Below are 57,671 nucleotides of genomic sequence, written 5' to 3'. Positions count from 1 at the left end.
CGGCATCGGGGCGTGCGGGTTATGAGTATTATAATAAATTGGGATATGTACCTGATAACGTAGGCTGGGGACAGTCTGCTGCACGTACTCTTGAGTATGCCTATGATGACTGGACTATTTACCAGCTAGGAAAAAAACTGAATAAACCCCAGTCCGAAATAGAAATTTATGCCAAGCGTGCCATGAATTATAAAAACCTGTATAATCCTCAATACAAATTAATGACAGGACGAAGTGACAATGGTGAGTTCGATAAGAACTTTGTCGCTGAAGATTGGAGTGGAGCTTTTTGTGAAGGTAACAGCTGGCATTGGAGTTTCTGTGTTTTTCACGATCCTCAAGGTTTAATAGACCTGATGGGGGGAAGAAAAGAATTTATCACAATGATGGATTCTGTATTTATTGTTCCCGGAAATAAAGGGATGGAAAGTCGGGGTATAATCCATGAAATGCGTGAAATGCAGGTGATGAATATGGGGCAATATGCTCATGGTAATCAGCCTATACAGCACATGATTTACTTATATAATTATGCAGCTGAACCTTGGAAAGGTCAATACTTGGTACGTGAGGTTATGGACAAACTGTATTCTTATACTCCTGACGGGTATTGTGGTGATGAAGATAACGGACAGACCTCGGCATGGTATGTATTTTCGGCATTGGGATTTTATACTGTATGCCCGGGTACCGATCAGTATGTGATAGGATCTCCGATATTCAAATCTGCAACATTGAATCTGGAAAATGGAAAAAAGGTTATCATAAAATCAAATAATACAAGCTCAAATAACCGCTATATAGCTTCTATGAAGCTCAATGGAAAGGTATATACCAAAAACTATCTGACACACAAAGATTTATTAGATGGAGCCAGCATTGTTTTCGATATGTCTTCTGTGCCAAATAAGCAAAGAGGTATATCTCAGTCAGATGCGCCCTATTCGTTTTCGGATGAACTGAAAAGGTAGGCATTATAAACCTAATTTAATTTAATATGAATCTATGAAAAGAAAGAAAGTAAAACAAGGTGTTCTTTCCTCTATTCGGGGATGTATATTATTGGCAGTATTTTTCCTTTCGGTAAATGTCTCCCAATTGTATGCATACAAGGGTAATGAAGTAACTGTGCAGGAGGTCAAGCAATCTAATGTTACAGTGAAAGGGAAAGTACTCGATAGTAAGACTAAAGAGACACTTATAGGAGTCGCTATAATTGTAAAAGGTGTTGAAAAATCGGGTGTTATTACAGACATAAATGGAGAATTTAGTGTAAATGTTCCGTATGCGAACGCAACACTGGTATTTTCGTACCTTGGATATCGTCCGACCGAAGTTCAATTAAATGGACGCAGGCAAATAGATGTTGAACTTACGGAAGATTCCAGAGCCTTGGATGAGGTTGTAGTTGTAGGATATACCACTCAAAAGAGAGAGAATATTACTGGAGCGGTATCTACTATTACTACAAAAGATTTGGTTCAAAGCCCGACCGCTAATATAAACAATGCATTGGCTGGGCGTTTACCCGGTATGATTGTCAATCAGTTTAGTGGAGGTGAACCAGGAGTGGATAAGTCGGAATTATTTATTCGGGGTAAATCTACTTATGGAGATCAGTCTCCCATCGTTATCGTGGACGGTATAGAACGGGATATGTCGTATTTATCGGCAAACGAGATAGAAAGTTTTACTATACTTAAAGATGCTGCATCGACAGCACCATACGGTATTCGTGGAGCTAACGGAGTTATCGTTATTACAACCAAGCGTGGTGAAGCTACCGAAAAGGCTACTGTTAATTTTAAGGCGTCGTTAGGTTTTAACAGACCGACCAAGCTCCCCGAGTTGTTGGGCTCTGCAGACTATGCCATGTTGTATAATGAGGCAAAACGCAATGATGCTTTGATGGAAGGAGGTACGCCTACCAATTTGTTTACTGATCAGGCTATTGCTGATTTCAGAAATGGGTTGGGATATAATAATGATTATTTTGATTACCTTTTTAAAACAGGTATTCAGCAAGAATATAACCTGTCGGTAAGAGGAGGGTCGAAAGTTGCACGTTATTATGTAATGGCAGGGTATACAGATCAGGGAACCAATTTAAAGCATGTCGATTTATCAGCTTTTGATGCTTCTGCATCTTTTAAAAAATACAATTTCAGATCTAATATTGATATTAATATAACAGACAAATTTTGGATTAAATTAGATCTGGGGGCTCGTATGACAGACAGAGGTTCGCCCGGTACATCAGCCGAACGTTTGGTAACCATTGCCATGACCCAGCCTCCCTATCTTCCGATATTTGTAGAGCAGAATGATAATGAATCTAACAGCAAATATTATGTAAATAACCCTAAAGGTATGCTTTATGGTGATCAGATTTATCGGTATAATATCAATGGAGAGCTTACCCGTACAGGATATACCCAACAAAAAGTAACCCAGATAGAAAGCAGCTTTTCTATGGGATACGATCTGGACTTTATAACAAAAGGATTGAAGGTCGCCGGAACTTTTTCGTATGATGATAAGAATGACGAGTGGATCAACCGTAATCTGGGAACTTATGACGATGGATATCGTAAATACCCTAAATATGCCACATTTATGCCTGTTGACAGTGAAGGTGGCAGAGATGTGTATATGACTCCGGGAAATTATGCAGGAGCTTATAAAACCGGAAATAAATATGAAATAGATCAGACTATAGGTAATGGTGTGGATATCAAAAATCCGGCTCATCGAACTTACTATCAATTGCGCTTGACCTATAATAATAAATTTGCGGATAAGCATTCGGTCGCGGGCTTGCTCTTACTCAACCGATCGAATGAAAATGTGTACAGCGGAAGTGAAGGATCGAGAAATGCAAAACCAAACCGTCGCTATCAGGGATTGACCGGGCAGTTCACTTATAATTTCGAAGATCGCTATTTTACAGAATTTAATTTCGGATATAATGGTTCCGAAAATTTCGCGAAAGAAAAACGCTATGGATTCTTTCCTGCCGGTTCTATCGGATGGATGATATCCAATGAAAAATTTATGGAAGGAACCAGAGGATGGCTCGATCAGTTTAAACTGAGAGGTTCTTATGGTTTGGTTGGAAGTGATAAATTACCGGGAGACAATCGTTTTGGATATCTCCAATTTTACGGGGGCTCTAGCGGAACAAATTTCGGATATCCAAGCTTTGGATCGGGTGTGAATGGTTTAAATGAAGGAACACTGGCAAACACTGCTTTGACATGGGAAAAAGCGAAAAAACTCAACTTGGGGCTGGATGCCATGTTTTTGGATCAGCGATTGAAAATTTCATTTGATTATTTCCATGAAGATCGGTATGATATATTGACAACGCTGGATGATGATAAAATGGGATTTCCGTCTATTGTCGGCAAAGATGCACCTCCATTGAATGTGGGCAAAGTAAAGAATCATGGTATAGAGTTTGAAGTTACATGGTCAGATAAGATTGGAAAAGACTTCAGGTATTTCATAAAGCCGAATTTTTCTTTTGCACGTAACAAGTTGATCTATAATGGCGAAATACAATATCCTAATTCGTGGAGAGGCGAAACAGGCAAGTCTTTATATTTGAATTATGTGTATGATTTTGACCATTTTGTGAAAGATCAGGCGGAAGCCGACGCTCTTAATGCTTCCGGATATCAAGGTGTGTTTACAAACAAACTAATTCCGGGAGATGCAGTTTACAAAGATCTGGACGGAGACGGTAAAATAACAGATATAGGAGACCGTAAAGCTATGGGGCATCCTCGTAGTCCCGAGATTCAATTCGGATTGCCGATAACTCTTCAATATAAAGATTTTGATTTTAGTGTGTTATTTCAAGGTGCTTTAAATTCTTCTATCATGCTGAAAGATGCAGCTATTTGGGATTTCCCTAATTTCGATCAGGATAAAACAGGGTCTGTAACTCCTTATCACCTAAAGAACAGATGGACGCCCGAAACTGCTGAAACTGCTAAGTACCCGGCTCTTCATATAGGAACTCATACTAATAATAAGAATTCGAACAGCAGTTTATTCTTGTATGATGGTAAATATCTGAGACTGAAAAACATAGAAGTTGGGTACACTTTGCCGCGTCGTGTAATAAAGTTTGCCGGATTGAGTAATGTAAGGGTATATGCTCAGGGACAAAATTTATTGACTTTTGACAAATTAGGAGATTCGAACCTCGACCCCGAAGTTGGTAATACCAGTGGATATTGGTATCCGGTATTGAAGGTGTTTAATTTTGGAATTGACGTAACATTTTAACAACTGAATGAAGATGAAAAACATTAAATATATATTAAGAAGCTCTCTGCTGGCATGTTCACTGCTGTTATCTTCATGCAGTGATTATCTGGATATGCTGCCCGATGACCAGAAAACCGAGCAAGAGGTGTTTAGTCAGTACAGCTCGGTAAATGAGCTGGTTGCGAATGCTTATGATAAAACCAATGGAGCAAACAGGATACTGACATTTTTCAATCACTTTTCATCGGCTGCTGTTACAGACGAAGCCGAAGGCTCTACTGTGGAAGGAAATATTACTAACCGTTTCAATAACGGAGACTGGAGTATAACAGATCTTCCGGGAAGTGCCGGGCAGTATTGGTGGGATTTGTACGAGGGAATCAGAAAGACAAATGTGATATTATCAGGTGTAGCGAAATATAATACACCTGATAATCCTCTAGGAGCAGGAGATCTGGAAAAACGAATTGGTGAAACATATTTTCTTCGTGCCTATTTTCACTATTTGCTACTTCGTATGTATGGAGAAGCTCCGTATATCGATTATGTAGTAGACCCTAATCAGGCGATGGATTTTAAACAAATCTCGGCACATGAGATGGTTGAGAAAATTATAACTGATGCTCAGGAATCCTATAAGAGAGTTCCTGCATCATGGAATAAATCGTCAGCTGATTTTGGACGGGTGGATCAGGGTGCCTGCCTTGGGCTTATTGCTTCGGCTCGGTGGATTGTAGCTACTCCTTTATATAATGGAGCTGCATCTTATGGATATAAGGGGACCCGTATATTCGAAAGCGAGTATAGTACATATGATGCAAATCGTTGGGTTGCTGTTCGCGATGCCGCAAAAGCTCTACTGGACTTTAAGTTTAATGGAGAACCTCGTTACAAACTTTATACAAGTTATACGAATCAGGATTTTAAAGATGATTCAGGTAATGATATGAACAACTCTACAGTGTATACACGTTTGTGGAAAATGTTTTTCGATCCGGAAGCTTATGCTGATGAATACGTCTTTTTCAGACCGAATGAAAAAGATCAGGGCTGGTTTGGAGATATATTTCCGCCAAGTAAGAGAGGAAGCTCTCGTCTGCAGCCTGTACAGGAGCAAGTAGATGAATATGAGTATATCAGTCCTGATGGATATGGTTATCCAATTTATTCTGATCAGGCAATAAAGGATGGTTATGATGATGGAAATCCTTATATGTCAGTAAAAAGAGACCCTCGTTTCTATCGGGATATTGTATTTCATGGAGCTCCGTTCAGAGATGGAAGTAATAACAAAGAGATTATTAATACCTCTACAGGTTCGGATCGTATAGGAGCATCCAATGCTACGACTACCGGTTATTATTTAAGAAAATGGCTTATAGAATCATATAACTTCTCGGGTAGTTATAAATTGACGGGCGCAATATGGAGATTACCCGAGTTTATGTATATGTATGCCGAAGCGGTAAATGAAATATCAGGACCTAATCAGGAAATTTACGATTTGGTAAATAAAGTGAGGGCACGTTCTTTTATGGCTCCGATGCCTGCCGCCTGTAAAACAAATAAAGAACTGATGAAAGAGTATATCAAGCGTGAACGCCGAGTTGAGTTTTTCTATGAAAATAAGAGAATGTTTGAAACCCGTTTATATCTTGAACCGAATAATGAAACCGAAGTTACAAGAGAGAAAGAATGGTTGGCTTCAGGCACGGATAATACGACTCGTTCTCAGAAATATTGGGCTGTTTATCACAAACCGTATCCCAGAACTCAGCATATGATAAATGGGATGAGAGCAGTGGAGGATCCGAATGGAAAGATTGAGATTAACGGTGTTAAATATCGCATGGAACGCTTCTGTAAGGAAACCCGTGTATTCGAAACGCCCAAACATTATTTGTTCCCGATAATGCAGGCCGAATTACAAAAGTGTCCGACATTAGTACAAAATCCAGGATGGTAACCCTGTATATCCAAACACAGGTATTGATTAAATTAGAGTATTATTAAATATTTGAAACGAAGCGGGGTAGAGGTTATTATTCTATCCTGCTTTATCTCTATTCTTGAATAATAATAAAAGTAAAGTGTTGTTTATGAGAAAGATGAATCTGATAAAATTATTTTTCATATCATTGACCCTAGTGTCGTGTGTAAATTCTTCTCTTTCAGGGAAAGAAACAGACTCGAATAAAGATAATATGTTGCCCGAATGGGCTTTCGGAGGTTTTGTCCGTCCCGAGGGGGTGAATCCCATTATAGAACCCGATTCTACAGTGAAGTTCTTCTGTCCAATGAGAAAAGATTCAGTAGGCTGGGAGGAAAGTGATACATTTAATCCTGCAGCAGTAGTCAAAGACGGGAAAATATATGTATTATACCGTGCCGAAGATAATTCGGCGACAGGTATAGGTAAGAGGACTTCCCGTATAGGGTTGGCTGAAAGTACCAATGGCCTGAAAATGACGAGAGGTAAAACTCCCGTATTATATCCTGCAGAAGACAATGCCAAGGAGTTTGAATGGGAAGGAGGTTGTGAAGATCCCAGGGTGGTTGTAACCGAAGACGGTACATATGTGATGATGTATACTGCGTGGAACAGACAGGTTCCCAGATTGTGTGTGGCAACATCAAAAGATTTGTTGGAGTGGACTAAACACGGACCTGTTTTTGCTCAGGCATACGAAGGCAGGTTTAAAGATCTTGAAAGTAAGTCGGCATCTATTGTAACGAAGATTGTCGATGGTAAACAGATTGTAGCCAAAATTAATGGTAAATATATGATGTATTGGGGCGAAAAAATGGTTAATTTAGCTACATCGGATGATCTGGTCAACTGGACTCCCCAACTGAATGAAAAAAATGAACTGAAAGGGTTGATTTATCCCAGATATAAATATTTTGACAGTGACCTTACCGAATGTGGCCCTCCGGCAATTATAACCGATCATGGCATATTGTTGTTGTATAATGGTAAAAACAGGATAGATGACAGGCGTGACTATCGGTTTAATGCCGGAACTTATAGTGCAGGTCAGGTTCTTTTTGATCTGAATAATCCGGATAAAGTGCTTGCTCGTCTGGATGTGCCTTTTTTCCGTCCTATAGCCGATTTCGAGAAGAGCGGTCAGTATGCTGATGGAACAGTGTTTATCGAAGGTTTGGCTTATTTGAATAATAAATGGTTTTTATACTATGGATGTGCAGACTCCAAGGTCGGAGTTGCAATATATGATCCTGCAAAAAAAACAGCAGGAGATCCGATAGAATAATCTTTATAAATAAAATACGATGAGGAAGAGTTTTTTTTCATTTGTAGCAGTCGTTTTCTGTGTATTCTGTTTGAATGCACAGAATCTCACTGTTGCAACGTTTAATGTTCGAAATGATAGCAATACGGAAGATGCAAAGAACGGTAATGGTTGGTCGCAACGTTATCCGTACATCGCTCAAATGATCCTTTTTAATGGATTTGATGTATTCGGAGCGCAGGAGGTTTTGCATCATCAGTTAAATGATCTGCTTGGCAGTTTACCCGGATATGATTATATCGGGGTGGGGCGTGATGACGGTAAAACAGCCGGAGAGTATGCTCCCATATTTTATAAAAAAGAGAAGGTTGAGCTGATCAAAACAGGTAACTTTTGGTTATCGCAGCAAACCGAATTTCCGAATAAGGGATGGGATGCCGTTTTGCCCCGTATTTGTACATGGGGAGAATTTAAGGATAAAGATGGAAAATTCCGTTTTTGGTTTTTTAATCTGCATATGGATCATGTCGGTGTTATAGCTCGTCAGGAAAGTGCAAAATTAGTTTTATCCAAAATAAAAGAAATGTGCGGAAATGATCCTGTTATACTAACAGGTGATTTTAATGTTGATCAGACTCATGAGAGTTACAGACTTTTGAATGAATCGGGAGTTTTAAATGATTCATTCGAGAAAGCTCAAATACGCTATGCTCTCAATGGTACGTTTAATGCATGGGATCCTGATCTGAAGACGGATAGCCGTATTGATCATGTATTTGTGACAAATTCATTTGTTGTAAATAAATATGGGGTATTGACCGATACTTACCGTTCACCTCGTGTCGATTCAAAAACAGTTCAATCCGGAAATTTTCCGAAAGAAGTATCTCTGAAAGAATACGATGTCCGTTTGTTATCTGATCATTTCCCGGTTCGGGTAGAGCTTACTTTTGATAAGAAAAAGAAATAAGTTATATGAGCTCTGATTGTTTTTTTATCTATATAGAAAGTCATGAGCCAGTCAGTTAGTCAGAAAAAGGTAACTTATGGAAAAACACAGGAAGGTTGTAACTTTTGTAACCTTTTGGGGAAATGAAGATTGGTCAGTGTTAACTGACTTAATAACCCCAAGCCCCATCAGGGATAAAGTGTCACAATATAAAGTGTACCCTTTTCGTGGAACCTTTGTAACCTTTTTTATGTAATGTATTGAATAGTAGTTGAAAGATGTTGAAGTCAAATAGTGAGAATTTATGATGAGGAAAAAGATAATAGTGTTTTTATATACCATAATATTGTCGGTTTGTACGGTAACTGCTCAACAGAGGTTAATTGACTATGTAAACCCGATGGTTGGGACGAAAAGCATGGGGCATACTTTCCCCGGAGCATGTTCTCCATTTGGATTGGTGCAGCTGAGCCCTGATACCGAAATGATCCCTCACAATATAGACGGCAAGTATCAGCCCGATGCCTATAAATATTGTGCGGGATATCAGTATGACGATCCTACTATTATCGGATTCAGTCATACTCACCTGAATGGAACAGGGCATTCCGATCTGGGAGATATACTTATTATGCCTACTACAGGAGACGTAAATCTCGATATGGGATCATCCGATGATAGTTCGAAAGGATACAGGTCTCACTATAGTCATCAGAATGAACATGCCGAAGCGGGTTATTATTCAGTATTGTTGGACGATTATCAGGTCAATGCTGAATTAACGGCGACCGAACGTACCGGAGTTCATCGGTATACATTTCCTAAGGGAACAGATACGGGACATATTATATTAGACCTTACTTATGGTATTTATAACTATGATGGTAAGGTACTCATGTCTAATTTGAGAGTAGAGGATGAATATACACTAACCGGCTACCGTATTACACGGGGATGGTCGAGAATGAACTATACATATTTTGCAGTGAAATTCTCTAAACCCATAAAGAATTATGGATGCCGCAATGCCGAAAAGCCAAAGTATGTTGGTTGGTGGCGTAAGTTCAAGATGGAAGATAATTTTCCGGAAATGTTCGGACAAAAGTTAACTGCGTTTTTTGATTTTGATTTTACGGATAACAAACCTTTGGAGATAAAGGTTGCTCTTTCTCCTGTCGATTGTTCAGGAGCTCTGAATAATCTGGAGACAGAAACTGCTGGCAGGTCTTTTGATGAGATTAAAGCTGGAGTACAGAGTAAATGGGAAAAAGAACTGGGGGGATTGAAAGTCGATGCGGATGATAACCGTAAGAGGATTTTTTACACGGCTCTTTACCGAACAATGATAAATCCGTCGGTATATCAGGATGTTGATGGACGTTATCGGGGAGTTGACCATAATATACATCAATCGGAAGACGGAGCTACCAACTATACCGTATTTTCGGTGTGGGATACTTATCGGGCAGAACATCCTTTATTGAACCTGATTAAACGTAGTTACAGTAAACAGATTGTCAATTCGATGCTCAATCATTATAAGCAGAGTGTACATGGTGCACTGCCTATTTGGTCGCTGATGGGAAATGAAAATTGGTGTATGATTGGTTATCATTCGGTATCGGTTGTATCAGATGCTATTGCCAAAGGAATTGATATAGACAAAGATCTGGCATTGAAAGCTTGTATAAGCAGCTCCAATGTAGATTATTATGATGGAATAGGTGCTTATAAGAAATACGGGTATGTCCCTTCGGATTTTAGTGGTGTATCGGCATCTGTAACTATGGAGTATTCCTATGATGACTGGACTATTGCCGAGCTGGCAAAGCATATCGGAAAACAGGATGTGACTGACCAATATACAAAGCGGGCACATAGTTACCGAAATGTGTTTGATCCGTCTATAGGTTTTGCCCGCCCAAAGGATAAAGAGGGAGTGTTTCAATCTCCTTTCGATTTGTTGGATACCCATAATCAGGGCTTTATAGAAGGTAATTCGTGGAATTATTCGTTTTATGTGCCGCATGATGTAAATGGTTTGATAAACGAAATGGGTGGTGACAAGCGTTTTGTTCAACGGCTCGATTCTTTGTTTACAATGCATCTTCCCGAGAAATATTATAAGGACAATGAGGATATTAACGAAGAGGGTTTGATGGGTAATTATGTACATGGAAATGAACCGAGCCATCATGTCGCTTATTTATATGCATGGACTTCTCAGCCGTGGAAAGCTCAATCCCGTTTACATGAAATTATGAATAAAATGTATCGGAACAAAGTCGACGGACTTTGCGGAAATGACGACTGCGGACAGATGTCGGCTTGGTATGTATTCTCCTCAATGGGCTTCTATCCCGTATGCCCTGGGTCTGATCAGTATATCTTAGGATCTCCTAATGCGAAAAGTATTACCCTGAATCTTGAAAATGGCAATACCTTTAAAATATCAGCTCCTAAAATGGACGATAAGAATGTATATATACAATCGGTTTGGCTGGATGGTAAACCTTATAATAAGGCTTACATAACACATGCAGATATAATGAAGGGTGGAGAACTTCGTTTCGAGATGTCATCCAAGCCGAATAAAAAAAGAGTATTCTCGGCTGCAGAGAAACCATATTCATTAACCCAAACCTTACAATGAAAAACATCAGTATATTAATTCTTTTATTGAATTTCTATCATTTAGTATATGCCCAAAAATGGGAGAGTCCGAAATGGGAAACTTTTAAGTACCCCGAAATAAATTTCCAGAATAAAGCGGAAAATACCGAAGGCTGGAAAATCTATAAGCGTATAGTTCCTGATCCCGAAACGTTTATACAGCAGCATGCGCTATGGGTTGCACAAACTCTTTACTGGTCAGCATCTGATTCTATACCTAATGTCGAAAAGATAGAATATACACTTGAAGATGTAGATGGTATATCGGCTAAAGGAGGTCAGCCTCCTGTCGTGAATATATTCTATAGTTCCCGATGGGTTGAGAAGTCCGAAACATCGGAAGGGGATGATAAAGTACTTTACGAAACTCGTGGAGTTTTGTATCATGAACTTTCTCATGCTTTTCAGCTTGAGCCTCAGGGGGCAGGTACTTATAAGCAGGGAACGGAATTCTGGGTTTTTATAGAAGGTATGGCTGATGCAGTACGTTATCATAACGGTTTTTTTCCTGTTAGCAGCCGAAAAGCTGGTGGACACTGGATGGATGGCTACCGCACAACCGGATTCTTCCTTGAATGGTTGACTTGCAAGGATCCTGACTTTTTGAGGAAATTCAATAAATCTACATTGGAAGTCATACCGTGGAGTTTTGATAAAGCAATGAAGCATGTTTTTGGTGATCAGGTGACAACTGACAGCCTATGGGATGAGTATCAGGTGTTTTTGAAAAAATAAGGAGTGAAAATAGAAAACGGGCATTTGATTATATCTTTTCAAATGCCCGGTCTTAGATGAAATAAGGTCTCCGACTACCGTATGAATTTTTCGTATGGCGTTTTGTAGTCTTCGCCCATCATTTGCTTGTATGTATTGGTAAATTTCTGATATCTTTCTTCTGCCAGATTTTCTTTGTTTAATTTGATCGAAGACCTGATGTAATATGATAAAGCAAAATCACTTAAAGGGGATATATCCAATATTATTTTAGATAAAACGGATACTGTCTGGTAATTTTTTCTCTCATAACAATTTCTGAGCGACTGTTTTAGTTCCGATTCCAGTTTATCTTCAACGAGGGCTTTCCACGTGTCGAACAGAGGTTCGTCGTTGTTTTTCAGGAATTCGCCATTGGATAGAATGCGGATAAACTCAACTGAATTATCTTGGTTCTGTTTTGCATTGATGATCGTTAAGAAAGATAAATAATCACAATAGCACTTGCTGCTGATCTCAATTCGGTAAGTCGATTTTTCATAAATCAGGCTAATACCGTCCAATTCTTCCAGAACTTTTCGAAGACCGTTAATTGTTACACCTCTGATGTTCTTTGCTTTCTTGTTGTTTCTGTCGTCCCATAGCGTATCAGTCAGGTCTTTAGATGTTATTCCACCATTGGCACTATGCTGTAAAATCAGTAAGAAGGCATGCTTTAGTCTTGCGCTGAGCATGTATTCTATTTCTTTACCTGATCTATTGATAACGGAAAATTTACCGAATAGAAATATTGTATTAGGCGTTTTCTTTATTTCCTGTTCCGGTAAACTCTGATTTTCGTCTGATGTACTCAATGCATGTAAATCACTTGAATCTTGTCTTCTCCGGAATCTCCAGTAGATTATAGAAGTTAATATTACGATCAGAATAAAAACAGGGATGATGTAAATAAGGGTCCTGCCGGATTTACCTGAAGGGGGGGGCATCTGAAGCGAATCGAATGACACGGGCGGATAGGATAATGTATATAACTTAAACTTAGAGCCTATATCGTCATTGTCGAACTCTTGAACCACAGCATAAAGTTTGCTGAATTTTTTATCAAGAAACAGTTGGGCGTTAGTTCCTATCTTTTCTGAACGGATTGGGATAGAATCTCCCAATTTACTGTAATGTCCGTTTTCCAAAGAAAATTCATAAAGTTTCAGAAAGGTATTGGAATAATGTTCGGGATAACAGAATGTAATAAATGTCTGTTTCTCTTCATTGATAATCATTGATTTTATGGGAACCATATCCTCTTTCTTCCAGTCTATTTCCCATAACTTCTTAATTGTATAATTATTGAGATCGACCTTATACAGATCGTAAAAATATTTGCGCCCTACATTGTATTCTCCAGACTCATTGCCCATTCCTCCGAAAATGTACAGACTGTTTGTTTTTTCGAGGTAGCCCATCGATAAGAAGTAGCGGGGATGTATGATATCTCCTTTGAAATTGAGCTTGCTCCATGTTTTGGTGTTCAGATCGAAACTATAGAAGTCATTTGTATATAAAAGATTTCCGAAGCCGCCAAAAATAATGAACCTGCTGTTTTTCTGATCGAAGAAACGTCCGTGATGATGTCTTTCGGTGGGCAATTTATCTTTACTTAAAACAGACCATGTTTTGTTGTCGAAATTATATTCGGCCATCATCACATCCTTACTAAGGGTTTTGTAAGTTTCGTAAACAATCATACTATTATTCGACGGATTCAGAAAATTATCTCCAAGCCTAAAATCAATAGGACATTCGTTTTTGTATTTTATCGTACTGATTTTTCCATTTATCATATTATACAGGATTAGCGAATCCTGATTGAAGTAATATATTTCCTGTTTATCTTGGTTGAAATTAAATCCGGCAACCTTTTTGGACGTTTGCTGTCCGGTGTATTTCCAATAGTAGGCATCATTTATCAGCCATATCGGATTATTGATGTGTCCGTTAATATCTCCTTTAGATGGGTACACAACCGATCCGGTATGTTCGCTCAGAGGATATTCGAAAGCCACGTTTTTACCCGATATTTTCAGGTTTCTGATAGAGAATGAAGGTATGTCTATAAAATAGTCACTGCACCCGAACAGAACTTTAGTTTCGAGGTATTTCGGAAAGTTTAATTTTTCAGTTTGGGAATGGTCTCCTATCGAAAAACTGATCAGACCGTTAATCAGATCGAGGTGCAGTTGTAATTTAGACCATTGGCTGAAAGTGTAATCTTTCTTTGGGATCGACATAGTTATCAATCTGCTTTTTCCTTCCAGGTTGAGATGGTAAGCTATATTATTTCCCTGTGAATCATAAGCCAGATTGAATGTAAGATCAGGATTCTGTGTTTTGATCCTGAATAAATAACCCACTTGCGGTAGTGTATCACATAAAATATCGAAATCTATGGTCAGGAAATCTTTAAAAACAGGAGACGAATTATTAAAAACATTGTAAGATGTCCGCTCTTGAATAAGATAGCTGTTTCCTTTAAATTTTAATCCTTGAGATCTAGCATTGTAGTGTGTGATTGCTAAAAAAACTAGAAGGAATAATATATATTGTCTTCTCATAAGGTCATGGTAAATGTAGATACAACAAATATAATAAATTATAAAAAGAAAAATCAATAAAGAACTCGATAAGCTTATTGTAATCTTTATAAATGTGAAAAAGTGTCAAGGTTAATGAAATAATTCGGTTTAAGATTAAATATTAACTGGTCATTAACCCCTATATTAACCCTTCGATTAATCATATGGAACTATTTTTGCATATATAAAAGTCCGGCCTTAATATATTGCGATCTAATATCTTGACCGAGGACATATATTATTTCTGACAAGATAAGAAGCCTGTTGACCTTATAATTGCGCATTTTTGTAGTAACCCTGAATACTGAATATCATTTATATTATAAATAAAACACATAATGAAGAAACAATTCATTTTTCTATTCACGGCATTTCTGACTTTTTATCTGAATGCTCAGACTAATCTGCCTCCTGTTGATTATGTAAATCCATTGATGGGTACTCAGTCGAAGCATGCGCTTTCGACAGGAAATACTTATCCAGCCATCGCTTTGCCTTGGGGGATGAATTTCTGGATGCCTCAAACCGGAAAGATGGGAGACGGATGGGCTTATACTTATGATTCCGATAAGATCAGAGGATTTAAACAAACCCATCAGCCCAGTCCATGGATCAACGATTATGGTCAATTTGCTATTATGCCGATAACGGGTAAGGTTGTATTTGATCAGGACCAGCGAAGCAGTTGGTTTTCTCATAAAGCTGAAATCGTAAAACCGTATTATTATCAGGTGTACTTGGCGGATCATGATGTTGTGACCGAAATAACTCCGACCGAACGTGCTGCCGTATTCCGCTTTACGTTCCCTAAAAGCGAAAACTCATATGTAATAGTAGATGCCTTTGATAAAGGTTCATATATAAAGATTGTTCCATCAGAAAATAAGATCATTGGTTATACCACAAAAAACAGTGGCGGTGTACCCGATAATTTCAAAAATTACTTTGTTATAGTATTTGATAAACCGTTTACTTATACGGCTTCTGTTGCGGATGGAAATATCAGCCAGAATAAAACCGAATCACAAAGTGATCATGCCGGTGGAATTATCGGCTTTTCGACAGAAAAAGGAGAAATCGTACATGCGAAAGTAGCATCGTCATTCATCAGTTACGATCAAGCCGAACTTAATCTTAAAGAAGTACAGGGACAAAGCTTTGATGACGTTGCTGCAAACGGACGGAAAGTATGGAATGAAGTATTAGGAAAGATCAAAATAGAAGATGAGAACGTAGATAACATCCGCACATTTTATTCTTGCCTATATCGTTCAGTCCTGTTTCCCCGTAGCTTTTTTGAACATAATGCAGCCGGAGAGATAGTACATTACAGTCCTTACAACGGACAGGTTTTACCCGGATATATGTTTACAGATACCGGCTTTTGGGATACATTCCGTTGCTTATTCCCGTTCCTGAATCTGATGTACCCTTCAATGAACGAAAAAATGCAGGCCGGATTGGTTAATACTTATAAAGAAAGCGGATTTTTACCGGAATGGGCAAGTCCCGGTCATCGAGATTGTATGGTTGGTAATAATTCGGCCTCGGTTGTTGCGGATGCTTACCTGAAAGGGTTAAGAGGATATGATATTGAAACTTTATGGGCTGCTATTGTAAGCGGTGCTAATAGTGTACATCCTCAGATAAAGTCTACCGGGCGTTTAGGATATGAGTATTACAATAAGTTAGGGTATGTTCCTTACGATGTGAAGATAAACGAAAATGCTGCTCGTACATTGGAATATGCATATGACGACTGGACAATATATAAATTAGGCTTAGCATTAGGTAAACCTGCAAAGGATATAGAAATATTCGCAAAGCGTGCGATGAACTACCGCAATCTTTTCGATCCGTCTCACAAATTAATGAGAGGGAAGAATCAGGATGGAACTTTTCAATCGCCATTCAATCCTTTGAAATGGGGAGATGCCTTTACTGAAGGAAACAGCTGGCATTATACATGGTCTGTTTTTCATGATCCGCAGGGACTGATAGATTTGATGGGTGGAAAAGAAGGGTTTAATATCATGATGGATTCTGTTTTTAATGTACCGCCATTGTTCGATGACAGTTATTACGGTGGTGTTATCCATGAAATCCGTGAAATGCAAATCATGAATATGGGTAATTATGCACATGGTAATCAGCCTATACAGCATATGATCTATTTATATAATTATTCGGGTGAACCATGGAAATCTCAATACTGGACTCGTGAGGTAATGCGTAAATTATATACTCCGACTCCCGATGGTTATTGCGGTGATGAAGATAATGGTCAAACATCGGCTTGGTATGTGTTCTCAGCATTGGGTATGTATACGGTAGCTCCGGGAACGGATCAGTATATCTTAGGCTCTCCGTTATTTAAGAAGGCGACTATCAGCCTTGAGAATGGAAAACAAGTCGTTATAACTTCAGAGGGAAACGGTTCGAATAACAGATATGTCGATGCTATGTCGGTAAATGGGATGGATTACACTAAAAATTACTTGACACATAAACAGTTGATGGATGGTGCTGATATCCGTTTCAGAATGTCTGATAAACCGAACAAAACAAGAGGGACAAAAGAGGCGGATTTGCCTTATTCTTTCTCTACTGAATTGAAACAAAATAACCCTAAACTTTGGAATAAGATACGTAAATGAAGGTCTTTAATGATCTATTTTAAGTTATAACAGGCTCAGATTGTTATTCATCCAAAGTAACAAGCAGGTCTGTGACCTTGAATAAGAAGTAACTAACCAATACTTAAAATCCATGAAAAAAATAATAATACTTGGCACGGCATTGTTTCTTTCGCAGATGGAGATAAAAGCATGGGAAACGATTGATTTCAGTTTACCATTGGATAATACCGTAGTGAAAGCCGATCAGTATATCAGTCGGCGTCCGCAGGAATCCGAAAGATTATTTAAATCGAAAGCGATTGAAAATGAATTACAGCGGATAAAGAAACTTCTGAAAAATCCGAAATTGGCGTGGATGTTCGAAAATTGTTATCCGAATACGCTGGATACAACTGTCCGTTTCGAGATGAAGAACGGAAAGCCCGATACAAGTGTCTACACAGGTGATATTCATGCTATGTGGCTGCGCGATTCGGGAGCTCAGGTATGGCCTTACGTGCATCTGGCGAATAAAGATAAGGAACTGAAAAAAATGTTGGAAGGTACTATTCTTCGTCAGTTCAACAGTATTATTTTAGATCCTTATGCGAATGCCTTTTATACCGATACAAATGAGGTAGGTCATTGGAAAGATGATATCACAGATATGAAGCCCGGTGTACATGAGCGCAAATGGGAAATCGACTCTCATTGTTATCCTATACGTTTGGCATATCAGTATTGGAAAGTAACGGGTGATTCCGGAGTTTTTCAGGAAGAATGGCTACAGGCAATCACTTGCATCATTACTACTCTGAAAGAACAGCAGCGTAAAGATGGAGTAGGGCCTTATACATTTCAAAGAAAGAGCGAACGTCAGTTGGATACATTGAGCAACGATGGAAAAGGTGCTCCCATAAAACCGGTCGGACTTATAGTATCGTCGTTCCGCCCTTCGGATGATGCTACTACCCTGCAATTTCTTGTTCCTTCTAACTTTTTTGCAGTCAGTTCGTTGAGGAAAGCAGCCGAAATACTGACTAAGGTAAATAAAGATACAAAGTTAGCTCAGGAATGTACTGATCTTGCAAATGAAGTAGAATCAGCCTTAAAAGAACATGCGACCTATGAGCATCCTAAATACGGAACGATCTATGCTTTTGAAGTGGATGGTTTCGGTAATCACTTGTTGATGGATGATGCTAATGTCCCCAGTTTGCTGGCAATGCCATATTTGGGGGATATAGCTGTAAATGACCCTGTTTATCAGAATACACGCCGTTTTGTCTGGAGCGAAGATAATCCTTACTTTTTTAAAGGTACGGCTGGTGAAGGTATCGGTGGACCTCATGTCGGTTATGATATGGCATGGCCTATGAGTATAATGATGAAAGCTTTTACAAGTACCGATGATGCAGAGATAAAATGGTGTGTAGAACTTCTGATGAATACCGATGCCGGAACCGGATTTATGCACGAATCTTTTAATGTGAATGATCAGTACGATTTTACACGGGCGTGGTTTGCCTGGCAGAACACTTTATTTGGCGAATTAATTGTAAAACTGGTCAATGATAATAAACTGGATATCTTAAACAGTATTCAATAACCTAAATAACTATTACAAAATGAAAAAACATTTATTATTTATGCTTTCGGGGTGTTTACTATTGTTTGGATGCAATACCAATAAAACAATAGAACACGATATTGTATCGAGCGGAATGCGTCCTCCGGCGTATCCTCTGATTACAATAGATCCTTATACAAGTGCTTGGTCTACGACTGATAACCTATATGATAGTAATGTAAAGCACTGGACAGGGAAAGATTTTCCACTGATAGGGGTTGCTAAAGTCGATGGGGAACTATATCGTTTTATGGGTATAGAAGATGTTCAGTATGAGCCGATAGCCGTTACGGGTGAGCAAGGAACCTGGACGGGTGCATATACAACTCAGAAACCTGCCGATAACTGGATGAAACCAGATTTTGATCATACAAAATGGCAGACCGGAGCTGCGGCATTCGGAACTACTGTAAATGAGCCCACGGCTAAGACTAACTGGGATACCGAATTTATTTGGGTACGCAGAACTATTAAGTTGGATAAAGATTTTTCGAGCAAAAATGTATTCCTGGAATATTCGCATGATGATGATGTAATTATATATGTGGATGGACAGGAGGTTATTAATAGCGGCAATACTTGCAAGAAAAACGCTATACTTCAGCTGCCTGAAACGTTGACTAAGGGGTTTACTGCCGGAAAAACCGTTACGATTGCAGCATTCTGTCATAACAGAGTAGGAAACGGGCTGCTTGATTTTGGACTGCAAACAGAAAAAGATACTAAAAAGTATTTTGAAAAGACAGCAGTTCAGAAATCGGCTGATGTGCAGGCAACACAGACTCATTATGTATTTGCCTGTGGAAATGTTGATCTCCGCCTGACATTTACTGCTCCTTTATTTACGGATGATCTAGATCTTCTTTCGCGTCCTGTAAACTACATCACATACGACATCGTTTCGAATGACGGAAAGAAACACGATATCGAACTTTATTTCGAAGCATCTCCATTGTGGGCGGTGGATAAACCCCATCAGGAAACACAAAGTGAAATTGGAAATTCCGATAATCTTGTATTCTTGAAAACGGGAACAAAAAGTCAGAATATATTAGCAAAATCGGGAGACGATGTTAGAATAGACTGGGGATATTTTTATATGGTTGCAGACGAGAAGAACTCATTGGTTAATATAGGAGAGAATTCGGCTTTGAGAGATAAATTCGTGAATAATAAATTTGGAGAGAAAACCCAATCTACTAAGGTATACGACTATTTGGCTCTAGTAAGAAAACTAGGAAAAGTAGGGTCGGAAAGCGGTAAGATAATGCTTGGTTACGATGATATTTACTCTATCCAATACTTTAATGAGAACCTACGCCCTTACTGGAATCGTAAAAATGACCAGACAATTGTTTCTCAGTTTGTAAAAGCGAATAAAGAATACGACAGCCTGATTGATAAAGCTTATAAATTTGATAAAGAGTTGATGGAGACTGCTTCAGTTTCGGGCGGAAAAGATTATGCCGAATTATGCGCCTTGGCTTATCGTCAGGCGATAGCAGCTCATAAATTGGTTGAAGCTCCTAATGGAGACCTGTTATTCTTATCGAAAGAAAACTTCAGCAACGGGTCTATCGGTACGGTAGATATAACCTATCCTTCTGCCCCTATGTTCCTTCTTTATAATGTAGACTTGGTTAAAGGGTTGATGAACCATATCTTATATTACAGCGAAAGCGGCAAATGGACAAAACCATTCGCAGCACACGATGTTGGTACATATCCTTTGGCCAACGGGCAAACTTACGGTGGTGATATGCCTGTGGAAGAATCGGGTAACATGCTGATCCTGACAAGGGCAATCGCTGAAGTAGAAGGTAATGCCGAATATGCGAAAAAACACTGGAAAGTATTAACCGTTTGGGCTGATTACCTGGTAGAGAATGGACTTGATCCCGAGAACCAATTATGTACAGATGATTTTGCCGGACACTTTGCCCACAATGCCAATTTGTCGGTGAAAGCAATTCTTGGAATCGCATCTTACGGTGAACTGGCTAAAATGTTAGGAGATAATGCCACTGGTGAAAAATACATTACTGCAGCAAAACAAATGGCCGGAGAATGGGAAAAAATGGCAAATGACGGCGATCATTACAAACTTACATTTGATAAATCCGGAACATGGAGTCAGAAATATAACCTTGTATGGGATAAGATCCTAAAAATGGGAATTTTCGATCCGAAGATTGCATCTACCGAAATTGCATATTATCTAACCAAACAAAACAAATATGGTCTTCCTCTGGATAATCGTGAGTTATATACAAAAACAGACTGGATTATCTGGACTGCCACACTAGCTGATGATAAGGCTACATTCGAAAAGTTCATTGCTCCCATCCATTTATTTATGAACGAAACAAAAGACCGTGTACCTATGTCGGATTGGGTGTTTACAGATGCTCCTAATCAAAGAGGATTTCAGGCTCGTTCTGTTGTCGGCGGCTATTTTATCAAAATGTTGGATGATAAATATAACAAAAAATGACCTGACGATTTATAAAGCGGAGGCTTGATGCCTTAACTACATATACACACAGTTCAATATAAATCTAATAAACAAATGAAACTGACTAATTTTTTAAAGGCTTTTGTCTTTACAGGACTCTTATGTGCCTTCGTTATGGCATTGGGTGCGTGTAGCGACGACGATAAATCGGTTGCTTTAGGTACGGGAACGGTCGTGGGTTTGGTCACTGATGACGTTGGTGAGCCAATTGCCGGAGCGACTGTCACGATATCTAGCATCGGAGGTTCTGATGGATCTGTGACTACCGGCAGTGATGGAAAGTATACATTCAATAATGTAACGATTGATTCGCATGCTGTGACATTTTCGGCTGAGGGTTATCAAACGATCAGTACCACTATTACCCCTGCTAAGTTTACTGAAGATAAGATAGCGACAGCTAATATGTCGTTGTTGAAATCGGTGAAGATTCAAGGGGTGATAACTCAGGCGGATAAAGACCGTACTCCTCTGGCTGATGTGGTCGTTAGTGTGTCGACATCTAATTCTGTGACAACAGGTGCAGATGGTAAATATGTTCTGGATGGTTTGGGTATTAATGACTATGATGTCACTTTTACTAAAGCCGGCTTTTTGACTATAACCCGGAAGATTGCGAAAAGCGATTTTGTTGATGGTATGGTTGTGCTTGATGTTCAGATGGGCGGAGTTGAGTTGCTTCGGGGAAAAACAGCAGTGGATTTACAAAATGCCGATAAATGGTTCTTCAGTGAATATCGTGGCGGACGTAATGCCGATGCTTATCCTCATTGGGATTGGGCATGCGACTATATGTGTACGCTTGACTTCTGGGGAGCATGGCAGGAGCAGAATGAAGGTACTACACTACAAATCAGAAATACAGGAAAAGAACAGGAAAATCCTGCAGATATGGATGTGTTCGATTCGTATGTATATGGCAGTAAGTCAATCACCGCTGATAATAAGATATTGTCATTGAGAGTCCGTACGCATAGTGCAGACGCTTCTTCACTCGCTTATTTTGGGGTGCAGGTTATTGATCTGTCTGCTGCAGAACCTGTGACAGAGAAGGTTGGGGATACTAAGACCTATGGTTCGGGCGACTATACCGATTTTCATTTCGATTTGAGTAAGTATATCGGAAAAGAAGTGATTGTAGCAGTGGGGATTTATCGGAAAGAAACCGGTAATTATTATAAGCAATTAGTGCTTCGCCGTATATCTTTTGCTCAGGAAAATGTAACCGATTGGAATTGGATACCCGGAACAGAAGTTGTATCGGGATGGAAATTGACACAGGAAATGGTGCGTTCGACAATGCCTCATACTCGGAAATCTTTTACAGGTATCAGTCCTAAGTCTGGAAATAGAGATAATTATGTTGACGCTTACCGTGCTTGGAGAGATGTCGGTCATATCGGTGCTACATGGTCATTTGTTCCGTTAAGGAAGGATCCGGAAGTGTTCCCTTCGGAAGGATATCTGATCAAAACAACAGGTAACGGACCGATAGATACAAAAGTTCCGGAATCTTATTTCTATGCGAAATTCAGTGTCTCAGAAGGACAGAACAAGCTTACCTTCAAGACTCGGAACTTTGGAAGTAATTATACCTTCTTCAAAATGACTGCGATAGAAAATAATGGAACGGTAACTCATTTATCTCCTAAATCCAATACAGCAAAAGAAGCATCGGCTGCTGCTGATGGTTGCTGGAAATTTAAGCATGGAGAGGGTGGAGCCGGAGATCCCGATAAATATGCTTCGTTTGTTTATGACCTTTCTCAGTTTAACGGAAGTGATGTAACTCTGGTTCTTGGGGTGTACAACGGCGAATTAAACGGTGATGAGAATAAACTGGTTCTCTATAATATCGCTCTGAATTGAGGTATTAGTTCTTTATATAGTAATAAAAAGAATTCGGCTATATCTTTTCTCCGTATGCTTATGTGTACGGAGGAAGTGCCGGATAGCTAAAAGAAAATAAGAAAGATGAAAAAATTATTTGTGACTATTTTTTCTTTATTGCTCGTTGTAACTGCTGCTTGCAGTGATGATCCCGAGAATAACAACGGAGATAACGGAGGTGGGCCTATTACTTCTTCTGACCTGGTGGAGCAGAATCTGCTTCGGGCTATGCAGATGGTTGACAGTGCTGTGGTGAATCATTTTACCGGATCGGGTATGGCTATGGCAAGATATTATAATCCTTATACAGGAACCCGTTCAGCCGAAAAGGGTAGTGTATGGATGTATACAAGTTCGATAGAAGCCGTAAATGCTATTCTCCATGGACTTAAAGCCAATAAAGAACACGGTAAATCTGAATTATATGATAAGAATTTTGCCCGTTATACTCAGTTATTACATGATCTGTATGAGAATGCAGCTTTTTATCAGGGAACCTTCACTCTGACTTCTTATACTCAGACCAAGGAATGGTCTGTATATGGTGTGGATCGGGGAGGAGATAAAGGGTCGGCGAGTGTAGACGGGATTCACAATGTATATGATGACCAGCAATGGTTGATACGTGAACTTATCGAGGCTTATAAGCTGACCGCAGATCAAACTTATCTGATAAAGGCTGAATACTTGTCTCAGTATGTATTGGATGGCTGGGATTGTACTTTGGATGACAATGGTAAAGAAAATGGAGGCATTACATGGGGTCCCGGTTATACAACCAAACATTCATGCAGTAACGGGCCTATGGTAAGTCCATTGGTTTGGTTAAGCGAACTGTATCAAGGCAAAAATGATGAAATTTCATACTTATATATCGATGCGAACCAAAACCGTAAAACAGCATCGATGAAAAAGAGTGAATATTATCTGAAGTTTGCCCGTGCGATATACGACTGGCAAAAAAACAGCCTGATGCGTTCGGATGGTGTATATGATGATATGATGGGTGGATGTGATCCTAATTGTGATGTCGCTTACGAAATAATTGACAATGTAAAATACCGCAAGAACACAGGTCTTAGAGATAAAGTAGGGCCGGCTATTTCATACAATAGCGGAACTATGCTTTCTGGTGCTGCCGATCTGTATCGGGTGACCAAGGAACAGGTATATCTGGATGATGCGAAACAATTATCGGACAATAGCTTCAAATATTTTGCTAAGCTCGGAGCTACTGTTGCAGAGCATTATACTTACGATATTTCAGGATTTAATAACTGGTTTAACGGAGTATTGATGCGTGGATATGTGGATCTGTATCCTTCTCATCCGGATGTAGCAAAGAATATAGAAAGTTTCCAGAAGAATCTGGATTATGCGTATGAGAACTTTTTCTATAAGGGATTTCTGCCTCCTAACTTATTGGTCGGATGGAATCGTGAGAAGGGAAAGAACAATATGGAAGGCATGTTTACGTTTGCTTTTGCTGCCGAATATGCGGTGCTGGCAAAATACGAATTGGAAAAGAAAAACTAACCTTAAATAAATAAGCAGTATGATAAAAGCACAATATGCTAAAAACATAAAATCCTTGCATTATAGGGTTTTAGTGATGCTCTTTGTTGTTTTTATGCCTTTATCGTTATTGGCACAAAATATCAAAATATCAGGTAAAGTACTGGATAATAATCAGGAGCCTGTTATCGGAGCGACCGTTGCGGTGAAGAACACGACAAATGGAACAATTACAGATATTGATGGTAAGTATACTATCGAAGCTGCTAAGGATGCGACCCTTGAGTTTAAATTTCTAGGGCTGAGTACTAAAGAAGAAAAGGTAAACGGACGTACCGAAATTAATGTATCGCTCACCGATGACCAAAGCATTGCATTGGACGATGTGGTAGTTGTGGGATATGGTACACAAAAGAAAGCGACTCTTACAGGAGCTGTGGCAGGAATTAAGGGTTCGGAAATGCTCCAGACAAAGAATGAGAATCCGCAGAATATGTTGACCGGACGTATTGCAGGTGTCCGTGTATGGCAAAAAAGTGCCGAACCCGGAACATATAATAATAATTTGGACATCAGAGGATTAGGGTCTCCGTTGGTTGTAATAGACGGGATCCCTCGTGAAGCTGCCGATTTCCAGCGTTTGAATGCCAATGATATCGAAGATATATCTGTATTGAAAGATGCTTCTGCTGCAATATACGGGGTGCGTGCCGCTAATGGCGTTATTCTGGTTACGACCAAAAAAGGGTCTAAAGCTGGTAAGACATCGGTTTCGTATAACGCCTCTTATACTATACAGCAACCTTCGAAAATGCCTAAACTGGCGAATGCTTTCGAAACGATGACGATCTATAATGAGAAGTCGATGAATAATATCAATGGCGGAAATCTTATATATACCGAAGCCGATTTCGAAGCTTTTCGTAATGGTACACGCCGTTCTACGGATTGGAACAAACTTATATTCGCCGAAACATCACCTCAGACTCAGCATGATGTGAGTATTACGGGAGGTAGTGAAAAAACTCAGTTTTATGTGGGATTAGGCTACTTCTATCAGGAAGGATTATTTAAATCGGGAGATTTGAATTACGATAAATTCAATCTTAGATCGAATATAAATACCGAAATAACAAGAGGTCTGACTTTCGAACTTAGCTTGAGTGGAGTTGCGGATCAACGTAATACTCCTTATTCAGGTTCTTCGGATATAATCAGAAACTATTGGCGTCAAGGGGTATTGAATCCTGCTTATGCCGACCCTGAAAATACAATGCTCAATTACGAAGGCTTGGATCTGGAAGAAAATACGGTAGCCAAAATGACATCCGATGTATCGGGATACCGTAAGTACAAGCAAAAATATTTTCAATCTTCCGCTTCATTGAATTTCGATCTGGAAACAATATTGCCCGAATTGAAGGGGTTGTCAGCAAAAGCTCTATTCAGTTACGATTACAGAATGGACGATAATACGATATTCCGTAAAGAATACTACCAGTATGCTTACAATAAAGTTTCAGGACTATATGATCAAAAGTTGTATAACGAAAGTTCACCGAATCAATTGAGACGTGAAAACTTTTCGAAACAGCAGAAATTAGCACAGTTCACACTTAATTATAATCGTACATTCGATAAGAAGCATGCTGTAAATGGTGTGGTCGGATGGGAAACTCAGAAGCGTGACGGAGATAATTTCTACGCTATGCGTGATTTGGCATTCGCCATGGAATACTTGTTCGCAGGTGTGGATGAAAATCAGAAAGGCGGTATGTTGACCGGTAATAATGATCTTTATGATCAGGCCAATTCTGCTCTTATCGGTAGGGTTAACTATACATTTGATAACCGTTATATTGCAGAAGCTCAATTCAGATACGATGGATCTTCGAAGTTTGCAAAAGGTCATCAATGGGGATTTTTCCCTTCTGCCTCTGTGGGTTGGAGATTGTCGGAAGAGCCATTCTTTAAATCAGTTCCTCTATTTTCTTTTGTAGATCAGTTGAAAGTGCGAGCCAGTTATGGTATACTGGGTGATGACGGCGATCTGGATTACGACTGGGCAACCGGTTATACTTATCCTGCAACCGGAGATAATGGGGACAAAGGATATTATGCACAGTATGCTCCCGGCTATATTTTCGGAGATCAGTTTGTGAATGGAGTTGCAACAAAGGCACTTCCAAACAGAAATATTACTTGGTTTGAATCCCGAACATTCAATGTCGGAGTCGATTTTGAAGGCTGGAACGGTTTATTCGGATTTGTTGTAGACTATTTCGACCGCCGCCGTGAGGGACGTTTTGCCCGTCGTAAAGGAGACCTGCCTACTGTGGTGGGTGCAGATGCTCCGAGAGAAAACCTCGATAGCGACCGTCACTTCGGTATTGACCTCGAACTCTCGCACCGCAATCAGATAGGGGATGTGTTCTATAAAGTAAAGGCTATTGGTACTATTACACGTCAGAAATACATGACCGCATCGGAAAAAGGCCCATGGGGTAACTCTTATGACAGATGGCGTAATGATAATCTTACAAACCGTTATCAGGGTATGCAGTTCGGATACGAATCGGCAGGACGTTATACAAGCTGGCAGGATATATGGTCTTATCCCGGTTATAAAGACAGGGATATATTGCCCGGAGATTATAAATATCAGGACTGGAACGGAGACGGACAAATTGATGGATTGGATGTCCATCCTTATGCTTTCGACCAAACACCGTGGCTGAATTATAGTTTCAGTTTTGATGTTAAGTATAAAAATCTCGATATGAGTGCCCTGTTTCAGGGATCGGCTTTAGGATCTATGGAATATAAAGAGCCGTTGTATGCTATATGGGGTACAAACGGAGGTGGTACATTGGAGCAATATCTGGATCGTTGGCATCCGGTTGATCCAACAGCAGACCCTTATGATCCATCTATCGAGTGGGTGAGCGGATATTATGGATATACAGGTCGTTATCCACGCAGCGATTCGGAATTCAATAGAGTAAGTACGGCATATCTGCGTCTTAAAAGTGTAGAACTAGGATATACCTTACCCAAATGGAAAGCCTGGCCGACAATGAATCTGAGAATTTTTGCCAATGCTTACAATTTGTTTACTATTACGCAAGTAAAATTTGTGGATCCTGAACATCCTGATGATGACAATGGGCGTTTATATCCACTGAATAAAACTTATACACTAGGATTATCCCTTTCTTTTTAAGGTCTCAGACCTATTTGATGACTGTTTAAGTATAACAGCAATAGATAGTTATTGCTTTAAAATGCAACATTAAATACTTATTGTTACTTAGTGAAAAGTGACGAATCTAAAAAATACAGATATGAAAAAGATATTTATGTTAGCCTTACTCGGTATGCTGTTTATTACATCGTGTAATGATCTGGATATATCGCCTAAGAATATTGTAACGGATGAAGACCTGATGACCAATGAGTCGGGGATGGAGATTTATCTGGCACGTATGTACAGCTACATGCCTTTTGAGGAATTTAAATACATGCCTCAATGGGGACTGAGGTTCGACTCTTGGCTTGGAGCCATGGGGATATCGGGAACCGGAGAAGCCTTGAACAGAGATGGAATATGCTCAGCCTTTACAGGTGAGGATACACCATACTGGAATGATGAGGGAAAGAAAGCTCAACCTTTCAAACTATTGAGAGATGCAAATTACTTGTTGGAAACCCTGCCTAAATACAGGGAGGCTTTTACGGAAAAACGCTACAATCACTATTTGGGTGAGGCATATTTTGTACGTGCGACTGTATTTTATGCTATGGCTCGCCGTTTCGGAGGAGTTCCGCTGGTTACTAAAGTTATTCCTTATCCTGCTGAATCAAGTGAATTGGAAGTGCCTCGCTCGACCGAAGAAGAAACTTGGGATCAGGTATTAGCCGATTTTGATAAGGCTGCCGAGCTACTGGAAACAACCAGTCCGAGAACAGGTTATTCGAATAAATACGTTGCTCTTGCTTTCAAATCCGAGGCGATGTTATATGCCGGATCTGTAGCAAAATATAACGAAACACTGCCCGGACGTATGACCGGATTGGGTGAAAAGACAGGTGTAAGAGTTATAGGTTTTGCAAGTGATACGTGGCAGGCTGCATCTAAAAGGTATTTTACAGAAGCTTATAAGGCTGCCCGTGAAGTAATGGAAACCGGAGGTTATTCTCTGTATAAGAAGAAATGGTCGGCAACAGATAAAGAAGCTCAATATCAGAATATGGTGGATATGTTCAGCGACTTGTCCAGTCCCGAAAATATTTATGTGAAGCAGTATCAATACCCGACATTAACCCACGGATATGATGCTTACAGTGCTCCATTTATATTCCGTGCTCCATTAGCATCGGGAACTTGTCCTACTTTGGATTTTCTGGAGTTGTTCGATGGATTCGATCGCTATCCGAATGGTACTGTAAAAGTTACAACGGGTTCGTCTAACACTACGGGCGATTATATAATGTACGATAAACCGATGGATTTCTTTAAAAACGCAGAACCTCGTTTGCGTGCCTATGTTATTTTCCCCGGAGATATGTTTAAGGGAAAAGAAATTGAGATTCGTGCAGGTATTTATACGGGGTCTTCTCCTGTAAAACCATTGTTTAATGATTATTCGTATAATTCGGCTGATACACGTTATCAGCATCTGGATGCTTATAAAAATACACCTAAGACTTTGTTTTTGAGTCCAAGAGATGGAAATAGTCAGGAAATCGTTTCTTATAATGGAAAAGATATGACCGCTGCCGGAGCCAATGGTCCGTTCTATGATTTTGGTGAAGGTTGTCTTACAGGTCTTTATGGTCGTAAATGGCTTAATCCGGATCCGTCATTCGAAGCCGGAGAAGGTAAATCGGCTCAGCCGTTTATTTTGATGCGCTACGCCGAAGTATTGCTTAATGCAGCGGAAGCCGGTGTGGAACTATCTTTGGCAGGAGCTCCTTCTCCTGATGGTTCTAATCTGATACAGGTGGCTACAGAAGCTGTTAATGCCATTCGTGAACGTGCCGGAGCTACTCAGTTGACCAGTCAGATTACTTCTAACAGAACAGGTTTGGATATTGTACGTAAAGAACGACGCAAAGAGCTGGCTTTCGAGCATAAAACTATCTGGGATTTACGCAGATGGCGTGTTTCGCATTACGAAGGTCGTGATGAATTCTGGGGCGAAAGCAGGGATAAATCTCTTTACAGTAATAATGCGAGGTATCGTTTCCGCGGTTTATATCCGTTCTTTTCAACTCAAACCGGAAAGTATTTCTTTGACGCACGTTTCCAATGGGTTAGTCTTAAGACTTTTGAGTTTAATGCTATCGATTATTATTTTGCAATACCTTCGGGTGAAGTTGCTAAAAGCAGGGTAATTGATCAACAACCTAACAGATAATGATATTATATCTATAATAATAAAGGTCGCAGACTTTTATAAATAATGAATATACGGAATATGAAAAAAATAGAACCTTATATTTTTATATGTGTACTCGCTTTGTTTACGTCTTGTAGTTTATTCGAAATGGATAACTATGATGAACCGGGCGAAACTTTACAGGGCGAAGTGGTAGATATAGCTACTGGCGAACGGGTGCTGACCGATCAGGGAAGTGAAGGCATTCGTGTGAGATTGACTGAAACGAGTTGGGGCGAAAATGTGACTCCGAATCCTGATTTTTATTGCATGTCGGATGGGACTTTTCAGAATACCAAGTTATTTAAAGCGGACTATAATATCCGTATTGACGGACCGTTTATACCTCTTGTCAGAGAAGATGAACGGGGTATAGTTTATGCTGATGAAACGATAGACACTAAAATAAGCGGAGTCAACAATGTGAAATTCGAAGTTTATCCATTTTTGAAAGTGGAATTACTGGGAGATCCTACCGTTGCAAATGGGAAGGTTACGGCAAAAGTGCGTGTGACCAGAGCTGTTTCTCCGGAGATATTTAAAGAAAAAGTTCAGGTAATGGGCGATTATAGCGATAGTTTCCTAAATATAACAGATATTCAGTTTTTTATAAGCTATTCTTCAAGTGTCGGATATAGAGCCAGGGACGAAAGATGGTCAAGTAAAATCGAATATACAGGTTCGGCATTCAATTCTTTGCTGGGAGACGAGATAACTATACAATCGAACGGAACTATACCTTCGGGTCGTAAGGTGTTTGTGCGTGCTGCAGCCCGCATAAATTACGATACGCCAAAAGGTAGTGGTATCAGAAGATGGAATTACAGCGCACCGATGGAAGTAATGATTCCGTGATAATAAGTAAAGACTGTTCCTGATTTTAGAAATTTGAAATTTTATCTATAGGATAAAGCGGTCTTTAGGCCGCAGACCCCTCTTGTTAAAAAATATTCTTTAATGTGAGACAGGTACACTTTGTAGGGGTAGGGCTCTACTCTACCCTTTATTAATGAAAAAAGGAAACATCAGAAAAAGGACAATTTCAGTGTGACTTTTGTAACCTTTTATTATAAGTAACGGAACGTTTTTAATGGCGTGTCGAAATGCTAATTGCCTGTTATTTTTATGTTTACGAAGTTGATGAAAGGGTCTGAGACCTTAACTAAGCAATACTCTATGAGAAATAAAATTTTGGTTTTATGTTTATTAGGTGTTGGTCTTCAATTGAAATCTCAGAATGTCGATAATGTAAAGACTACATTTCAGACATCAAGAGAATGGAGACCTACCATTGATACCCGTGCCGATGCTGTAATGGTATACGGGGTAGGGGGAAATCCTTCCGATAAGTCGGAAAAAATATCATTCGAAGAACGTGTTCAATCTTGGAAAGACAGAGGTTATACTGTCCATTTTATGACAGGAATAGCATGGGGTGAATATCAAGACTATTTTACAGGCGAATGGGATGGAAAGATGCATTTGGATGAAGGTCAGGTACAACAAAATGGCGATACTATCTGGCATGGCCATATGGTTCCTTATATCGTTCCTACTGCTAATTATTTGAAATATATAAAAGAGAAACATATAAAGCGGGTAATTGATGCCGGTATTGATGCTATTTTTCTCGAAGAGCCTGAATTCTGGGCTAGGGCAGGGTACAGTGAGGCTTTTAAACGGGAATGGAAAAAATTTTACGGATCGGAATGGAGACCTCAGCATGAGTCTCCCGAGAATACATATCTGGCAAATAAGCTGAAGTACCATCTCTATTATAATGCTTTGAATGATGTATTTACTTTTGCGAAAGAGTATGGAAAGAGTAAGGGTATGGATATTAAATGCTATGTCCCGACTCATTCTTTAGTCAATTATTCGCAATGGCAGATTGTGAGTCCGGAGGCTAGTTTGGCATCTCTTCCATGTATTGATGGTTACATTGCTCAGGTTTGGACGGGTACTTCCCGTGAACCTAATTATTTCAACGGAAAACTCAAAGAACGTGTGTTCGAAACGGCTTTTCTTGAATATGGATCAATGGAGTCTATGACTGCTCCAACCGGTCGCAAGATGTTTTTTCTTACAGATCCGATAGAGGATTGGCCTCGGGATTGGGTTGATTACAAGAAAAACTATCAGGCTACTTTTGTCGCTCAACTTTTGTACCCTCAGATAGCTAACTATGAGATAATGCCTTGGCCAGAACGTATATATGAAGGTTTATATAAAACGAGTGCAGATAGCGATAAAAAAGAAAGAATACCGAGACATTATTCTACTCAGATGCAGGTAATGGTAAATACATTGAATCAGATGCCTTTGACAGAATCTAGAGTTTCGGGTTCTAAAGGTATTAGTGTTTTGATGGCTAATTCTTTGATGTTTCAGCGATTTCCCATTCACGAAGGATATGAAGATCCGCAGCTTGCAAATTTTTATGGATTGGCTTTGCCCTTCCTGAAAAGAGGAGTTCCAGTTAAGACTGTACATATTGAAAACTTGTCATACAAAGAAGCATTGGCGGAAACAAAAGTCTTGCTGATGTCATATTCAAACATGAAACCATTAAGCCCCGAAGCTCATACGCATCTGGTTGATTGGGTTAAATCCGGCGGTGTATTGGTGTATTGTGGGCAGGATAATGATCCGTTTCAGTCTGTTTCGGAATGGTGGAATACAAAAGGAAATGCTTATAGGACTCCAGCCGCACATCTGTTTGAAAGGATGAATATGGGAGTTTCCCCAGACGAAGGTATTTATAACTATGGAAAGGGCTTTGTATATGTTGTGAGGTCAGATCCTAAAGAGTTTGTCTTAAATACAGGAAGTGACAAAAAGTTGCTGGATATTGTATCTGATATGTATGAAAACAAGTCTAAAGCAGGGAAACTTGAATTTAAGAACAGCTTCTATTTACAGCGTGGAGCTTATGATCTGGTTGCTGTCTTAGATGAAAGTGTGAATGATAAGTCTTATGTGATAGATGGAGTATTAATTGATTTGTTCGATCCGAAACTACCCATATATACCCATAAAGAAATTCAGCCGGGAGAGCATGCGTTCTTCTTTAATATTTCACGGGTTAAGGATAAACATAAGCCTCAGGTGCTTGCTTCGGCAAGTAGGATTTATGAAGAAGAAGTCCGGAAAGATTCATACTCTTTTGTTGCTAAAAGCCCTATAAATACGACCAATATTTCACGGGTGCTATTACCGAGGATTCCGCGTTCGGTGTTGGTCAATGGAACAAATGTCTTCGAAACTCGATATTGGGATAGCCAGACGAAAACCTATCTACTTGAATTTGAGAACAACCCCGAAGGTGTTTCTGTTTTGATTAAATGGTAAATTATCTGATCCTATTACCCTTATTATAATTCCGTATAAGTGTCAATTCTTAGTTTGTACGAAATTCGATTGAAAGGCTGACACTTATACGAAATTAAACTACTGTTCACTTAATTGCTTATGCTAACTGTGCTAAGATTAGTATTCCATCCTCTTACTTCTATTTGAGGTTTCTCATTGTTCCTCGGATTGTAGTCAATGATAATAGTTTTAGTTCCACCCGGAATAACAGATACATAATTATCGTTATAAAAAGCAGGAAGTATACGTTTTCCTGTTTTCGAGTCTATTAGAGAAATCCTATTGAAAAAGGCAACCGGGCTATTTATAGAATTAGAAAGACTTACTTCAATTTTTGATTCTGATAAGAATCTGGTAGAAATACCGAGATCAGCTTTCCTCATTTCGTTTAGTCCTGTATATTTCTTTTGGGAATCCGGATACCAGTAGAAATTTTCACTTAATGTATGCTTATTCTTATCCAACAACTGAAGGTAGAGAAAACCTCCCTTTTCTTTAGTGATCTTATCCAATGGCTCTTTTAAAATGATGGTCTTTTTTGCATCAGACGCATTGATGTATGCAATCTCTTGAGTCAGTAAGGTCTCTTTCCCGTTTATATCATATGCTTTAGCTATGATCATCAAATCATTATACGCCTTAAAGTTATTGTTAACGATCATTACTCGTCCCGTAACAGGGTTACACATTATGTGCAACGGCTCGCTTCCCTTACGTAAGCCGAATAGTGAAGCATTTGGGTCAAGATAATAATCGTACATCTGCCCACGCATCGAAGTCCATGGATTCTGAGTTTTCCAGATAATAGTTCCTGTATACCATTCCCACATATGAGAACTGAATCCCTCGATCAGTGCCCGGTACTGATCGTAGTTGACCAATTGAGCTTTCATCGCAAAGTCTCTGATGTCTTTAGGTTTTCCGTAAGGTTCTATAAAATTCTCATAACCTACTCCGGAATAAGTATGATATGTCCATACCGGATCAACATCTTCTCTAAACTTAGCATTCGGATTATATTGAGGAGCAATTCTATTCTCTTCAGGCAGAAAACGTCCCAATGATTCATAATCGCCGACTCCGACTGAGCCGACCTCGGAATTAAATGGCCATGTTTGCTTTTCCCAAAATGACACTATCGGTTGTATAGTATATGGGCCGTCACCATTGCCTCCTAAGAAATTATACGACCACTCGTCAGAATTAGAATAGTCTATAAACCAGCGGGTACCATCCAGTTGAGGGAGAATGCTGTCTCTTAACGGTATCAAAATATCCTCCGGAGGCATAATTTCATTGCCGCCACACCACATGGCTAAAGAGGGATGGTTGCGTATCATCTTTATCATATCTTTGGCAGACTCTAAAACCAACGGATGATTATCAGGGTACTTTCGTCTTGTCCATTGGTCTTCCGCCTTTAACGGATCGAGCCAGCGTCCGTTGCAATCGCCTGAAAACCAAAAATCCTGAATAACTAACAAACCGTATTTATCACAGGCCTGATAAAATTCAGGGCGCTCGGTTAATGCTCCACCCCAAATACGGATAAGATTGAGGTTCATGTCTCGGTGGTATCGGATTTCGGCATCATAGCGTTCGTCTGTAAATCTGAGCATGGCATCCGAGATAATCCAGTTTCCTCCTTTTATAAAAATCCGCTGACCGTTGACGTATATTTCCTGACTACGGGTTACAGTATTCCATTTACGGGAAATTTCCCGTACTCCGAATATTAGCTTTTCAGAATCGGATGCAGTGGTTTTGCCATCCTCTATAAATTCGATGTTCAGATTGTATAACGATTGCTCTCCATACCCCGAAGGCCACCACAATTTCGGATTTTCCATTGTGAAATCGGGCAATTGTATTTCGGCACTCGCATTGGGTGATATTGTAACATTTCGTGAGATAATATCTTGTCCCAATGTATAGCGTAATGTACCCGATATTTGTTTGTTCGAAGTATTCTCAAGTTCTGTTGACACTTTTAGCACTGCATGCTGCTGTTCTTCACATGGAATACGCTTTTCCGGAACTACTGTTATAATATGTGGATTCAGCAGATTTACTCGTCCCGTTTTTTCTATGTATACTTTATCCCAGATTCCGGTATTACGATCGCGGATAGGCTGTATCCAATCCCAGCCTGCAACGTACTGATGTGATACATTCTTCGCAATCCGTCCATCTCCGCCTTGCCCGCCATTCGGTTTACCTACAGGATCGGGAGGATATACAATAACACCCAGCCTGTTTTTTCCATCGGCAGCCAACAATTTGGTAATATTAAAAGTTTTGCGTAAAAACATGCCTTCGTAAAGTTCTGTATTTACTTTTCGACCATTCAGATAGATTTCACAACTGTAATTTATACCTCTGAATGTAAGCCAGACCTGTTCTTCTCCCTTAGGTTGTTTTTCTTCGAAATTTTTGATAAACCAGTAAGTATAATATTCTCGTCCGGTGTCGTAGATGTCAGGTATCTTCTCGTTGTTCATCCCGTAAAAAGGGTCGGGAATTTCCTTGTTCTCAAGCTGGGTTGTTAGCACTGTGCCGGGAACAACTGCTTTTTTCCATTTGTCTGTAGGATATGATATTACTGATATCTTTTCTCCGCTATCTTCAGTTTGCGATGCTTGCAGGCATTTCCATCCCGAATCTAATTCGTAACGGTTCTGCGCTTGTAGAGCAAATATCACAGACAGAATTAGTATTGTTAATATATATCTTTTATTCATTGTCGTTAATTGCTGTTATTTAATTTTTTAACCTCAAAAGGTTACAAAGGTCACACTGAAATTGCTCTTTTTCATCCGTAACCTTTTCCTCTTAATTTTCATATTGAAAGATCCAGACATTGTTTTCAGTATAGATAAAAATTCTGAATCTTATTTGTTTTCGGCTTTAAGGACATCTTCTGTTGTGCCCCATGTTTTTGAAGGTTTATTTCCCATTTCAAATTCCAGGGTACCTCCCGATTCTATATCCTTGAAATCTATGTAATATTTAATATACTCTTTTCCATTCAGCCGGATACTTTGGATGTACTTATTTTCAGAACTGTTGTTGTGAGCTATTATCTTGAATTCTTTGTTGTCTTTTACTTTAATGACCGCCTGATCGATAAGAGGACTTCCGAATATATATTTTCCACCTGCAGGTTCTACCTGATAGAAACCCAGAGCAGACAAGATATACCATGCAGACATCTGTCCTACATCTTCATTGCCCGATAGTCCGGCAGGCTGATCGTGGTATAACTCGGATAATACCTGACGTACTCTTTCTGCTGTTTTCCATGGCTGTCCTACATAAGGATACATGTACAATACCTGATGGCTCGGTTCATTGCCATGTGCGTATTGACCTATAAGTCCGCTTATATCAGGAGACGCATGCTCACCCAGGGAGCCTTCGACAATGAATAGAGAATCGAGCTTGGATATAAATCTGTCGGTACTGCCGAATAGATTTACTAATCCTTGTATGTCGTGCGGAACCAGCCATGTGTATTGCCATGCGTTGCCTTCGGTATAATCATTATCGCGATGCACGGATTCGAAAGGATTGAAAGGTGTTCTGAATTTTCCATCGGAAGACAATCCTCTCATAAAGCCTGTTTCTTTATCAAAATAATGGGAATAAGATTTACTCCTTTTCAGAAAATAATTATAATCGTCTTGTTTTCCCATCTTTTGAGCAACCTGAGCTAAAGACCAGTCGGCAATTGCGTACTCCATACATTTGGATAAACCTTCTTCTTCTTTGTCATATGGTATATAGCCGTATTCTTTGAGGTATTTCAACCCTCTTTCATCAAGCATTGCCGATTTCTTCATGGCCTCGTATGCGAGTTCTTTGTCAAAACCGCTATATCCTTTCAGAATGGCATCTGCTACTACGGCGATTGCAGGATTGCCAACCATGCAGTCGGTCTCGCATCCCATCAGATGCCATACAGGCAATTTGCCTTGTTGCCGATATATCGCAAGCATTGTATTGATGATATCATTTACTCTGTCGGGATGTATTATTGTCATTAACGGATGTGCCGCTCTATAGGTATCCCATAACGAAAATGTAGTGTAATTGATAAATGAGGCATTACGGTATATCTTTTTATCTGTTCCCAAGTAGTCTTTGTTCGTGTCGTTAAATTCCGATGGAGCAATCATTGTATGATACATGGCTGTATAAAAACAGCGTTTTATCTTCTCGTCAGATGTTGTTATTTTTATTTTTTTGAGCTCGTTATTCCATGCTTCATCTGCTTTTTTTACCGTCTGATCGAAATTCCATCCGGGTAATTCGTCCTTCATATTCAATTTGGCATTCTCTATACTGACCGGGGATAAGGCAACTTTTACATAGATTTCTTCTTTCGGTGCTGTATCGAAAAGTATTTGGGCATACACTCCTTCTCCCTTGAGCGAATTGCTTTCTATTGTATCGTCTCCGTGAGATAACGAAAACTCTTTCATCGGTTTAGAAAATACAGCCGTAAAAAAGATGCGTTGGTCTTTTGCCCATCCTGTAGAGAACCGATAGCCCGATACAACCGAATCATTTTCACGGATCAAATAAGTATCAACGGGTTTATCCCAGTTTATCTTACTCTTGAGGTCTATTATAACTTTTGCATCTTTGCTTTCGGGGAATGTGTATTTGTGGAAGCCGACCCGTTTGGTGGCAGTTAAAGCAACGTCGATATTATATCTGTCGAGATGTACCGAGTAGAATCCTGCTTTAGCTGTTTCGTTGCGGTGGCTGAACAGAGAGTACATTCCTGATTGAGGGTCGGATATTTCTCCTTTCCCTAGTTTTACATTGCCGATTACAGGCATCAAAGCAATATCACATAAATCGCCTATTCCGGTTCCGTTCAGATGTGTATGTGTGAATCCGAATATGGTTGAGTCCGAGATATGATATCCTGAAGTCCAGTCCCATCCTTCGGTAATGTTTGTGGGTCCTAACTGAACTAATCCGAAGGGGACGTTTGCTCCCATAAAGACATGTCCGTGATCTCCTGTTCCTATATAGGGATCAATATATTGAGTCAGATTTTCAGAACTGTTTGAAACAGTCTCTCTTGTTCCGCAGCCGGTTGAGACAATAGGGACAATGAATGCCAGATAGATGAATGTTGATAATTTCATTTTAAACAGATTAAGTAGTGTATATCTATTCTTTATCCAAGATAATAAAGATTTTAGCCACTACTCCATTAATTATGATTGTAATGGCTAAAATCTATCTAAAGAATATTACCAGTCTTTTTCGAACGTGTTTCCGGAGAATACAATTTCATCGTCATATAAAACAGAGGCGAAATCATTAAACGCTGAAACATAGCTCTGCGCTGGATTGAAGTCATAAAGCATATTCACTCCATATTCACTGTCTCTTACCCGTTTGAGGGTTTGCATGTCGTATGTACCTACATAATAACCTTGTCCGTCGGGAAGTTTGTATAAGCCATCAACAATTTTACGGGAATAGGGCGATACTTGCTTATTAGTCATACCCAGATACCGTCTGGTTATATTGTTATTAAAAGACCCGTAATAAGGCTCTAATGTATAATCAACAAAATCACCCGGATTCACACCCTCTACAGTCTGGCTAAACCCGACATACCCATAATGGTAAACTATGACCGTTTTGTCGGGCATAATCTTTTTTGTTTCATAACATAATCGGGCATAAGCATTGCTCGATGGAGTGACAAATCCCGGTACTCCTACAGACTGTGAGTATTGTGAATATTCGTCATCGAAATCGATACCGTCAAGACCGTATGCATCAACAATAGCTTTTAGTTCTTTAGCAAAATCCTTAGCTGTTGATTCAGACAAATTAGCAACTCCGGCTGCATCATGGTTTCCGAGTATTGATAAATTGACACGAATGCCTTTATCCTGTAGAGGTTTAATGTATTTGTCCCTGTTGGACAGCAGATGAGAAACATTTTCGTTCATAGAAACAAATACACGTCCGGTTTCCTTGTTGTAATTGATGTTGGCGGCGAATATGGTGACAATATCCACAAATGGTTTACCGCTGTTTTTCAGCATATATTCTCCTGCATTCAGTATATTCGTATTATTAACCTCGAAGTACATGATAGTAACAATACCCGATTCTTTAGCAGCATCGGGAGTATTACCCATATACTTTACAACGAACAGATAAGCCCCTTCTCCTGAAGAGGTTTTGATACCCGAATCATTCGATTCGAATGCTACCGGTAGTATATAGCTTTTGCCGATTTCCAGGCTGTTGTCTTTCTTCAGTTTAATGGTTACAGGTTCAGATTCGGTTTTCCCTTTTTCTATCGTTACAGTTTCGCCATTCTCGATAGAAGCCGAACTTAATGGGAAAATTTTAAAATCCGTACCGTTCGCATTATTGTATTCATTGAGAACAGATTCGTCAAATTTGAGCTTACCCGAGAATGTATTTTCTTGAGTCTTGGATAATTTCAGATATACCTTAATTTCTGTACTACCGCTTCTTAATTCGACTGTCTGCATGTCTCGTGCATCGTTATAATTCTTTAAGGATACATAGGAGTCTTTTGCCTTATCGTAATTATTGTCGTCTATATTGCTGAGGTTTATATCATCCGAACAAGAAACAAACAATGCTCCTGCCAGTATCGAAAATACAGCTAAAGACGACAGTCTCTTTTTTATATTGTTAATCATAGTCTTCTATATTATTATTTATACTTACGTAAATGAATATATTTAAGAGTTCAACCCTTTATTTAGACTTTTCGGGTAAGCTTACCGAGTTCCATTTCAGAGCATTCTTGGCTACAGCGTTGTTGCCATTCGAAGTGTGATCCTTTACGATATTACCGTCGCCGTCATCGAATTTCCAGTAAGCCACCAATCCGGGAGATTCTGGATCTATATAGTACGGATTGTTTGCAATTTCTTCTTGTGTGCGGACAGTATTCCATATACGGCATTCGGCTATTTCTCCTGCCAGATAACGATCATCGGCATAAGAGCGCCCGATATAAAACCCGTCAGCACCTCCGACTCCTAAGTTTATGGTTCCGATACTTTGGGTTGTTACACTTGATTGTACTTTTCCATTGATGTATATTTTCATCGTATTAGTTCCCGAATCATAGGTCATAGCCATGTGTATCCATTCATTAGTGGGTAACGCTTTATTGCTGTCTGCATCCGGATAGTTGCCGCGGCTTGTTGCTATTTGTACTTGGCTCGGCGGAAAATTAGCATCGCCGAGACGGATAAGAAAGCGTCCTTCGATTCCCATAACTGTACTGATCAGACGGTCATAATCCCTTGCTCTGAACAGGGCTTCCATTGTCACCTGTGACAAATTATTGCAGACGTCCGGCTTAGCCCAGTTTATCGATAAATTGTTTTTCTCGATGTCTGCTACAGTATTGATCAGCGCAGCACCTTTTACTACATAATAGGTTGTTTGTTTACTTTCCAGAATACCTACTACGGATACATTGTCTATCGAAACAGGCAATACATATACACTGTCTTCATTCAGAGTACTCAGGTTTTTGAATACTATTTTTACTTCCGAAGACAGCACGCTCCCTGCTTTTATAACAGCCTCAGGTTCTGTTATTGTATAATTATCCGAAGGCAGCAGCATAGCATGGTCTTTATACAATGAGTTATACTTGTCGACCTTCGAAGCATCTGCTTTATATACAATCTTAATATCGGAAGCTTCGGGTTGAGCTACGGAAGCCTGTAATGTTTTTTCCACTACATCTATCCCCCTTTTTATCAAGACTTCTTCTTTTAGTGACGATGAGTTGATAAAAGTTTTATTATCGAACGAATCGCTGTCATTGCATGCTGCAAATAAGGCTGACAGGGCGATAATGGATGTTATATATAATTTATATATTTTCATAATGTTTGAATTAAGGTCTCAGACCTATTTGTTACTTTGGTAAATAAAAAAACCAGAGTGTGTTATAAACTGAAAGTGTATCATTAAATACTTTTTTTGACTTAAGTAACACCTTAGTTATTAGGTGAAGGGTTAAGAGTATTTATGGCTCCTCTCGTATATGGATATGTCAGAGTAGGATTGAAGAAATCGTTCTGAACATTGTATATTGCGATCCCCGATTTCTTGTATCTGGCAGATGGTTGTGCCAGCCATATAGCAGTCTGAGGGATAGCCCTGATACCTTTTTCGTAGTTAAAGTATCCGGTTTTATTATCCGAAGGATCGAGAGATGCTGTTGATATCTGTACAATAAAACGATCAGACGGAACTTCGTCTACGGCTGCCATTTCGAGACTGAAATCCATAGCTTGTGTTGATACTTCATCTATTGCATTGATAATAATACTCTTGCATGATTTCAATATTGCTTTATCCAGAAGATTTTGTGGTTTTCCTTCAAAAATAATTGATTTCGAATTATGAGCATCATACCAGCTTTTTATGGGTGACATGTATGCATTCTGAAATTTAGTATAAGTCGCCAGTTCCTTCTCTGTCATATGGAGTGTAGATTTCCCATTGTATTTTATAGAGATACCATCATAGCTGTATTTATCTGCTAAAGCTAAATAATCGTTGACTTTGCCTGTCAGAAAGGTGACGAACTCGTCTTCATTAACCTCTGCTCCTTCTTCTAAAGCATTGTCATATTCGAGCTTAATAGCTTCATATCCTATCGAGAAGATAAACTTCATCCCTTTATTTTCCCTTACCGATTGCATCTCCTGTAGTTCTCTGTCAGTCAGATTATCAGGATACATCAAGGCTATTACATCTATGCTGTCGGGCAGTGCTGTCAAGTGATGAGAGCGGTTTACAGCGTCTTTTGTGCTGTTATCGTACCAAGCATAGACTAACTTATGATCTGTAAGCTTATAATTTCGAAGGCTTTCCAAATATTTTGCATATACATCAGGATCAATATTTTCTATGTTCGGAACATTTACATCTAGGCTCTCGTTTTCTGTCCAATCGCTGCATGCCGTAAACCCTAATCCCGACATAAGGCAGAGGAGAGCTATAATTGTATTTTTATTTAATCTGCTTTTCATAATTACATCTGTTTATGTAAACTGGTTATTCGTTGAAAGTCATTAATCTGTGATGACTTTATTTCTTGGCGTCCCACCATACATTTGTTGCCATATTGTCAGCACCGTTCAGAAATTTCAGTCCTGCATTCAGGTTAGTAGTGTTATCAGTATATTCGCTCTGAGGATAGGGTAGGCGGCGAGCCATTTTATTGTCGGATACTATACCGCCGCTCTTGTTAGAGGGAGCAGGCATTAGTTTAGGATAACCTGTTCTGCGGAATTCACTCCACGCTTCAAGTCCGAGAGGGAAATTGGCTATCCATTTTTGAGTGATAATACGTTCGAGATTAGTTTCGAAAGATGCACCTGCATTCCACTTAATGGTAATAGTACTGGTTGTTCCTTTAAATGAATTTATACCTGCAGGATCTACATAAGCTAAAGGCTTATTTGTCTCGTTTGTCATGTAACTATCCGCACCGGAAGCTCCCCATTGTGAAAAAGATAATCTGATGCCTTCTTCATAAAAGCTTTGGGCTGTACCTCCCATATTCCATCCTCGTAAAGCTCCTTCTGCTTTCAGGAACGACACTTCCGCTGCATTCATCCACATGAGTTTACTCTTAGGAGTAACGATCATATTCGAATAAGCGTGTGCGGTTTCTGCCGGCGGAATTTGTATTCCTGAACGTATACCGATAAATCCATCTTCGATTTTTCCTCCGAATGTAGATACTGTGAAATATTTTTCTCTGCGAGGGTCATTAAACCCATTCATATAGGATGTTATATCTGCAGATATACGGGAATCTCCTCCATTGTATTCATACATAATTGTATAAAAAGGATTTTGATTCTGATCAAGGTCAAGAAAAGCATTATCACTGTTACCAGTCATGGTTCCGATTTCATCGGCTGCAACTTCTTCCGCCTTTTTCTGTGCGGTTGAGGCATCAGCATATGCAATACGAATAGCCAGACGTAATTTTATCGAATTAGCCAGTTTGACCCATGCGATTGCGTCTCCTCCATATACTTTATCGGCTTTAGCACTGAAATTTTCTGTCCGGTATTCTTTCAGAATCAGTATGGCACTGTCCAATTCGTTGAACATTTTGTTATAAATAGCCTGTTGAGAATCGTAAGGGGCATTCAGCTGTCCTTCAGCTCCGATCTTCGAATAGGGCATTGGTCCATAAGTATCCACAATACGAGACATAGCAACAACTTTGATAATGTCAGCTACAGCCAGCGGTACAGGTTTTGTGGTCATTTTTTTGATTCGGCTGTGATTTGGAAATATTTTGGGGATCACATCTTCAAATGGGACTTTCATCCAGTTTTCGGGAGCATTGTAACTCGAAAATTTACCGGAATTAAATCCGGGGTTAGAGTCTCCTATATATCCGCCATATGATCCTGCAAAAAGACAGTCTATAAACTGAAACATATTGGCATCCACAGGAATTGTATAATTCTGCATTTCGAGCATAGATGCTTGTAAAGCATAGTCGTCTCTTTGTTTTTCATCATCCGTTACTCCTCCGGGATTCCGGTTTACGTTTTCATAATTATCTGTACAGCCAATGAAGCAGGACAGAGCTGTCAGTAACAGTATTTTGCTAAATAATTTATTCATGACAAATAAGGTTAAGATTAGAATTTAAGGAGAACGTTAAAGCCTAAATTACGGGTGCTGGGCATCATAAAGTAGTCGATTCCCTGATAATAGTTTCCGGTAGAAGCTACCGCTTCGGGATCGAAAGGTGCTTTATTATATATCATCCACAGATTACGTCCGACCAGAGATACTGTTACGTCTGCAACATTCCACACTTTATTGCGTGGAAATGTGTAAGCGATGCGGGCTTCCTGCAGGCGGACATTGGTTGCGCTGTATGTGTAATACTGAGGGATTCCCAATTCTCCGCCTATTGCTGTGTACCAGTTTTGTGCAGAAATAACGTCTCCTCCGTTGATCAATACTCCACCGTTGTCACGGGCATTGGCACTTGCTTCGGAAACACCGTAACGATCAAGTGTAGCCTGAGTGGCAGAATACACAATACCTCCCAAACGTGCGGAAATAAGGAAGCTGAAATTCAGATTTTTCCAAGAGAAGTCATTTCTCCATGCCATGTTCGCTTTAGGGAATACGCTGCCCAGCTTGATGTCTTCTTTTGCGTTTTGTTTAACTACATTACCATCTGATGTAACATAGATATATCCGTCTTGGTCACGCATTAACTCGGCACTTGAATATAAGTCGCCCAGACTTCCTCCTGTTTTTAGAATAAAGCGGGTCAATCCGAGACGTCCGACTTCCAAACGGTCGATATTCATCGTTGCTCCTGTTTCCGGATGCACATAATTTTTTACGATTTCAAGTATTTTGTTTTTATTCGCACTGAATGTATAGGTCGAAGACCACTTGATATCATTCCATGTGTTCTGATAGCCCAGAGATAGCTCGATACCTTTGTTCTGTACTTTTCCGGATTGTACATATAGCCTTTTGTATGCAGATGAAACAGACATTTGGGCATCAAAGGTTTGATTGTATGTTTTTGTGGAGTATAAACTCAGGTCGAGACTGAATCCATGAAGGAACCGAGTACTTAGACCAACTTCCCATGAATCTGTTTTCTCCGGTTTCAGATTAGACATCGGATAGTTGCTCAATGCTCCTGCCCATGAATTAGTGCTGCTGTCCCATTCGTAAGTAGGATTAGACAGAAAGCGTGGAAATGGCATTCCGACAGATGCAAATGATGCTCTTACTTTGGCATATTCGAGTTGTTTGGGCAGTTCGAATATTTCAGAAAGAACAATAGATGTTCCTACAGAAGGATAAAAGAAAGAGCTCTTGGAAGAATAAGGCCCTGCAAGTTGCGATGGCCAGTCGTTACGACCGGTAAGAGTCAGGTAATAAGCACTCTTGTATCCGATTTCGGCACTTGCAAAAACAGATTGGGTTTGTTCTTCCCAGCTTGGCTGTTCCCTCTTTGTCTTGGCATTATCCAATTGATAAACGTTAAATACGTTTGGTATAAGAGATTCACTTATAGGTCCTCTAACCCTTAGAATGTCTTGTTTGATTACCGAAAAAGATGTCCCGATATTGGCATGTAACGAAATTCCGTTATCGAATGACTTATCTATATTGGCGATGGCATCACCGTAGGTTTGTTTTTCTTTAGTACCGGTAATTCCGTAAAAACCATTGGCTGATCCTTCGGTAAGAGTTAGGTTGGAAGATGCATAGAGCTTTTCGGTAAAGTCGTTATTCGAATTATCAACTCTGATACGTCCCGAGAGGCTCAGCCAATCCAATACTTTGTAGCTGAGGCTGGCATTCATCATATAACGGTCTTTGGTATTCTCTCTCAGATTTCTGTAATTGATCCAATAAGGATTCTGTCCTGTATATTCGTTGATTCCCTGAGGCCAGTATTGAGTGCTTATATTTCGTGACGAATTCCATCTTTCGTACATCTTGATATCATTCCAGTCGTCTCCGCGAGGAAATAAATAAGCGGTAACAAGAGGATTGGAATAAATTCCCTGATTGATCATATTCCGATCTTTCTGTTTAATGTAGCTCATACCTACATCGAGTGTCATTTTATCATTCAGAAAATATGCTGTATTACGGAATGTGAAGTTGTACCGTTCGTATTTATTATTGGGAATCATACCTTTTGAGTTTACTGCACTTCCGGAGAGATAAGTCTGATTGGTTTTTGTACCTGTGCTCAATGTAAATGATTCCGTAGCTACTACTCCTGTATTCAGATAATCGTCCTGAGGTGAATATCTGTTATCGGTCAAAGCTCCCCAACTTTTGTCAAGAACGGGCGCCGAAGATTGGAGATCTCCTGTTCCGTATTTGTTCTGGAATTTAGGCATAACCAATGGTCTCAGAAATTCGGTATTCTGAGAAACAGTAAGACTTACTTTTCCTTCTTTTCCTTTTTTAGTGGTTATAACTATGGCTCCGTTTGCTCCGCTGCTGCCATATAAAGCAGCGGCAGCCGCTCCGGTCAATACCGAAAGGGATTCTATATCTTCGGGGTTTAAATCGGCTATCGATTCGGACGATCCTGTGGACTGGAATTCAGTTCCACCTCCTCCGGAGAAGTTAAAAATAGGAACACCGTCTATTACATAGAGGGCATTACTTGATTGTGCAATACTTTTATTACCCCTCATGACTACCTTACTGGCTCCACCGACTCCCGATGAGCTTGTATTTATGTTAACTCCTGCTACTTTTCCGGATAGAGAGTTAATAAAGTTCGCGTCTTTATTATTTACCAGTTGATCCTGATTTAGCTGTTGTACATTATAGCTTAAGGCTTTTTGTTCTCTTTTTATACCTAAAGCTGTAACTACTACTTCTTTGATCATCTGTTCATCGGGACGCATCTGTAAAGAATATTGATTCTCTTTCTTCACTTGTACCTTTTGTGTGGTATAGCCCAAATAGGATAAAACTAAAGTTTCGCCTTCCGAAGCCTGAATTAAGAACTTGCCATCAATGTCGGTTATAACACCGCCTTTTAAGCCTGCAACAGTTACACTGACCCCGATCAAAGGGTCGTTGTTTTCGTCTATTACAGTTCCTGTGATATTTTTTTTCGGTGATGATTTTTTCTCGGCAACCAGCATAATGTAATTTCCGTCTATCTGGTAAGTGAATCCTGTTTCGGAGAGTATTTGGTTCAGAGCCTGATCCAATGTGGCGTTTTTCAGGTCGAGATTTATGTTTCTGCCCGACTCTAATTTAGATGAGTTATAGGCTATCGACATGTTAGCTTGTTTTTCTACTTCATGCAATGCTTGCGCAATGGATAGTCGACTATGTTGTATTGTGATTTTTGCATTGCTTTGTGCAAAAAGTCCTACCTGTATAAAAAACAGACAGATAAAAACAAGCAATGTTTTTGCTCTTGAATGATTATACTTCATAGATTTGATTTAATTTATGTGTTTCTTCTTAAAAAATGGCTTAGAATAGGTTTTCTTATAACAGCACGCCTTTAAAGTTGAGTTCGATATAACTTATTTATGCTGTCGTGTTTCCGAATGAAAAAAGACAAGGGTTTCATATCCTTAACCGGAAATGGTTAAGAGTACTTTTTTTCATAATAATAACTGTATTAAGTTTTCTTTCGAGTTAAGGTGTTAATTACCCAGAGTTTATAGTTAGTGCACTTTTATCTTTTCAACTCCAGATAACAATATTTATTCTCTAGTTTATAATTAATATTTCCGACGACTTTTTCTATGACAGTCATAACTTCATCCAAAGATGCATTCTTTCTGAATGAGAAATTATAAGTGTCTTTGTTAAAGAGGTTTTCTTCTTGATATTTAAAGGTTATAGGATATTTACGTTCCAAAAGATTTAAGATTTGCGATAATGTCAGATCCCGTATTACAATTTCGCTTCTCTGCCATGCTGTGATATTTTCAATATCAACTTCTTTTTGCAAACTGATACTGTTGTTTTCCTTATCATAGATAAATTGATTTCCGGGTTCTAATATGTATCCGTTATCAGCCTTGTGATTGTCGTTTTCAACTAAAACACTTCCTGATAATAATGTAACCGAAGTCTGCATATCGGAAGCATACGACTCCACATTAAACTCAGTTCCCAATGCCGTTACCTGAAAATTGGATGTTTTAACGATAAAAGGCTTCTTCTTATTTTTCTTTACTTTAAAATTGGCTTCTCCGATTAAGAATACACTTCTGGTATTTCCTGTAAATTCATGAGGATACAGAAGAACTGTCTCTGAGTTTAATTCAACGGTTGATCCATCAGGCAGGGTGATAGTTTGCAATTCCGAATTAGGAACATAACTCTCTACTAAATCCTGAGAATCTTTGTGCTCCGAAAGTAAGAGAAATACAGATGTTACAGCTATGATGAAAAATACAGCTGCGGCTGCCTGCCAAATATGCATAGACAAAGATCGCTTAGAGGACTCTTGATGTAAGCCTAACCTTTTCTCTACAGAATGAAGTGCTTCTTTAGTTTCATCAGAAGAAAAACCGGCTTCGGGCAGAGACTCCCACAAAGACCACAAAGCCTTTTCTTTTTCATCCTCGTTTTCGGGAGTTATCAGCCATTGCTGAAACTCTCCGATTGATTCCGAAGATTGTTTTTCTTTTCGAAACTTGTTTATTATATGTTGAAAATACTTCATTCTGGTTGGCTTGTTTAATTATAATACGATTAACTCATTTGTGCTACTCAATGGAAACTGAAAAAAAATGCAAAATTCTTATTTTTTGCTGTACTCTAGGTTTTACTATTCTTTCCGGCTCCTTGAATTACACCTTTTAATTCACCCAAAGCAAGGTATATATGCCGTTCTACTGTACGTACTGAAAGGTCTAAGTTCTGAGCAATATCGTTATTTGATTTTCCTTCAAATCTGCTCATTTCAAAAACAAGCCTTCTTTTTTCGGGCATCTGTTTTAAGGCTAGGCTGATTAATAAATGAAGTTCTTTAGCATAAATCTCGGAGTAGGGATCTGTGATATCTAATTCGGAAAGAAGCGAAGTGCTTATGTTTTCTTGGTACCGACGTTCTATTTTTTTATGCCTTATTAAATCAAAAATATGATTTTTGGTTATTGAATACACATAGGGCGAACAGCTTTCAATCCGTCCCATCCAGATATCGGTCTTGTCCCATAGTTTAAGGAAAATTTCCTGAGCAACATCTTTGGCCTCTTCTTCCGACTTTAAAATACTTTCGGCAAAAGCTCTGACTTTCGGATAATAAACCTGAAAAAAGCGATTGAATTCTTTATGTTTTTCTTTACTAGATCTAAAAGACATCTCTAATAAGCTTTAGTATAATTCTACAAATATATTAAATATCATATTTCTATTATTAAAAATGGAAAAAGTAATATTTGTCAGCTACTCTATTAATAACTGTCGGTAGACCATATTGTTTGGTAGACAAATGAAATTTCTATATAGATAATTTATAAAGCTGAAAAAGCGGTCAATAAAATGAGAAGGTTATTTATTATTTAGACTGGGATAAGTAGAAACGAAATTTCAGATATATACACTTGCTTTTCTTGCTGTCTGAGATCTTCTGAAGTGAGAAGTTGAGATAATGTATAATATTACATGTTTTACAGGAATATTACATTTTTTATCTTAAATTCTTTTCAGAATATTGCAAATTTAATAACCTTGACTTATTACTTAAATCAGATTACTATACAAATGAAAAATGTAGGATATTTATTTTTATTTATTTTCCTGTGTTTACCCTATACTGTCACGCAGGGAAAAAGCAGGGAGAAGTATAATTTCAACAGTCAATGGCTGCTCCATGTCGGAGATGTGAATAGTGGAGAAAGTGTTAAATTGAATGACGGAGCATGGAAAAAAGTAACCTTGCCCCATGCCTTTAATGAAGATGAGGCTTTTAAAATTGCGATTGATCAACATACCGATACGATATCGTGGTATCGGAAACATTTCAAACTGCCTAATTCGGATAAAGGCAAAAAAGTTTTTATCGAATTTGAGGGTGTACGGTTCGGCGCAGATTTTTATGTGAACGGAAAACATATAGGCTTTCACGAAAACGGAGTTATGGCAGTCGGGTTTGATATTACCAATTTAATAGAATACGGTAAAGAGAATGTGATAGCAGTCCGTGCCGATAATTCATGGAGATACAAAGAACGTACTACAGGCAGCGGATTTCAGTGGAATGATAAAAATTTTAATGCCAATTATGGGGGAATTCCCAAAAACGTATATCTGCACGTAACCGATAAAGTATATCAGACATTGCCTTTGTTCAGCAATCTGAAAACAACAGGGACATATATTTATGCCCGTGAGATAAATATAAGGGAAAAGAGTGCGACCATATTTGCACAATCTGAGGTCAGAAATGAGTACGATACTCCTAAAACAGTTCGTCTGGAGGCTGTCATAGAAGATATGGACGGAAAGATAATCAAGACTTTTTCGGGTAAGGACGAAACTTTTTCCGGTGGAGAAACAAAAATACTGTCTGTTTCCGATCGGGTGAGCAATCTTCACTTTTGGAGTTGGGGATACGGATATTTATACAATGTATATACTACGCTGTATGTGGACAATAAGCCTGTCGATAAAGTGAAAACACGTACAGGATTTCGTAAAACCCGTTTTGCCGAAGGCATGGTCTGGTTAAATGACCGTGTTTTGCAGATGAAAGGCTATGCCCAGCGTACCAGCAACGAATGGCCGGCTGTGGGGATGTCTGTACCTGCGTGGCTGAGCGATTACAGCAATCACATGGTGGTGGAAGGCAACGGGAATTTGGTTCGGTGGATGCACGTAACACCATGGAAACAAGATGTAGAGTCGTGTGACCGTGTAGGTCTTATTCAGGCTATGCCAGCCGGGGATGCCGAAAAGGATGTAGAGGGGCGTCGTTGGGAACAGCGTGTCGAACTGATGAGAGATGCTATTATTTACAACCGCAATAACCCGAGTGTCTTGTTTTATGAGTCGGGTAATGAGTCTATCAGCGAAGAACATATGGCCGAAATGAAAGCCGTTCGGGATAAATACGATCCATACGGAGGACGGGCTATCGGTTCACGTGAAATGCTGGATAGTAAAATCGCCGAATATGGGGGTGAGATGCTTTATATCAACAAGAGCGGACACATACCGATGTGGGCGACCGAATATTGTCGTGATGAGGCTCTACGTAAATATTGGGACAATTATTCATTCCCATTTCACAAAGATGGGGACGGTTCTACTGAATATAAATCTACAGTAACCAATGCTGTTAAGAAATTGGCGGATGCAAGTGCTTATAACCGCAATCAGGATTCGTTTACAAAAGAATTGGTTACCCGTTGGTGGGATTATTTCCGTATACGTCCCGGTACAGGTAAAAGGGTAAGTTCGGGTGGTGCAAAGATTATCTTTTCCGATTCGAATACGCATTACAGAGGAGCCGAAAATTATCGCCGGAGTGGAGTTACGGATGCAATGCGCATACCAAAAGACGGATTCTTTGCTCATCAGGTAATGTGGGACGGATGGGTTGATATAGAAAACTACCGGACTCATATTGTCGGTCATTGGAATTATACACCGGAGGTAAAGAAAGATGTATATGTGGTATCTGGCGGAGAGCAGGTTGAATTGTTCGTTAATGGAAAATCGAAAGGGTTTGGAGAGCGGAGTGATCATTTTTTCTTCACATTTAAAGATATTCAATGGGAGGCCGGAAAAATAGAGGCCATAAGCTACGATGCAAACAAACGAGCATTAAGCAGAGCCAGCATACAAACAGCCGGACAGCCGGAATCTATAAAATTAAAGTTGATACAAGCTCCCGACGGATTTAAAGCGGATGGAGCCGACTTGGTTATGGTAGAAGTAGAGGTCGTGGATAAAGAAGGACGCCGCTGCCCGTTGGCAAACGATAAGATCAGTTTCGACCTATCCGGAGCAGCCGAATGGAGAGGAGGTATTGCTCAAGGCCCTGATAACTATATCCTGTCGAAAGAACTGCCCGTGGAATGTGGAGTGAACAGAGTATTGATCCGTTCGACAACCAAAAGCGGAAATATTCAGTTAAAGGCGTCAGCAAATGGATTGAAAGGGGATGTCCTTACATTTAAATCAGTGCCTTTCATTCAGAAAGACGGTCTTTCGGATTATATAAGCGGAGAGCATCAGCCAAGTAATTTATCGAGAGGAGAGGTTTTAGGAGGAGAATCGTTTCAGGTTTCCCGTAAGACAGTTGATATAATAGATGCTATAACAGATACCAATCAGGATAAAGTGCGGAACAGTTTTGATGACAATGAATTATCCGAGTGGAGTAACGATGGCAAACTGAATAGCGGATGGATTACTTACGAATTGGAGCGTGACGCTGATATCTCAGAAATAGAATTGAAACTGACCGGCTGGCGTATGCGAAGTTATCCGATCCAGATATTTATCGATGGCAAAGAAGTCTTTAACGGTGAAACACCCAAAAGTCTGGGGTATATTTCGATTCCTGTAACTCCGACAAGAGGACGTTTTATTAAAATCCAATTGATAGGGCAAAGTACCGACAATGATGCGTTTGGAGGTATTGTTGAAATTACCGGAAAGATAGAACTCGATTTGTACAAAGATCCGAATGCCGCCGATGCTAAAGGACAGCTTCGAATTGTAGAGATCGATGTATATGAGAACGTAAAATAAGATCTGTATTAATTACTTAATAAGAATATAAATAATAAATTCTGCTATCTGCAATGTTTATCTTTGCAATAGCAGAATCTTGTTAAATAATAGCAAGTCTTTTTTGTTTTCAATCTGTGAGTAGTTGGAAATATATATGAAACCTTAATCTATACTTTATGAGAAAACAAGTCCTTATAATATTTCTTTTTTGTTTCCCGATAATAGCGATGCAAAGTACTAATCCGGTGAAAGTAATAATTACAGCCGGTCAGTCAAATACCGATGGCAGAATACTCAATACCGATTTACCCGCATATATAGCTGAAATACCGGGGCAGGAATATCAATATTGCAAATGGAATCTTGGTAGTACAACGGCAACTGTAAGAGGAACATTAGTCCCTTTTTGGCCGGCTATCCGTAATGATGATAATCCTTCTCGATGGGCTTATGATGCTGTAACCTATTATTGGCTGGAAAAGGCTCTGAAAGAAGATTTTTATGTCATTAAATGGTCTCATGGCGGAACAGCGATAGATACGTCGGCTGTTTCTACCAATAAATATTATTGGAATGCCGATCCAAACTGGTTGGCACGAAATACATCTACCGCTATTGGTGGAAAATCTTTACTGCTTTCGTTCGAAGAGAGCATCTCTGCAGCAATTGACAGTACATTATCGAAATTGGACAGGAATTATGAGATTGTTGCCTTCCTATGGCATCAGGGAGAAAGTGACCGAAATACGGGTGATCATTATTATTCGAATCTGAAGATGATGTTAAACCATATCCGGAGTTTTCTTGTTGAAAAGACCGGAAATAGTAATTATCGTAGTCTACCGTTTATTTACGGAACGGTATCCCGTAAAAACAAGCAGTATAGTGAAATGGTCGAGAAGGCGATGTATCAGTTAGCTGCAGAAGATAAGAATTGTTATGTTATAGACATGTCAGAGGGAGAGTTGCAAAAAGATCAATTACATTTTACTCGAAAATCAGCTGAATTTCTTGGAATAAAAATGTATAATGTATTAGTCGATTTGGGTGTAACGGGAACTGAAGGGCAAAAAATCGATGAAATATACTGAATGCCATGCGGATAAAAAAAATATTATTAATCGTTTGTGTCTTTTTATTGTTCGATGGTTATGGGTTAGCTCAGAATACCATCCGTATAGCTAAATATAAAGGAGACCGTATATGTGCTGTCAGCTATACTTTTGATGATGGGTTAGAAGAACACTATACATTGGTTTATCCGGTTTTGGAAAAGTATGGGATAAAAGGTACTTTCTGTATTTCCGGCAGTAAGATTGAAAATAGAGTATTGCAACGAGGAATGCCTCCTGTAACATGGGCTCAATTGAGGGAAATGAGCGACAATGGGCATGAGATATCAAATCATGGATGGTCGCATCAGAATCTTACAAAATTGACAAATGAGGAGATCAACTCTGAAATAGAAAAAAATGATAGTATTATATATGAAAAGACCGGGCTGAGGCCCTATACTTTCTGCTATCCCGGTAATGCGAAAAACCATATGGTAATAGCTTTGGCTTCCCTCAATAGGGTGGCGACACGTGTCGAACAGAGGTCTGTCGGTTCTAAATCGACACCCGAAGATTTGGAGAATTGGATCAGAATATTGAAGAATAAACAAGCATGGGGGATTGGCATGACTCATGGTATAACTTATGGATATGACCCTTTCAGCGACCCTTCGGTTTTATCGGATCATTTGCAAAAGGTAAAAGACATGCAAGACTCTCTCTGGATTGGCACTTTTCGCGAGATTGCGGCTTATATAAAAGAGCGGGATAGTCTAAAACTGCATATAATAAAGGATACTTCTGCAGAATTGAATATTTTTCCTGAATTGTCTTTAGATAAAAGGTTATTTTCTGACAGTCTTACTATAGTGATTGACCAATCAGATATAAAGCATGCAGATATCAGGCAAAACGAGCGGAAACTTAATTATAAAATAGACAAGGATAAGTTATTGTTTGATTTTGATCCGCACGGAGGAATGATTCAGATAAAAAAGAATACTTATTAATGTCCTTGCTGATTACTTGATATAGATTTTATCTATAGATTATTCAGATCAGACTTTGATATTAAAGTCTGTCCTGATATTTCAATGAAAGATACATGGTAACCACTTTGTGACAAAAGGATAATGAAAAACCGCATAGTATATAGATGTATAATACTAGAGCCGGTTATGAACTTTAATCTGATTAATGAGCATAAAATAGTTATATTTGTTTTTAATAAGGTCTCAGACCTATTTATTAAAACAGGAAATTCGTTTGCGGTTTTTGTGTAGAGCCCACAGAGGTTTTTACCTTTTTTTATCTATAGAGAAAGAAGTTATAATTTACTTCCGCCCTTTGGGTAGTTATAAGTTATAAGAGAAAAAAGTATCATCTGATAGAATACAATTTGGATGTAACTTTTGTTACCTTTTTTCTTTGGGTGAAAATTGAAAACAGAGTTTATAATAAGTAACAGAAAGTATTTAAAGACGAGTTTTAAAGCGATGACCAGCTGTTGCTGTTATGCTTGAAAGGTCAATAAATAGGTCTGTGGCCTTAAAAGAAGCTGTACCCGAAAAGGTCTCGTCTGAAAAGTGAACACAACGCTTGTTACTTTTGTTACCTTTTGCGTTAAGCTGCTATTTATAGCTGCATTAGAAAACAGAAAAATAACTAATATCAATGAGTTCAAATCAGGAGAATGCATCCCGATGGCTGGGCAAAAAGATTGCGGAGGCCAAAGGTGCATATATTTCAGCTTCGGCATTTACTATTTTAAGCGCAGGCTGTTTTGTCATTTTTTGCTGGTACTTATCCGAATTCGCAGCTTCGTGGCTGAACGAAGGAGTGATTTTGCCTAATACTCTGTTATTTGCATTGTTATTCCTTACCGGAAGATACCTCCTGGCTCATTTTGCTTCGTTGTTCAATTATAATGCAGGGAATATTATTGTTTCCAAAATAAAAAAGGAACTTTACCCCATATTACTCAATAACAGTAAACAAGATTCTGTGTCGAGCACTTTACTTGTTACCAGAGTCAGTGATGACCTCAAACCATTCTATGCTTTTTTTATCCCCTATGCGATGGCTTCGGTTATGGTCAGTTCATTTTTATTGGTGATCTGCTTTTGGGTGGAAAAATGGGTTGCTCTAGCACTCATGGTTTCACTGGTGGTTATTCCTATGCAGATGATTGTTATCGGTTTAGGGGCAGAATCGCTTCATAAGAAACATATCAACCTTTTCTTAAAATATTCGGCTGTATTTTATAACAGATTGCAAACCATTGCTGAAATTGTCAATCTGGATAATTTAAAACCTCAATACAGTTTTTTATCGAAAAAAAGTAAAGAGTTGAACAATGCAACTACTAATGTGATGAGAGTTGCTATTTTATCGTCAGCCGTACTTGAATTATTTGTCACTATTTGTATAGCCTTTATTGCCATTTATTTGGGAATGAGTCTTCTTGGAATTATGACAGGGCCTAATTATGGAAAAGGGTATGATTTTAGGATGGCTTTGTTTCTTTTGACTCTGGCTCCTTATTTCTTTTTTTATCTGAGGAAGTTTGTGAGTGCCTATCATGATAGGAATAAGGCTCTTGCATCAGCAAAACTAATAATCCCGATTCTGAATGATGCTGTTCGTCTGCAGCATTCGGATACAGATGAAGCTCTTCGTGATTTTGAAATAAACGGCTTGAATTTTGCTTATCCCGATTCTCCGGTAAAAGTCCTGCATAATATCAATCTGAAACTACCAACTAAAGGTTTGGTTCTGGTAAAAGGTATTTCAGGCTCAGGAAAATCGACTCTGTTGAAACTCTGTACAGGAAGTTTATTTGCTCAGGAAGGTTCGATTTCGGTAAACGGAAAAAGCAATGAATGGTCTCATCAATGGCTGAGGGTGAACTCTTCGTACATGAATCAGTTTCCCTTCATATTTGATGGAACGCTGAGATATAATGTTTTCCTCGATCTTAATAATACTTCGGAAGATGTTTATCCTGAGTTTTTAGATAAAATTCTTGCTAAAAAAGAAGATCGCTGGCAGGCTCAACTGAGTCATAATGGAAAACAGCTGTCGGGAGGAGAAAAGCAATTAGTGACTCTTGCCCGTATGATGCTGCATCCAAGACCAATAGCTATTCTGGATGAGCCTACGGCAAATCTGGATGAAGATACAATTGGAATAATCATTCCGCAGATCATGAAGCTGGCTGAAAATAAATTGGTAATTGTCGCCTCGCATGAGAAAATGTTCGATGCGGTTGCAGATTCAATTATAAACTTAAATTGGGGAGAGCAGATGCAATATGAATAAGTTTATTGTAAAATATATATTCAAGCCATTAGAAGGCAGATGGCTGAGAGGAGGTTTTTTATTGTTGCTCTGGACAATTGCATTCATAGCCCTGCCCGCTATATCCGGATGGTTTCTGGCAATCTGTAGTGTGGTATTTATAACTGCAAATACATTGTTCCCTTATTTGGTACCTTCTGCTGTTATCAGATTACTTGCATTGTTACGTACAGCTACGAGATATTTTGAACGGCTTGAAAATCATAAGACCACGCTCGATGCTCAGCAAAGCCTGCAATTGAGAGTCTTTAAATCCGTTGCAAATTTTCCTTATTTCAAAAAACAGGTTAATAATAACTCGGCATTGCTTGAAAATAGCACGTATGGTATAGATCAGATTCTGAATCATATTCTTTTGTGGATTCTACCGTTTGCCACTCTGATAATTTCACTAAGTATCTACTTTTTCTTTCTGATTGTATTTTCTCATGTTATAGCTTTAGAGTTCTTAGTTTCATCAGCTATACTGCTGTTTATA

The 57,671-nt window shown here is 39.2% G+C and carries 31 protein-coding genes (2 of these 31 running past the window's edge); 21 read left to right on the top strand and 10 right to left on the bottom strand.

All coding sequences use genetic code 11. The annotated features are described in order from the left end of the window. From K322_RS0104800 to K322_RS0104770, 7 genes are all read left to right on the top strand, one after another. Positions 1-971: the end of a GH92 family glycosyl hydrolase gene (locus tag K322_RS0104800; RefSeq protein ID WP_051290640.1), read on the top strand. It extends 1,330 nt beyond the left edge of the window; the window shows 971 of its 2,301 coding nt (coding positions 1,331-2,301); its start codon lies beyond the left edge, outside the window; it ends in the stop codon at positions 969-971. A gap of 34 nt (positions 972-1,005) precedes the next feature. After that, on the top strand, positions 1,006-4,296 hold the full coding sequence (locus tag K322_RS18595) for a SusC/RagA family TonB-linked outer membrane protein (protein ID WP_084158509.1): 3,291 nt from the start codon (positions 1,006-1,008) through the stop codon (positions 4,294-4,296). A gap of 13 nt (positions 4,297-4,309) precedes the next feature. Then, positions 4,310-6,244: a RagB/SusD family nutrient uptake outer membrane protein gene (locus K322_RS0104790; RefSeq protein ID WP_026625858.1), complete on the top strand. Its 1,935-nt coding sequence runs from the start codon at positions 4,310-4,312 to the stop codon at positions 6,242-6,244. Between the two features lie 133 nt (positions 6,245-6,377). Next, positions 6,378-7,553, top strand: coding sequence for a glycoside hydrolase family 130 protein (locus K322_RS0104785; protein WP_026625857.1), 1,176 nt, complete (start codon positions 6,378-6,380; stop codon positions 7,551-7,553). 19 nt (positions 7,554-7,572) lie between these two features. After that, complete coding sequence (locus K322_RS0104780) at positions 7,573-8,502, top strand: endonuclease/exonuclease/phosphatase family protein (protein ID WP_026625856.1); 930 nt, start codon at positions 7,573-7,575, stop codon at positions 8,500-8,502. Positions 8,503-8,785: 283 nt separating this feature from the next. Continuing rightward, positions 8,786-11,134, top strand: coding sequence for a GH92 family glycosyl hydrolase (locus K322_RS0104775; RefSeq protein WP_026625855.1), 2,349 nt, complete (start codon positions 8,786-8,788; stop codon positions 11,132-11,134). Continuing rightward, a complete protein-coding gene (locus K322_RS0104770; protein ID WP_026625854.1) occupies positions 11,131-11,889 on the top strand; it encodes a basic secretory protein-like protein in 759 nt (252 codons plus the stop codon). Before K322_RS0104775 ends, K322_RS0104770 begins: the two co-directional genes overlap by 4 nt. Before the next feature lie 74 nt (positions 11,890-11,963). On the opposite strand, the gene K322_RS18590 is transcribed toward K322_RS0104770, so the two are convergent. Beyond that, complete coding sequence (locus K322_RS18590; protein WP_035331337.1) at positions 11,964-14,477, bottom strand: Kelch repeat-containing protein; 2,514 nt, start codon at positions 14,475-14,477, stop codon at positions 11,964-11,966. 359 nt (positions 14,478-14,836) lie between these two features. Between K322_RS18590 and K322_RS18585 the strand changes: the two genes are divergently transcribed. The 9 genes from K322_RS18585 (at position 14,837) to K322_RS0104720 (ending at position 33,458) form a co-directional block, all read left to right on the top strand. Next, complete coding sequence (locus tag K322_RS18585) at positions 14,837-17,155, top strand: GH92 family glycosyl hydrolase (RefSeq protein ID WP_051290639.1); 2,319 nt, start codon at positions 14,837-14,839, stop codon at positions 17,153-17,155. Positions 17,156-17,312: 157 nt separating this feature from the next. Further along, the gene (locus tag K322_RS0104755) at positions 17,313-18,725 is read left to right on the top strand and encodes a glycoside hydrolase family 125 protein (RefSeq protein WP_374116884.1); all 1,413 of its coding nucleotides are present in this window, start codon (positions 17,313-17,315) and stop codon (positions 18,723-18,725) included. A 19-nt stretch (positions 18,726-18,744) separates the two neighbouring features. Next, positions 18,745-21,240 (top strand): glutaminase family protein, encoded by a 2,496-nt coding sequence (locus K322_RS0104750; RefSeq protein WP_026625852.1) that lies wholly within the window; start codon positions 18,745-18,747, stop codon positions 21,238-21,240. 75 nt (positions 21,241-21,315) lie between these two features. Then, a complete protein-coding gene (locus K322_RS0104745) occupies positions 21,316-23,130 on the top strand; it encodes a carboxypeptidase-like regulatory domain-containing protein (protein ID WP_026625851.1) in 1,815 nt (604 codons plus the stop codon). A 105-nt stretch (positions 23,131-23,235) separates the two neighbouring features. Beyond that, positions 23,236-24,687 (top strand): glycoside hydrolase family 76 protein, encoded by a 1,452-nt coding sequence (locus K322_RS0104740; protein ID WP_185095078.1) that lies wholly within the window; start codon positions 23,236-23,238, stop codon positions 24,685-24,687. Between the two features lie 19 nt (positions 24,688-24,706). After that, the gene (locus tag K322_RS0104735; protein WP_026625849.1) at positions 24,707-27,889 is read left to right on the top strand and encodes a SusC/RagA family TonB-linked outer membrane protein; all 3,183 of its coding nucleotides are present in this window, start codon (positions 24,707-24,709) and stop codon (positions 27,887-27,889) included. Positions 27,890-28,010: 121 nt separating this feature from the next. Next, positions 28,011-30,086: a RagB/SusD family nutrient uptake outer membrane protein gene (locus K322_RS0104730; RefSeq protein WP_026625848.1), complete on the top strand. Its 2,076-nt coding sequence runs from the start codon at positions 28,011-28,013 to the stop codon at positions 30,084-30,086. A gap of 60 nt (positions 30,087-30,146) precedes the next feature. Then, positions 30,147-30,962, top strand: a complete 816-nt coding sequence (locus K322_RS0104725; protein ID WP_026625847.1) for a DUF3823 domain-containing protein — start codon at positions 30,147-30,149, stop codon at positions 30,960-30,962. A 321-nt stretch (positions 30,963-31,283) separates the two neighbouring features. Beyond that, a complete protein-coding gene (locus K322_RS0104720) occupies positions 31,284-33,458 on the top strand; it encodes a hypothetical protein (RefSeq protein ID WP_026625846.1) in 2,175 nt (724 codons plus the stop codon). A gap of 110 nt (positions 33,459-33,568) precedes the next feature. Here the strand turns inward: K322_RS0104720 and K322_RS0104715 are convergent, their stop codons facing one another. From K322_RS0104715 to K322_RS0104675, 9 genes are all read right to left on the bottom strand, one after another. Beyond that, positions 33,569-36,220 (bottom strand): glycoside hydrolase family 2 protein, encoded by a 2,652-nt coding sequence (locus K322_RS0104715; protein ID WP_026625845.1) that lies wholly within the window; start codon positions 36,218-36,220, stop codon positions 33,569-33,571. A 150-nt stretch (positions 36,221-36,370) separates the two neighbouring features. After that, on the bottom strand, positions 36,371-38,641 hold the full coding sequence (locus K322_RS18580) for a GH92 family glycosyl hydrolase (protein ID WP_035331336.1): 2,271 nt from the start codon (positions 38,639-38,641) through the stop codon (positions 36,371-36,373). A gap of 108 nt (positions 38,642-38,749) precedes the next feature. Continuing rightward, a complete protein-coding gene (locus tag K322_RS0104705; protein WP_026625844.1) occupies positions 38,750-40,192 on the bottom strand; it encodes a BT_3987 domain-containing protein in 1,443 nt (480 codons plus the stop codon). A 58-nt stretch (positions 40,193-40,250) separates the two neighbouring features. Then, positions 40,251-41,402 (bottom strand): DUF1735 and LamG domain-containing protein, encoded by a 1,152-nt coding sequence (locus K322_RS0104700; RefSeq protein ID WP_026625843.1) that lies wholly within the window; start codon positions 41,400-41,402, stop codon positions 40,251-40,253. Between the two features lie 113 nt (positions 41,403-41,515). Then, the gene (locus tag K322_RS0104695; protein ID WP_026625842.1) at positions 41,516-42,556 is read right to left on the bottom strand and encodes a glycoside hydrolase family 18; all 1,041 of its coding nucleotides are present in this window, start codon (positions 42,554-42,556) and stop codon (positions 41,516-41,518) included. Positions 42,557-42,614: 58 nt separating this feature from the next. After that, positions 42,615-44,177 carry a RagB/SusD family nutrient uptake outer membrane protein gene (locus K322_RS0104690; RefSeq protein ID WP_026625841.1) on the bottom strand — a complete coding sequence of 521 codons (1,563 nt, stop codon included), beginning with the start codon at positions 44,175-44,177 and terminating at the stop codon, positions 42,615-42,617. A gap of 17 nt (positions 44,178-44,194) precedes the next feature. Beyond that, the gene (locus K322_RS0104685; protein WP_026625840.1) at positions 44,195-47,509 is read right to left on the bottom strand and encodes a SusC/RagA family TonB-linked outer membrane protein; all 3,315 of its coding nucleotides are present in this window, start codon (positions 47,507-47,509) and stop codon (positions 44,195-44,197) included. 248 nt (positions 47,510-47,757) lie between these two features. After that, positions 47,758-48,756, bottom strand: coding sequence for a FecR family protein (locus tag K322_RS0104680; RefSeq protein WP_026625839.1), 999 nt, complete (start codon positions 48,754-48,756; stop codon positions 47,758-47,760). A 95-nt stretch (positions 48,757-48,851) separates the two neighbouring features. Next, complete coding sequence (locus K322_RS0104675; protein ID WP_026625838.1) at positions 48,852-49,397, bottom strand: RNA polymerase sigma-70 factor; 546 nt, start codon at positions 49,395-49,397, stop codon at positions 48,852-48,854. A gap of 402 nt (positions 49,398-49,799) precedes the next feature. Between K322_RS0104675 and K322_RS0104670 the strand changes: the two genes are divergently transcribed. The 5 genes from K322_RS0104670 to K322_RS0104650 all read left to right on the top strand — a co-directional run. Continuing rightward, on the top strand, positions 49,800-52,796 hold the full coding sequence (locus K322_RS0104670; RefSeq protein WP_026625837.1) for a sugar-binding domain-containing protein: 2,997 nt from the start codon (positions 49,800-49,802) through the stop codon (positions 52,794-52,796). 158 nt (positions 52,797-52,954) lie between these two features. Further along, positions 52,955-53,869 carry a sialate O-acetylesterase gene (locus K322_RS0104665; RefSeq protein ID WP_026625836.1) on the top strand — a complete coding sequence of 305 codons (915 nt, stop codon included), beginning with the start codon at positions 52,955-52,957 and terminating at the stop codon, positions 53,867-53,869. A 5-nt stretch (positions 53,870-53,874) separates the two neighbouring features. Continuing rightward, complete coding sequence (locus K322_RS18575) at positions 53,875-54,843, top strand: polysaccharide deacetylase family protein (protein WP_051290638.1); 969 nt, start codon at positions 53,875-53,877, stop codon at positions 54,841-54,843. A 664-nt stretch (positions 54,844-55,507) separates the two neighbouring features. Then, positions 55,508-57,154 (top strand): ATP-binding cassette domain-containing protein, encoded by a 1,647-nt coding sequence (locus tag K322_RS0104655; protein WP_026625835.1) that lies wholly within the window; start codon positions 55,508-55,510, stop codon positions 57,152-57,154. After that, a protein-coding gene (locus tag K322_RS0104650) for an ATP-binding cassette domain-containing protein (protein WP_026625834.1) crosses the window boundary here: on the top strand, positions 57,147-57,671 show its start. 1,074 nt of this gene lie beyond the right edge of the window; 525 of the gene's 1,599 nt are visible here — the first part of the coding sequence; it begins with the start codon at positions 57,147-57,149; its stop codon lies off the right edge, out of view. The genes K322_RS0104655 and K322_RS0104650 overlap by 8 nt, the downstream gene beginning before the upstream one ends.

It is taken from the genome of Indolivaga capnocytophagoides DSM 22835, assembly GCF_000426485.1.
Taxonomy (GTDB): Bacteria; Bacteroidota; Bacteroidia; order Bacteroidales; family Dysgonomonadaceae; genus Dysgonomonas_A; species Dysgonomonas_A capnocytophagoides.
This window is presented reverse-complemented; position numbering and strand designations above follow the sequence as displayed.

What these genes read in the sequence shown, in the direction of transcription:
- K322_RS0104785 (WP_026625857.1), top strand. Translation starts at nt 6,378, where the DNA reads ATGAGAAAGATGAATCTGATAAAATTATTTTTCATATCATTGACCCTA.
- K322_RS0104720 (WP_026625846.1), top strand. Translation starts at nt 31,284, where the DNA reads ATGAGAAATAAAATTTTGGTTTTATGTTTATTAGGTGTTGGTCTTCAA.
- K322_RS0104725 (WP_026625847.1), top strand. Translation starts at nt 30,147, where the DNA reads ATGAAAAAAATAGAACCTTATATTTTTATATGTGTACTCGCTTTGTTT.
- K322_RS0104685 (WP_026625840.1), bottom strand. Translation starts at nt 47,509, where the DNA reads ATGAAGTATAATCATTCAAGAGCAAAAACATTGCTTGTTTTTATCTGT.
- K322_RS18575 (WP_051290638.1), top strand. Translation starts at nt 53,875, where the DNA reads ATGCGGATAAAAAAAATATTATTAATCGTTTGTGTCTTTTTATTGTTC.
- K322_RS0104675 (WP_026625838.1), bottom strand. Translation starts at nt 49,397, where the DNA reads ATGTCTTTTAGATCTAGTAAAGAAAAACATAAAGAATTCAATCGCTTT.
- K322_RS0104700 (WP_026625843.1), bottom strand. Translation starts at nt 41,402, where the DNA reads ATGAAAATATATAAATTATATATAACATCCATTATCGCCCTGTCAGCC.
- K322_RS0104755 (WP_374116884.1), top strand. Translation starts at nt 17,313, where the DNA reads ATGGAGATAAAAGCATGGGAAACGATTGATTTCAGTTTACCATTGGAT.
- K322_RS0104780 (WP_026625856.1), top strand. Translation starts at nt 7,573, where the DNA reads ATGAGGAAGAGTTTTTTTTCATTTGTAGCAGTCGTTTTCTGTGTATTC.
- K322_RS0104770 (WP_026625854.1), top strand. Translation starts at nt 11,131, where the DNA reads ATGAAAAACATCAGTATATTAATTCTTTTATTGAATTTCTATCATTTA.
- K322_RS0104715 (WP_026625845.1), bottom strand. Translation starts at nt 36,220, where the DNA reads ATGAATAAAAGATATATATTAACAATACTAATTCTGTCTGTGATATTT.
- K322_RS0104655 (WP_026625835.1), top strand. Translation starts at nt 55,508, where the DNA reads ATGAGTTCAAATCAGGAGAATGCATCCCGATGGCTGGGCAAAAAGATT.
- K322_RS0104705 (WP_026625844.1), bottom strand. Translation starts at nt 40,192, where the DNA reads ATGATTAACAATATAAAAAAGAGACTGTCGTCTTTAGCTGTATTTTCG.
- K322_RS0104750 (WP_026625852.1), top strand. Translation starts at nt 18,745, where the DNA reads ATGAAAAAACATTTATTATTTATGCTTTCGGGGTGTTTACTATTGTTT.
- K322_RS0104775 (WP_026625855.1), top strand. Translation starts at nt 8,786, where the DNA reads ATGATGAGGAAAAAGATAATAGTGTTTTTATATACCATAATATTGTCG.
- K322_RS0104730 (WP_026625848.1), top strand. Translation starts at nt 28,011, where the DNA reads ATGAAAAAGATATTTATGTTAGCCTTACTCGGTATGCTGTTTATTACA.
- K322_RS0104680 (WP_026625839.1), bottom strand. Translation starts at nt 48,756, where the DNA reads ATGAAGTATTTTCAACATATAATAAACAAGTTTCGAAAAGAAAAACAA.
- K322_RS0104690 (WP_026625841.1), bottom strand. Translation starts at nt 44,177, where the DNA reads ATGAATAAATTATTTAGCAAAATACTGTTACTGACAGCTCTGTCCTGC.
- K322_RS0104670 (WP_026625837.1), top strand. Translation starts at nt 49,800, where the DNA reads ATGAAAAATGTAGGATATTTATTTTTATTTATTTTCCTGTGTTTACCC.
- K322_RS0104695 (WP_026625842.1), bottom strand. Translation starts at nt 42,556, where the DNA reads ATGAAAAGCAGATTAAATAAAAATACAATTATAGCTCTCCTCTGCCTT.
- K322_RS0104740 (WP_185095078.1), top strand. Translation starts at nt 23,236, where the DNA reads ATGAAAAAATTATTTGTGACTATTTTTTCTTTATTGCTCGTTGTAACT.
- K322_RS0104745 (WP_026625851.1), top strand. Translation starts at nt 21,316, where the DNA reads ATGAAACTGACTAATTTTTTAAAGGCTTTTGTCTTTACAGGACTCTTA.
- K322_RS0104735 (WP_026625849.1), top strand. Translation starts at nt 24,707, where the DNA reads ATGATAAAAGCACAATATGCTAAAAACATAAAATCCTTGCATTATAGG.
- K322_RS18595 (WP_084158509.1), top strand. Translation starts at nt 1,006, where the DNA reads ATGAAAAGAAAGAAAGTAAAACAAGGTGTTCTTTCCTCTATTCGGGGA.
- K322_RS0104665 (WP_026625836.1), top strand. Translation starts at nt 52,955, where the DNA reads ATGAGAAAACAAGTCCTTATAATATTTCTTTTTTGTTTCCCGATAATA.
- K322_RS0104790 (WP_026625858.1), top strand. Translation starts at nt 4,310, where the DNA reads ATGAAAAACATTAAATATATATTAAGAAGCTCTCTGCTGGCATGTTCA.
- K322_RS18580 (WP_035331336.1), bottom strand. Translation starts at nt 38,641, where the DNA reads ATGAAATTATCAACATTCATCTATCTGGCATTCATTGTCCCTATTGTC.
- K322_RS18590 (WP_035331337.1), bottom strand. Translation starts at nt 14,477, where the DNA reads ATGAGAAGACAATATATATTATTCCTTCTAGTTTTTTTAGCAATCACA.
- K322_RS18585 (WP_051290639.1), top strand. Translation starts at nt 14,837, where the DNA reads ATGAAGAAACAATTCATTTTTCTATTCACGGCATTTCTGACTTTTTAT.